This is a genomic window from Dactylosporangium sp. NBC_01737 (assembly GCF_035963215.1).
In the GTDB taxonomy this organism is placed as follows: domain Bacteria; phylum Actinomycetota; class Actinomycetes; order Mycobacteriales; family Micromonosporaceae; genus Dactylosporangium.
The window spans coordinates 2691219-2745927 of the sequence record NZ_CP109153.1; the positions used below are offsets into that span (position 1 = coordinate 2691219).

61 protein-coding genes and 2 pseudogenes (2 of these 63 only partly in view) are annotated in these 54709 nt (G+C 70.1%); 29 read left to right on the plus strand and 34 right to left on the minus strand.

From position 1 onward, the window contains the following. From OHA72_RS11820 to OHA72_RS11830, 3 genes and pseudogenes are all read left to right on the plus strand, one after another. Nucleotides 1–456, plus strand: a pseudogene (locus tag OHA72_RS11820) (glycoside hydrolase family 3 protein) (its annotated part extends 855 nt beyond the left edge of the window); the annotation flags it as partial. An 11-nt stretch (nucleotides 457–467) separates the two neighbouring features. Then, nucleotides 468–1187, plus strand: a complete 720-nt coding sequence (locus tag OHA72_RS11825; RefSeq protein ID WP_327007887.1) for an LppX_LprAFG lipoprotein — start codon at nucleotides 468–470, stop codon at nucleotides 1185–1187. A 4-nt stretch (nucleotides 1188–1191) separates the two neighbouring features. Then, nucleotides 1192–2751, plus strand: a complete 1560-nt coding sequence (locus OHA72_RS11830; RefSeq protein WP_327007888.1) for an MFS transporter — start codon at nucleotides 1192–1194, stop codon at nucleotides 2749–2751. 179 nt (nucleotides 2752–2930) lie between these two features. Here OHA72_RS11830 and OHA72_RS11835 read toward each other — a convergent pair whose 3' ends face one another. Together OHA72_RS11835 and OHA72_RS11840 are read right to left on the minus strand one after the other, a co-directional pair. Beyond that, nucleotides 2931–3278 (minus strand): DUF6401 family natural product biosynthesis protein, encoded by a 348-nt coding sequence (locus tag OHA72_RS11835; protein ID WP_327007889.1) that lies wholly within the window; start codon nucleotides 3276–3278, stop codon nucleotides 2931–2933. Between the two features lie 65 nt (nucleotides 3279–3343). Continuing rightward, complete coding sequence (locus tag OHA72_RS11840; RefSeq protein WP_327007890.1) at nucleotides 3344–3544, minus strand: PspC domain-containing protein; 201 nt, start codon at nucleotides 3542–3544, stop codon at nucleotides 3344–3346. Between the two features lie 219 nt (nucleotides 3545–3763). On the opposite strand from OHA72_RS11840, the gene OHA72_RS11845 reads away from it, so the two are divergent. From OHA72_RS11845 to OHA72_RS11855, 3 genes are read left to right on the plus strand one after another with little or no spacing between them, the layout of a single operon-like run. Then, nucleotides 3764–4402, plus strand: coding sequence for a CAP domain-containing protein (locus OHA72_RS11845; protein WP_327007891.1), 639 nt, complete (start codon nucleotides 3764–3766; stop codon nucleotides 4400–4402). A 19-nt stretch (nucleotides 4403–4421) separates the two neighbouring features. Then, nucleotides 4422–4940: a DUF3558 domain-containing protein gene (locus tag OHA72_RS11850; protein WP_327007892.1), complete on the plus strand. Its 519-nt coding sequence runs from the start codon at nucleotides 4422–4424 to the stop codon at nucleotides 4938–4940. A gap of 33 nt (nucleotides 4941–4973) precedes the next feature. After that, nucleotides 4974–6170, plus strand: a complete 1197-nt coding sequence (locus tag OHA72_RS11855; protein ID WP_327007893.1) for an esterase-like activity of phytase family protein — start codon at nucleotides 4974–4976, stop codon at nucleotides 6168–6170. A gap of 4 nt (nucleotides 6171–6174) precedes the next feature. Here OHA72_RS11855 and OHA72_RS11860 read toward each other — a convergent pair whose 3' ends face one another. Then, nucleotides 6175–6498, minus strand: coding sequence for a DUF6401 family natural product biosynthesis protein (locus OHA72_RS11860; protein ID WP_327007894.1), 324 nt, complete (start codon nucleotides 6496–6498; stop codon nucleotides 6175–6177). A 105-nt stretch (nucleotides 6499–6603) separates the two neighbouring features. Here OHA72_RS11860 and OHA72_RS11865 point away from each other — a divergent pair, with 105 nt between their 5' ends. Then, nucleotides 6604–7053, plus strand: a complete 450-nt coding sequence (locus OHA72_RS11865) for a DUF6328 family protein (RefSeq protein WP_327007895.1) — start codon at nucleotides 6604–6606, stop codon at nucleotides 7051–7053. Between the two features lie 182 nt (nucleotides 7054–7235). Further along, nucleotides 7236–9731, plus strand: coding sequence for a glycoside hydrolase family 9 protein (locus tag OHA72_RS11870; protein ID WP_327011537.1), 2496 nt, complete (start codon nucleotides 7236–7238; stop codon nucleotides 9729–9731). Nucleotides 9732–9801: 70 nt separating this feature from the next. On the opposite strand, the gene OHA72_RS11875 is transcribed toward OHA72_RS11870, so the two are convergent. From OHA72_RS11875 to OHA72_RS11905, 7 genes are read right to left on the minus strand one after another with little or no spacing between them, the layout of a single operon-like run. Beyond that, nucleotides 9802–10581 (minus strand): SRPBCC family protein, encoded by a 780-nt coding sequence (locus tag OHA72_RS11875; protein ID WP_327007896.1) that lies wholly within the window; start codon nucleotides 10579–10581, stop codon nucleotides 9802–9804. Further along, on the minus strand, nucleotides 10565–11728 hold the full coding sequence (locus OHA72_RS11880) for a vWA domain-containing protein (RefSeq protein WP_327007897.1): 1164 nt from the start codon (nucleotides 11726–11728) through the stop codon (nucleotides 10565–10567). The genes OHA72_RS11875 and OHA72_RS11880 overlap by 17 nt, the downstream gene beginning before the upstream one ends. Further along, nucleotides 11715–12578, minus strand: coding sequence for an AAA family ATPase (locus OHA72_RS11885; protein WP_327007898.1), 864 nt, complete (start codon nucleotides 12576–12578; stop codon nucleotides 11715–11717). Before OHA72_RS11885 ends, OHA72_RS11880 begins: the two co-directional genes overlap by 14 nt. After that, entirely contained in the window at nucleotides 12578–13492 is a 915-nt protein-coding gene (locus OHA72_RS11890; RefSeq protein ID WP_327007899.1) for an XdhC family protein, read from the minus strand. The genes OHA72_RS11885 and OHA72_RS11890 overlap by 1 nt, the downstream gene beginning before the upstream one ends. Beyond that, nucleotides 13492–15867, minus strand: a complete 2376-nt coding sequence (locus tag OHA72_RS11895; RefSeq protein ID WP_327007900.1) for an aerobic carbon-monoxide dehydrogenase large subunit — start codon at nucleotides 15865–15867, stop codon at nucleotides 13492–13494. Before OHA72_RS11895 ends, OHA72_RS11890 begins: the two co-directional genes overlap by 1 nt. Next, nucleotides 15864–16361: a (2Fe-2S)-binding protein gene (locus OHA72_RS11900; RefSeq protein WP_327007901.1), complete on the minus strand. Its 498-nt coding sequence runs from the start codon at nucleotides 16359–16361 to the stop codon at nucleotides 15864–15866. Before OHA72_RS11900 ends, OHA72_RS11895 begins: the two co-directional genes overlap by 4 nt. Nucleotides 16362–16364: 3 nt before the next feature. Then, nucleotides 16365–17201: an FAD binding domain-containing protein gene (locus OHA72_RS11905; protein WP_327007902.1), complete on the minus strand. Its 837-nt coding sequence runs from the start codon at nucleotides 17199–17201 to the stop codon at nucleotides 16365–16367. A gap of 162 nt (nucleotides 17202–17363) precedes the next feature. On the opposite strand from OHA72_RS11905, the gene OHA72_RS11910 reads away from it, so the two are divergent. Continuing rightward, nucleotides 17364–18209, plus strand: a complete 846-nt coding sequence (locus OHA72_RS11910) for a spermidine synthase (RefSeq protein WP_327007903.1) — start codon at nucleotides 17364–17366, stop codon at nucleotides 18207–18209. 243 nt (nucleotides 18210–18452) lie between these two features. Next, nucleotides 18453–19526 carry a branched-chain amino acid aminotransferase gene (locus tag OHA72_RS11915; RefSeq protein WP_327007904.1) on the plus strand — a complete coding sequence of 358 codons (1074 nt, stop codon included), beginning with the start codon at nucleotides 18453–18455 and terminating at the stop codon, nucleotides 19524–19526. Here the strand turns inward: OHA72_RS11915 and OHA72_RS11920 are convergent. Next, on the minus strand, nucleotides 19523–20530 hold the full coding sequence (locus OHA72_RS11920) for a coiled-coil domain-containing protein (RefSeq protein ID WP_327007905.1): 1008 nt from the start codon (nucleotides 20528–20530) through the stop codon (nucleotides 19523–19525). The genes OHA72_RS11915 and OHA72_RS11920 overlap by 4 nt on opposite strands. A gap of 78 nt (nucleotides 20531–20608) precedes the next feature. After that, complete coding sequence (locus tag OHA72_RS11925) at nucleotides 20609–21205, minus strand: DedA family protein (protein WP_327007906.1); 597 nt, start codon at nucleotides 21203–21205, stop codon at nucleotides 20609–20611. Nucleotides 21206–21280: 75 nt separating this feature from the next. On the opposite strand from OHA72_RS11925, the gene OHA72_RS11930 reads away from it, so the two are divergent. The 7 genes and pseudogenes from OHA72_RS11930 (at nucleotide 21281) to OHA72_RS11960 (ending at nucleotide 26610) form a co-directional block, all read left to right on the plus strand. Beyond that, entirely contained in the window at nucleotides 21281–22438 is a 1158-nt protein-coding gene (locus OHA72_RS11930; protein ID WP_327007907.1) for an MFS transporter, read from the plus strand. A 59-nt stretch (nucleotides 22439–22497) separates the two neighbouring features. After that, nucleotides 22498–22719 carry a hypothetical protein gene (locus OHA72_RS11935; RefSeq protein ID WP_327007908.1) on the plus strand — a complete coding sequence of 74 codons (222 nt, stop codon included), beginning with the start codon at nucleotides 22498–22500 and terminating at the stop codon, nucleotides 22717–22719. Further along, nucleotides 22716–24029, plus strand: a complete 1314-nt coding sequence (locus OHA72_RS11940) for a hypothetical protein (protein WP_327007909.1) — start codon at nucleotides 22716–22718, stop codon at nucleotides 24027–24029. The genes OHA72_RS11935 and OHA72_RS11940 overlap by 4 nt, the downstream gene beginning before the upstream one ends. A gap of 89 nt (nucleotides 24030–24118) precedes the next feature. Beyond that, nucleotides 24119–24397 (plus strand): annotated as a pseudogene (locus tag OHA72_RS11945) (response regulator); the annotation flags it as partial. Nucleotides 24398–24792: 395 nt separating this feature from the next. Then, nucleotides 24793–25119: a sensor histidine kinase gene (locus tag OHA72_RS11950; protein ID WP_327011538.1), complete on the plus strand. Its 327-nt coding sequence runs from the start codon at nucleotides 24793–24795 to the stop codon at nucleotides 25117–25119. Nucleotides 25120–25181: 62 nt separating this feature from the next. Further along, a complete protein-coding gene (locus OHA72_RS11955) occupies nucleotides 25182–26192 on the plus strand; it encodes a hypothetical protein (RefSeq protein WP_327007910.1) in 1011 nt (336 codons plus the stop codon). A gap of 61 nt (nucleotides 26193–26253) precedes the next feature. Further along, complete coding sequence (locus OHA72_RS11960) at nucleotides 26254–26610, plus strand: response regulator transcription factor (protein ID WP_327007911.1); 357 nt, start codon at nucleotides 26254–26256, stop codon at nucleotides 26608–26610. Here OHA72_RS11960 and OHA72_RS11965 read toward each other — a convergent pair. Further along, nucleotides 26576–27235, minus strand: a complete 660-nt coding sequence (locus OHA72_RS11965; RefSeq protein WP_327007912.1) for a response regulator — start codon at nucleotides 27233–27235, stop codon at nucleotides 26576–26578. The two genes, OHA72_RS11960 and OHA72_RS11965, sit on opposite strands and share 35 nt — an antisense overlap. A 41-nt stretch (nucleotides 27236–27276) precedes the next feature. Between OHA72_RS11965 and OHA72_RS11970 the strand changes: the two genes are divergently transcribed. Beyond that, nucleotides 27277–29211: a CHASE3 domain-containing protein gene (locus OHA72_RS11970; protein WP_327007913.1), complete on the plus strand. Its 1935-nt coding sequence runs from the start codon at nucleotides 27277–27279 to the stop codon at nucleotides 29209–29211. A 137-nt stretch (nucleotides 29212–29348) separates the two neighbouring features. Then, nucleotides 29349–29588 carry a hypothetical protein gene (locus tag OHA72_RS11975; protein WP_327007914.1) on the plus strand — a complete coding sequence of 80 codons (240 nt, stop codon included), beginning with the start codon at nucleotides 29349–29351 and terminating at the stop codon, nucleotides 29586–29588. Nucleotides 29589–29602: 14 nt separating this feature from the next. Here OHA72_RS11975 and OHA72_RS11980 read toward each other — a convergent pair whose 3' ends face one another. The 5 genes from OHA72_RS11980 to OHA72_RS12000 all read right to left on the minus strand — a co-directional run bounded on the left by OHA72_RS11980 (nucleotide 29603) and on the right by OHA72_RS12000 (nucleotide 34610). Continuing rightward, entirely contained in the window at nucleotides 29603–30301 is a 699-nt protein-coding gene (locus tag OHA72_RS11980; protein WP_327007915.1) for a hypothetical protein, read from the minus strand. A gap of 185 nt (nucleotides 30302–30486) precedes the next feature. Further along, the gene (locus tag OHA72_RS11985; protein ID WP_327007916.1) at nucleotides 30487–31920 is read right to left on the minus strand and encodes a DUF1996 domain-containing protein; all 1434 of its coding nucleotides are present in this window, start codon (nucleotides 31918–31920) and stop codon (nucleotides 30487–30489) included. A 140-nt stretch (nucleotides 31921–32060) separates the two neighbouring features. Then, nucleotides 32061–32894 carry a class II fructose-bisphosphate aldolase gene (locus tag OHA72_RS11990; protein WP_327007917.1) on the minus strand — a complete coding sequence of 278 codons (834 nt, stop codon included), beginning with the start codon at nucleotides 32892–32894 and terminating at the stop codon, nucleotides 32061–32063. Next, on the minus strand, nucleotides 32875–33726 hold the full coding sequence (locus OHA72_RS11995) for a 1-phosphofructokinase family hexose kinase (protein ID WP_327007918.1): 852 nt from the start codon (nucleotides 33724–33726) through the stop codon (nucleotides 32875–32877). Before OHA72_RS11995 ends, OHA72_RS11990 begins: the two co-directional genes overlap by 20 nt. Before the next feature lie 8 nt (nucleotides 33727–33734). Next, on the minus strand, nucleotides 33735–34610 hold the full coding sequence (locus tag OHA72_RS12000) for an SIS domain-containing protein (protein WP_327007919.1): 876 nt from the start codon (nucleotides 34608–34610) through the stop codon (nucleotides 33735–33737). Between the two features lie 167 nt (nucleotides 34611–34777). Here OHA72_RS12000 and OHA72_RS12005 point away from each other — a divergent pair, with 167 nt between their 5' ends. Then, nucleotides 34778–35293 (plus strand): hypothetical protein, encoded by a 516-nt coding sequence (locus OHA72_RS12005; protein ID WP_327007920.1) that lies wholly within the window; start codon nucleotides 34778–34780, stop codon nucleotides 35291–35293. 32 nt (nucleotides 35294–35325) lie between these two features. Here the strand turns inward: OHA72_RS12005 and OHA72_RS12010 are convergent, their stop codons facing one another. Genes OHA72_RS12010 through OHA72_RS12025 form a run of 4 tightly spaced genes read right to left on the minus strand, consistent with a single transcriptional unit; the run spans nucleotide 35326 to nucleotide 37867 of the window. Beyond that, entirely contained in the window at nucleotides 35326–35454 is a 129-nt protein-coding gene (locus OHA72_RS12010) for a sigma factor (RefSeq protein ID WP_327011539.1), read from the minus strand. Nucleotides 35455–35508: 54 nt separating this feature from the next. Further along, complete coding sequence (locus OHA72_RS12015; RefSeq protein ID WP_327007921.1) at nucleotides 35509–35664, minus strand: hypothetical protein; 156 nt, start codon at nucleotides 35662–35664, stop codon at nucleotides 35509–35511. Continuing rightward, a complete protein-coding gene (locus OHA72_RS12020) occupies nucleotides 35658–36992 on the minus strand; it encodes a hypothetical protein (RefSeq protein WP_327007922.1) in 1335 nt (444 codons plus the stop codon). Before OHA72_RS12020 ends, OHA72_RS12015 begins: the two co-directional genes overlap by 7 nt. Further along, nucleotides 36989–37867, minus strand: a complete 879-nt coding sequence (locus tag OHA72_RS12025) for an ATP-binding cassette domain-containing protein (protein ID WP_327007923.1) — start codon at nucleotides 37865–37867, stop codon at nucleotides 36989–36991. The genes OHA72_RS12020 and OHA72_RS12025 overlap by 4 nt, the downstream gene beginning before the upstream one ends. Nucleotides 37868–38098: 231 nt before the next feature. Between OHA72_RS12025 and OHA72_RS12030 the strand changes: the two genes are divergently transcribed. Next, on the plus strand, nucleotides 38099–38422 hold the full coding sequence (locus tag OHA72_RS12030) for a hypothetical protein (protein WP_327007924.1): 324 nt from the start codon (nucleotides 38099–38101) through the stop codon (nucleotides 38420–38422). A gap of 4 nt (nucleotides 38423–38426) precedes the next feature. On the opposite strand, the gene OHA72_RS12035 is transcribed toward OHA72_RS12030, so the two are convergent. The 4 genes from OHA72_RS12035 to OHA72_RS12050 all read right to left on the minus strand — a co-directional run bounded on the left by OHA72_RS12035 (nucleotide 38427) and on the right by OHA72_RS12050 (nucleotide 42114). Further along, nucleotides 38427–39542: a sensor histidine kinase gene (locus tag OHA72_RS12035; RefSeq protein ID WP_327007925.1), complete on the minus strand. Its 1116-nt coding sequence runs from the start codon at nucleotides 39540–39542 to the stop codon at nucleotides 38427–38429. Further along, on the minus strand, nucleotides 39539–40177 hold the full coding sequence (locus OHA72_RS12040; protein WP_327007926.1) for a response regulator: 639 nt from the start codon (nucleotides 40175–40177) through the stop codon (nucleotides 39539–39541). Before OHA72_RS12040 ends, OHA72_RS12035 begins: the two co-directional genes overlap by 4 nt. An 11-nt stretch (nucleotides 40178–40188) precedes the next feature. Beyond that, nucleotides 40189–40725: a DM13 domain-containing protein gene (locus OHA72_RS12045; RefSeq protein ID WP_327007927.1), complete on the minus strand. Its 537-nt coding sequence runs from the start codon at nucleotides 40723–40725 to the stop codon at nucleotides 40189–40191. A gap of 84 nt (nucleotides 40726–40809) precedes the next feature. Further along, the gene (locus tag OHA72_RS12050) at nucleotides 40810–42114 is read right to left on the minus strand and encodes a VWA domain-containing protein (protein WP_327007928.1); all 1305 of its coding nucleotides are present in this window, start codon (nucleotides 42112–42114) and stop codon (nucleotides 40810–40812) included. Nucleotides 42115–42254: 140 nt separating this feature from the next. On the opposite strand from OHA72_RS12050, the gene OHA72_RS12055 reads away from it, so the two are divergent. Together OHA72_RS12055 and OHA72_RS12060 are read left to right on the plus strand one after the other, a co-directional pair. Then, nucleotides 42255–42761 (plus strand): hypothetical protein, encoded by a 507-nt coding sequence (locus OHA72_RS12055; protein WP_327007929.1) that lies wholly within the window; start codon nucleotides 42255–42257, stop codon nucleotides 42759–42761. 7 nt (nucleotides 42762–42768) lie between these two features. After that, complete coding sequence (locus tag OHA72_RS12060) at nucleotides 42769–43233, plus strand: hypothetical protein (protein WP_327007930.1); 465 nt, start codon at nucleotides 42769–42771, stop codon at nucleotides 43231–43233. Nucleotides 43234–43287: 54 nt separating this feature from the next. On the opposite strand, the gene OHA72_RS12065 is transcribed toward OHA72_RS12060, so the two are convergent. Then, nucleotides 43288–43884 (minus strand): HdeD family acid-resistance protein, encoded by a 597-nt coding sequence (locus tag OHA72_RS12065; protein WP_327007931.1) that lies wholly within the window; start codon nucleotides 43882–43884, stop codon nucleotides 43288–43290. A 96-nt stretch (nucleotides 43885–43980) separates the two neighbouring features. Between OHA72_RS12065 and OHA72_RS12070 the strand changes: the two genes are divergently transcribed. After that, nucleotides 43981–44511 (plus strand): hypothetical protein, encoded by a 531-nt coding sequence (locus tag OHA72_RS12070; protein WP_327007932.1) that lies wholly within the window; start codon nucleotides 43981–43983, stop codon nucleotides 44509–44511. An 81-nt stretch (nucleotides 44512–44592) separates the two neighbouring features. Here OHA72_RS12070 and OHA72_RS12075 read toward each other — a convergent pair whose 3' ends face one another. Next, nucleotides 44593–44958, minus strand: coding sequence for a DoxX family protein (locus tag OHA72_RS12075; RefSeq protein ID WP_327007933.1), 366 nt, complete (start codon nucleotides 44956–44958; stop codon nucleotides 44593–44595). A gap of 110 nt (nucleotides 44959–45068) precedes the next feature. Between OHA72_RS12075 and OHA72_RS12080 the strand changes: the two genes are divergently transcribed. After that, on the plus strand, nucleotides 45069–45446 hold the full coding sequence (locus OHA72_RS12080) for a winged helix-turn-helix transcriptional regulator (protein ID WP_327007934.1): 378 nt from the start codon (nucleotides 45069–45071) through the stop codon (nucleotides 45444–45446). A gap of 54 nt (nucleotides 45447–45500) precedes the next feature. On the opposite strand, the gene OHA72_RS12085 is transcribed toward OHA72_RS12080, so the two are convergent. Both OHA72_RS12085 and OHA72_RS12090 read right to left on the minus strand, forming a co-directional pair. Beyond that, complete coding sequence (locus OHA72_RS12085; protein ID WP_327007935.1) at nucleotides 45501–46268, minus strand: DUF899 domain-containing protein; 768 nt, start codon at nucleotides 46266–46268, stop codon at nucleotides 45501–45503. 69 nt (nucleotides 46269–46337) lie between these two features. Then, complete coding sequence (locus tag OHA72_RS12090) at nucleotides 46338–46565, minus strand: hypothetical protein (protein WP_327007936.1); 228 nt, start codon at nucleotides 46563–46565, stop codon at nucleotides 46338–46340. A gap of 683 nt (nucleotides 46566–47248) precedes the next feature. Here OHA72_RS12090 and OHA72_RS12095 point away from each other — a divergent pair. Further along, entirely contained in the window at nucleotides 47249–48178 is a 930-nt protein-coding gene (locus tag OHA72_RS12095; RefSeq protein WP_327007937.1) for a hypothetical protein, read from the plus strand. An 850-nt stretch (nucleotides 48179–49028) separates the two neighbouring features. After that, nucleotides 49029–50297 (plus strand): hypothetical protein, encoded by a 1269-nt coding sequence (locus tag OHA72_RS12100; RefSeq protein ID WP_327007938.1) that lies wholly within the window; start codon nucleotides 49029–49031, stop codon nucleotides 50295–50297. A 76-nt stretch (nucleotides 50298–50373) separates the two neighbouring features. Here OHA72_RS12100 and OHA72_RS12105 read toward each other — a convergent pair whose 3' ends face one another. The 4 genes from OHA72_RS12105 to OHA72_RS12120 all read right to left on the minus strand — a co-directional run bounded on the left by OHA72_RS12105 (nucleotide 50374) and on the right by OHA72_RS12120 (nucleotide 54021). Then, complete coding sequence (locus OHA72_RS12105) at nucleotides 50374–50913, minus strand: hypothetical protein (RefSeq protein ID WP_327007939.1); 540 nt, start codon at nucleotides 50911–50913, stop codon at nucleotides 50374–50376. Nucleotides 50914–51076: 163 nt separating this feature from the next. Further along, nucleotides 51077–52141: a GmrSD restriction endonuclease domain-containing protein gene (locus tag OHA72_RS12110; RefSeq protein WP_327007940.1), complete on the minus strand. Its 1065-nt coding sequence runs from the start codon at nucleotides 52139–52141 to the stop codon at nucleotides 51077–51079. Between the two features lie 63 nt (nucleotides 52142–52204). Next, entirely contained in the window at nucleotides 52205–53209 is a 1005-nt protein-coding gene (locus OHA72_RS12115) for an SUMF1/EgtB/PvdO family nonheme iron enzyme (protein WP_327007941.1), read from the minus strand. 32 nt (nucleotides 53210–53241) lie between these two features. After that, nucleotides 53242–54021: an aminotransferase class IV family protein gene (locus OHA72_RS12120; RefSeq protein WP_327007942.1), complete on the minus strand. Its 780-nt coding sequence runs from the start codon at nucleotides 54019–54021 to the stop codon at nucleotides 53242–53244. 381 nt (nucleotides 54022–54402) lie between these two features. Between OHA72_RS12120 and OHA72_RS12125 the strand changes: the two genes are divergently transcribed. Together OHA72_RS12125 and OHA72_RS12130 are read left to right on the plus strand one after the other, a co-directional pair. Beyond that, on the plus strand, nucleotides 54403–54657 hold the full coding sequence (locus OHA72_RS12125) for a hypothetical protein (RefSeq protein ID WP_327007943.1): 255 nt from the start codon (nucleotides 54403–54405) through the stop codon (nucleotides 54655–54657). Beyond that, a protein-coding gene (locus OHA72_RS12130; RefSeq protein ID WP_327007944.1) for a hypothetical protein crosses the window boundary here: on the plus strand, nucleotides 54654–54709 show its 5' portion. The gene runs 334 nt beyond the window's last position; only the first 56 of its 390 coding nucleotides appear in the window; its start codon is at nucleotides 54654–54656; the stop codon falls past the right edge of the window. Before OHA72_RS12125 ends, OHA72_RS12130 begins: the two co-directional genes overlap by 4 nt.

The window sequence follows — 54709 nt, forward strand, 5'->3', positions numbered from 1 at the left end:
ATCTGCGTCGGCGGCGACCACGCCGACGAGGACACCGCCAACCTGCTGCGCGACGCCATCGTCGCGGCCGTGCGCTCCGGCGAGCTGGCCGAGTCGCGGCTCGCCGACGCGGCCGCCCGGGTTGCCCGGCTCGCCGCCTGGTCCGCCGCCGCGCCGCGGGTACCGCTGGATCCGAAGGCGGCCGCACTCGGGCTGACCGCGGCCCGCCGGGCGCTGCGGATCACGGCACCGGACGCCAGTTTCCCGCTCGCCGGTCCGGCGTACGTGATCGAGTTCCAGCCGGAGCTCAACCTCGCGATCGCCCCGGAGACCCCGTGGGGCCTCATCGCGCCGCTCGCGGAGCTGGTGCCGGGCACGTCCGGGGTGCGCCTGTCCTCCGAGGCGGGGCTGCCCGACGCGTTGCAGTCCTCCCTCGGCCGGCCGCTGCTGCTGGTGGTGCGCGACCCGCACCGGTACAGCATGCCGGTATGTCCCGCACCCGCGCTCTGCTGGCCGGCGCCACGGCCGCCGCTCTGCTCCTCGTCACCCTGACCGGCTGCACCAGCAAGTCCGAAGAGGGCGAGGCCGGGAAGGCGGATCCCAACCTGCCGGCCGCTGACGGCCTGCTCAAGGAGTCCGCCACCGCGATGGGCGGGATCAAGTCGGCGAAGTTCCTCATCACCGCCGACGGCACCATCGCCGGCGTCGCCCTCAAGCGCGCCGAGGGCGTGCTGACCAAGGAGGGCAACGCACAGGGCACCGCGCAGGTCGAGCAGATGGGCGCGACGGTCGAGCTGGCGTTCACCATCGTGGGACAGACCATGTGGCTGAAGGGCCCCACCGGCGACTACCAGCAGCTGCCGCTCGCCCTCGCCGCCTCCGTGTATGACCCGTCGGCGATCCTCGACCCCAACCGCGGCATCGCCAAGGTCCTCGGCACCGCCACCGACGGCAAGACCGAGGCCACGGAGTCCGTCGACGGTCAGGAGACCTACCGGGTCGCCGCCAACTCCTCCTCGGAGACCCTGGTCAACGTGGTGCCCGGGGTGACCGGCTCGGTGCCCGGGAAGTTCTGGATCGCCAAGGACGGCAAGAAGCTGCTGAAGGCCGCGTGGACCCTGCCCGCCGTCGGCGAGGCCAAGGGCGGCACGGTCACCGTGACGTTCAAGGAGTTCGACGCCGCGGTCACCATCACCGCGCCGAAGTAGTCCGATGACGTCGACGCAGCCCACGAGCGCCGCCACCGCCGTGCAGGCCACGGCCGGCGGCGGCCCGCGGCGGCGGCTCGCCATCAGCGTCGCCGGCGTGGCGGTGCTGCTCGCCGCGCTCGACGCCTACGTGGTCGTCGGTGTCCTCACCGACATCATGGACTCGCTGCACATCGCCGACACCAGGCTGGAGCGGGTCACCCCGGTCGTGACCGGCTTCCTGCTGGGCTATGTGGCCGGCATGCCGCTGCTCGGCTCGCTGTCGGACCGCTTCGGCCGCCGGGCGCTGCTGGTGGCGAGCCTGCTGGGCTTCGGTGCCGGCTCCGCGCTGACCGCCGCCTCCGGCAGCGAGATCTGGCTGCTCACCGGCGGGCGCACCCTGCAGGGCATCGCCGGCGGTGCGCTGCTGCCCGTCACCGTCGCCCTGGTCAGCGACCTGTGGCCGGACCGCGGCCGGCACCTCGTCCTGGGCAACATCGGCGCGGCCCAGGAGCTCGGCAGCGTCCTCGGCCCGCTGTACGGGGTCGCTGTCGCCGGCCTCCTCGGCACCTGGCGCGGCATTTTCTGGGTCAACCTGCCGCTCGTCGCCGTCGCGATCGTCCTCGTCTGGCGTGCCGTGCCGGGCGGCCCGCCCACCGCCACGGCGCCGCGCAGGACCGACGTCGTCGGCGGGCTGCTGCTCGCGGTGGTCCTCGGCGCCGTCGTCGTCGCGCTCTACAACCCCGAACCCGAGCGGTCCGTCCTGCCCTCGTGGGGCTGGCCCGTCCTCGCCGGCGCCGCCGCCGTGACGGTGCTGTTCGTGCTCTGGGAGCGCCGCGCACGGACCAGGCTGCTGGACCTCACCGGCGCCGCGAAGGGTCCGTTCTTCGCGGCGCTCATCGCGAGCTGGTGCGCCGGCGTGGCACTCATGGTGACGCTGGTCGACGTCGAACTGGTCGCACAGACCCTGCTCGGCAAGGGCGGCGTCGAGGCGACCCTGGTCCTGACCCGCTTCCTGGTGGCGCTGCCGGTCGGCGCCGTCCTCGGCGGGCTGCTCCTGCGCTCCGGCCGGCTCGGCGAGCGGATCGTCACCGTCGGCGGCCTGCTGCTCGCGGCGCTCGCATATGTGCTCATCGCCGGCTGGCCCACCGACGTGCTCGCGGCCCGGTATGCGGGCGTCCTGCCCCGGCTGGACGCCGACCTGGCGCTCGCCGGCCTGGGCCTGGGCCTGGTCATCGCGCCGCTGTCCGCGGCGGCGCTGCGCGCGACCCCGCCACCACAGCACGGCGTGGCCTCGTCGGCCGTCGTGGTGGCGCGGACGATGGGCATGCTGATCGGCGTCGCCGCGCTGACCGCGTGGGGGCTGCACCGGTTCCACTCGCTGACGGCCCGGCTGGACTTCCCGCTGGTGTTCGGCAAGCCGGCCGATGAGCAGAAGCGGCTGATGACGGCGTATGCGGACGCGCTGCAGTCCGCGCTGCGCACCGAGTATCGGGAGATCTTCCTGATCACGGCCGCGGTGTGTCTGGCGGGTGCGGTGGCGGCGATGTTCCTCGGGCCGGCCCGGCGCCTCGGGGATTCCTGAGCCGCTGGGAGTGGTGCCGGTCCTCGGGGCCCATGGTCCAGTGCCGTCGGGCGCATCATGCGGTGCGGCAACACCGTCGCTGGTCCAGACGAAGGATGACGGCCGGTCGGGCCGTTTGCCCGCGCTTCGGACGGCGAGCTTTGTCCCTCGCTCATGATCGACGGACGGCGGTGGTCGTTCTAGAGATGGCCGCCTGCTCTGGCCAGGGAGCAGATGGCGATCAGGCGGATGGTCGGCCACTCGGCCTTCGACCAGTCCAGCTCTGAGGTGGGCGGGAGCTGCCACTGGGCCTCGATCAGCGTGTCGCGGACGCCGGTGGCGTAGCTGGCCAGGGCGATGGCGTTCGGGCCGCGCTCCGGGTCGCCCAGGGCGTCGCGGACCGAGGCGGCGTGCTGGTCGACCACGGACTGGAGGCCGGGGGACCCGGCGGCGGCCGCCAGGCCGGACTCGCCGAGCCAGGTCATCAACCCGTTGAGGGTCGAGCGGGCGGCAGTGTGACGGGTGGCTTCGGCGAGGTCTTTGAACATGCCTCCGAGTTCGACCGGCCGGTCGGCCGGTTGACCGGTGAACCCGGAGCGCACCCGTGCGGACCTCAGTTGTAACTGCGCGAGCTCGACTCGTCGGGCATCAGGACCCACAGCACGATGTAGGCCACGAACTGCGGCCCCGGCAGCAGGCACGAGATGACGAAGATGAGCCGCATGACATTGGGCGACATGCCGAACCGGCGGGCGAGGCCGGAGCAGACGCCGGCGATCCAACGGTTGTCCCTGGGCCTGACCAGTCTGGACATTGCTGCTCCTTCAATCGGTGTGTAGCTCAACGGTATGGATGCCCGGGGGCGCTGCCCTCCAACCTTTGACCGAACTTCCACGGTCGGTCCACTAGGGACCCACCCGCACGGGTAGCCGGCCGGTTGCCGAGTGTTGCGGGGTGGTTGACCTGCTTACGAGGGCTGTGAGCCGCCCGATACCAACTGCGTCAAAGCTCACCGACGGAAGGCTTCCTCATCGTGACCCGGTTCCCTCGCCGTGCCACCATCCTCGCCGCCGTGCTGCTCGCGGCCCCCCTCGGCTTCACGCTCACCGCCACCGCCGCGACGGCCGCCCCCGCCGCCGCACAGGCCGTCACCACCGCCGGTCACGCGGTCGCGGTCGCGGACGTCGCCGCGGCGGTGTCCAAGAAGAAGAAAAAGAAGAAGAAGGCCGCCAAGAAGCCGGCCACCACCAAGCCGGCCACGCCGGTGACCACGAAGCCGGTGGAGAGCGGCTCGCTGGAGTCGGAGGTCGTGGCGCTGACCAACACCTACCGCACGGCGAACGGCTGCGGCGCGCTGCGCATCGACGCCCGGCTGGTCACCGCCGCCCGCGGGCACAGCACCGACATGGTGACGAACAACTTCTTCAGCCACACCGGATCCAACGGCAGCACGTTCGTGCAGCGTGAGGCCGGTGCCGGGTACACCACCGGGGCGTCGGCGGAGAACATCGCGTGGGGCTACCGCTCGCCGAAGGAGGTCGTCGACGGCTGGATCAACAGCGCCGGGCACCGCGCCAACATCCTCAACTGTGCCAGCGTCGCGGTCGGTGTCGGGCTCGCGTACAAGGCCGACGGGACGCCGTACTGGACCCAGGACTTCGGCCGCGTCTGAAACCCTGTACAAACACTGTGTGACCCTACGCAGAGCCGTGCTGTCGGCGGGCGTCCTGTTGGCGCTCGCCGGCTGCGGCGGCGGCAAGCCAGGACAGGCCCAGCCGGCGGAGACGAAACGCAACGGCGCGCTCTACGACGCCGTGGACGTGTGTGGCCTCGCCACCGACGACCAGCTCAAGGCGGCGCTCGGCGAGGCGCCCGGCGCCAAGGAGCGCCGCGACACCGACTCGCTCAAGGCGTGCTCGATCGACGGCACCTCCGGCAACTTCTACCTGTTCGTGGTGCTGGTCCGCCCGTCGATGGGCGCCGCGCAGCAAGTCGACTACGACAAGAAGACGGCGACGGACGCGAAGAGCATCGACGCGACGACCTACTCGTCCACCGGCACCGGCGAGGCGCACGTGGAGACCGCCAGCGGCGAGCTGGTCGTGCGGGTGTCGCTGGTGTATTACCAGGACGGCGGCAGCATCACCGACGCGCCGGCCGTCGTCGCGCGGCTGCAAACCCTTCTCGGGGCCATCACCAAGAAAACGTGACCGGTTCATCCGGGGCTCTTAACGTCGCGGCCCATGAGGAATCTCAGACGAGCCGGTGTCGGCGCGGGTGTCGGTGTACTGACGCTGGCCCTCGCCGCACCCAGCGCCGCCGCGCACAACGGGCACGACACCTTCGGCCGTGCCACCCTGACCGGCTTTGCCGCGCTGCCGGCGGCCACGTTCGTCTCCGCCAGCGACCCGTCCGGCTCGCTGCTGGGCGGCACGCCGTCCAACGGCATCACCCCGCCGTTCGCGGACCAGCCGATCCAGGGCTTCAGCGGCATCGTCCGCAACGGTGACGGCACGTTCGAGGTGCTGTCCGACAACGGGTACGGCAACAAGGCCAACAGCGCCGACTTCGTGCTGCGCATCCAGCGGGTCGCGCCGGACTACGGCAACCACACCGTGGACGTGGTCGGCGGGATCAACCTCACCGACCCCAACAGCTTCGTGCCGTTCGCGCTGACCCGGCCCGACCGGGTGCTGACCGGCTCCGACTTCGACGTCGAGTCGATCCAGCGGGGCAAGGACGGCACCTACTGGATCGGCGACGAGTTCGGCCCGTACCTGCTGCACTTCGACCGGGCCGGCCGGCTGCTGCAGGCGCCGATCCCCCTGGACGGCGTGCGCGCGCCGGAGAACCCGGCGGGCAACCCGAACCTGAACAGCAGCAAGGGCTTCGAAGGGCTGGCGCAGTCGCCGGACGGGCGGAAGCTGTACGCGCTGCTGGAGGGCGTCGTCGCCGGTGACGCGGCCGGCGGGTTGCGGCTCAACGAGTTCGACGTCGCCTCGGGGCAGTACACGGGCAAGCGCTGGATCTACCAGCTGGAGGACCCGGCGAACGCGATCGGCGACGCCATTGCCGTGGACGAGGACCGCTTCCTCATCATCGAGCGCGACAACGGCCAGGGCGCGACCGCGAAGTTCAAGCGGATCTACCTGGCCGACAAGCGGGACCGCAACCGCGACGGCAAGCTCGACAAGACCCTCGTCGCGGACCTGATGAACATCGCCGACCCGCGCCGGCTCGGCGGGACCGCTGAGACGTTCACGTTCCCGTTCCAGACCATCGAGGACGTCGTCATCCTCGACGACCGCACGCTCGGCGTGGTCAACGACAACAACTTCCCGTTCTCCAACGGGCGCACCCCCGGCAAGGCCGACGACAACGAGTTCATCACCATCCGGCTGACGGACCCGCTGCACGCGGACAAGCGCTTCCTGAAGTAACCCTTCAGGAAGGGATCAGCGAACAGACCGCCAACAGGCGGAGCATCGCCCAGGTCGGGCGGGACCAGTCGTCAAGGGTCTCGCCCGCATCCCGGGCGGCGTCGCGGATCGCCGCCGCGTAGCCGGCGAGGGCCACCGGGTCGAGCAGCGTGCCGCCGAGGGACTCCCTGATCGCGGCGGCGTGCTGGTCGACCCGCGCCAGCAGGTCGGGCCGGGCGGACACCGCCACGCGGCCCGGTCGCCCCACGGCGGCCGCGAGCTCGGTCAGTCCGGCCCGGGCGATCCACGCGCGTCGACCGGATGTCAACTCATCGAAGGGTGCGCTCACCCTCGCGACCATAAGCCCAGCATGCAACCGGTCGCAGCCCCGACGCGCCGGGTTTGGACCGATCGCCAAGTTCGACCTGCCGGCCCGTTGGGTACATGAACCCGCATGGCCGATCGCGACGAGACCCCGGATGAGCGTTTCGACCGCAACTGGAATGAATTGCTCCAGGAGCTGCGGGTCGCGCAGACCGGTGTCCAGATCCTGTTCGCGTTCCTGCTGACGATCCCGTTCAACCAGCGCTTCGAGCAGATCACCGACGTGCAGCGGGCCACGTACATCGTGACGCTGCTGCTCACCGCCCTGGCCACGCTGTGCCTGATCGCCCCGGTCAGCCACCACCGGATCCTGTTCCGTCGCGGCCGCAAGAAGGAACTGGTCGACGCGAGCAGCACCCTGGCCGGGGTCGGGCTGGCGTTCCTGTGGCTGTCGGTCATCGGCGCGGTGTTCCTGGTCTTCGAGGTCGTGGTCGCCGCGTCGTGGGCGATCGCCGTCGCCGCCGCGCTCGGTGTTGCTTTCATCGCCGTCTGGTACGTGTTTCCTTCGCTGAAGCGCTGATCAGGTTCCCCCTCACCGCGACGCTGATCAGGCCCTGAGTGGCCAAGGGCGGTTTTGAGTATTGACACTCCATGTGCCTTGGGCCACAGTGGGAGCGCTCCCAATTCCCTTCCGCCACAAGGGGTGTCTGTGTGAAGCGCAAACTTTCGCTCGCCTTAGTAGCGGCGGTGCTGGTCGTGCCGATGACCGCGTCCGCCGCATTCGCCGATCCCGCCGAACAGCTCGTCAACGGCACCTTCGACAGCGGCACCGACCCGTGGTGGTGGACCGGCAACGCGCCGGGCGCCGTCGTGGACGGCAAGCTGTGCGCGACGATTCCCGCCGGGACCACCAACCCGTGGGACGCGATCATCGGGCAGAACGCGGTCAAGCTGCAGGCCGGTGAGTCCTACAAGCTGGCGTTCACCGCCAGCGCCACCACGCCCGTGACCATCCGCGCAAACGTCCAGCTCGCGGCGCCGCCGTACACCCAGGAGCTCTCCGCGGCGCCGGCACTCACCACCACGCCGCAGGCCTATAGCTACACCTTCACCGCGGCCGCCGACACCGACGCGGGGCAGGTAGCGTTCCAGGTCGGCGGCAGCCCCGTCGCCTGGACGCTGTGTCTCGACGACATCTCGCTGCAGGGAGGTGCGCCGCCGCCCGTGTACGTCCCGGACACCGGCCCGCGGGTGCGGGTCAACCAGGTGGGTTACCTCACCAACGGCCCGAAGGCCGCCACCGTCGTCACCGAGGCGACCGCGGCCCTGCCGTGGCAGCTGCGCAACGCCGGCGGCGCGGTCGTCGCCACCGGCACGACCACCCCCGCCGGCGTCGACGCGACGTCCGGCCAGAACGTCCAGACGGCCGACTTCGGCTCGTACCGGGTCGCGGGCACCGGCTACACGCTCACCGCGGACGGCGAGACCAGCGTGCCGTTCGACATCGGCGTCAACGCCGCCTACGAGAAGCTGCGCGCCGACTCGCTGTCGTGGTACTACACGCAGCGCAGCGGCATCGAGATCCTCGACAGCATCGCCCCCGGATACGCCCGCGCCGCCGGTCACCTGGGCGTCGCGCCGAACCAGGGCGACACCGACGTACCGTGCCAGCCCGGCGTGTGCGACTACCGCCTCGACGTGCGCGGCGGCTGGTACGACGCCGGCGACCACGGCAAGTACGTCGTCAACGGCGGCATCTCCGTGTACCAGTTGCTGAGCACCTTCGAGCGGACCAAGGTCGCCGCCGGCGCCCGCGCGGACAAGCTCGGCGACGGGTCGCTGCGCATCCCCGAGCACGGCAACAAGGTGCCCGACGTGCTGGACGAGGCCCGCTGGGAACTCGAGTTCATGCTGCGCATGCAGGTGCCGACCGGCAAGCCCCTGGCCGGCATGGTCCACCACAAGGTGCACGACGCGGCCTGGACCGGCCTGCCGCTCGACCCGGCCGCCGACCCGCAGCCGCGGGAGCTGCACGCCCCGTCGACGGCCGCGACGCTCAACCTCGCCGCCACCGCCGCTCAGGGCGCCCGGCTCTTCCAGCCCTACGACAAGGCGTTCGCGGCGCGGCTGCTCGCGGCGGCGAAGACCGCCTACGCGGCGGCGCTGGCCAACCCGGCCCGCTACGCCCTGGTCACGGACGGGACCGGCGGCGGCGCGTACGACGACGACAACGTCACCGACGAGTTCTACTGGGCCGCGGCGGAGCTGTTCATCAGCACCGGCGAGAAGGCCTACAAGGACGCGGTCGTGGCGTCGCCGTGGCACACCGCCGACGTGTTCCGCCCGGAGGGCTTCGACTGGAAGTTCACCGCGACGGCCGGCCGGCTCGACCTGGCGACCGTGCCCAACGCGCTGCCCGACCGGGCGCGGGTGCGGCAGTCCGTTGTGGACGGTGCCCGCGGCTACCTGAACACGCTGCGTGGCAACGCCTACAACATCGCCTACAACCCGTCCAACGGGAAGTTCGACTGGGGCTCCAACGGCCTCATCGTGAACAACCTGGTCGTGGTCGCCACCGCGTACGACATCAGCGGCGACACCGCGTTCCGCGACGGGGTCGCGACGGGCATCGACTACATCCTCGGCCGCAACGCGCTCAACCAGTCCTACGTGACCGGCTACGGCGAGCGGAACTCGCACAACCAGCACTCGCGGATGTACGCACACCAGCTCAACCCGGCGCTGCCCAACCCGCCGGCCGGTTCGCTGTCGGGCGGCCCGAACTCCTCGATCCAGGACCCGGTCGCGTCGAAGATCCTGCCGGGCTGCAAGCCGCAGTTCTGCTACCTGGACGAGATCGAGTCGTGGTCGACGAACGAGATCACCATCAACTGGAACTCGGCCCTGTCGTGGGTGTCGTCGTTCCTGGCGGACCAGGGTGAGGGCGGCGCGGTCGCGAAGTCGCCGTGCACCGTGAGCTACACCAAGGTCCTGGACCTCGGCGGCGTGTACATCGCCTCCGTGACGGTCCGCAACACGTCCCGCACGACGCTGTCGAACTGGACGCTGGGCTTCGCCTACACCGGCACGCAGAAGGTCGACCTCGCGGTGAACGGCACCGCGACGCAGACCGGCGCGTCGGTGCAGGTCAAGCCGTGGCAGAGCCGGCTGAAGCCGGGTGAGTCGACGACGATCCTGCTCGTCGGCACGGTGCAGTGGGGGCCGAACGCGGCCCCGGCGATCTTCACCTGCGGCTGACTTCGGGGCCGCACGGATGGGGTGAGGGAACGATGGGCACCGGCCGCGACCCGGCCGGTGCCCATCACCGTCAGACCAGCCAGATGACCAGGGCGACGATCACCGCGATGAGGACGACGACCGGGATCGCGATCTTGATGATGTTGGTGGTACCGGCGGTCTCCAGGAGGTTGACGGGCTCGGCCTCCGGCCCTTCGATGACGCGGACGGCCTGCTGGGCGGGCGCAGTCGTGGCGCCGTTCGCGTCGGGGACGGCGGCGGTCGGCAGGATCGCCGCGACCTCCTCGACCTGCTCGGCGGCGGCGGGCTGAGCGGCGGGTTCCACAGCGGCGGCGGGTTCCGCGGCGGTGGCGGGCTCCACGGCGGCGGGCGCCGCAGCGGTGGCAGGCTCCGCGGCGGCGGGCTCCGTGGCGGCGAGCTGCGCCTCCAGGTTGGTGACGAACTGGCCCAGCAGGCGGGTGCTGATGTCGCCGATCGTGCTGCGGCCCATCTGCGCCAGGGGACCCGCGATCGTCAGATCCGTCTCCACGGTGACCTTCGTGGCGTCGCCCTCGGCTGCCAGCACCGCCGTGACGAGCGCGGACGCGCGCCCCTTGCCGGACGCGTCCCGGCCGCGGGCGTCGATGACCGCGCGGTGGGCGGCGGCGTCGCGCTCCTTGAACGTGGCCACGCCCGAGAACTGCGCGGTCATCGGTCCGACCTTCACCTTGACCTTGCCGTGGTACTCGTCGCCCTGCACGGAGGTGAGCTGGGCGCCGGGCATGCACGGCGCGATCCGCTCCAGGTCGGTGAGCACCGCCCAGGTCTCGTCGAGGGGACGGCGGACGACGAACTCATTGGTGAGCAACATGACGGGCACCTTCTTTGAGGGCGGTGATGAGGGGTTCCAGAGCGGTGAGGGAGTGTGCGCTGACCACCGCGTCGCAGTAGGGCCACGCGGCGGCCATGCCACCGACCAGAGGCCGGTAACGGGGGCTCTGAGTACGCGGGTTGACCCACACGATGCGGTGGGCGAGGCGGGACAGCCGGGCCATCTCGACGCCGACCTGCGCCGGGTCGCCGGTCTCCCAGCCATCGGAGACGATGAGGACGACCGCGCCGCGGGCCATCCCGCGGCGGCCGTAGCCGTCGTTGAATGCTTTCAACGCGGCGCCGATGCGGGTGCCGCCGGACCAGTCGGGGGCGGCCTGCCCGGCGCGGGCGAGGGCGACGGCCGGGCGGGTGCGGGCGAGGACCTTCGTCAGGCGGGTCAGCCTGGTCGCGAAGGTGAACACCTCGGCGCGGGAGGTGCCGGCCGCGCAGTACAGCAGCTGCAGCATGGCCCTGGCGTAGGGCTCCATCGATCCGGAGATGTCGCAGAGCGCGACGAGGCGCCGCGGGCGCAGGCGCGGTTCGCGGCGCACCAGCCGCAGCGGGTGCCCGCCGGTGCGCCTGGCCCGGCGCAGCGTGGCGCGCAGGTCGACGGCGCTGCCGTGCGCCTTCGCGGCCATGCGGCGGGTCCGGCGCAGCGGGGTGGCCACCGCGAGCCGATGCATCAGGTCCGTCAGTTCGGTGAGCTCTTCAGGGGTCAGGGTGGCGAAGTCCCGCGACGCGAGGCGTTCCGCGGCGCTGCCCACGGTCGCGATCGGGATCTCGATCTCACGCGACGAGGACCCGGGCGACGAGGACGTGGACGGCGGGCCGGCGGACGGGGTGCCGCCGGACCTGGTCGTGGTGGTGGAGGTGCCGGTGGCGTTGGGGTCGCCGCGGAAGTCGGCCGGGTCGTCGGCGTAGCCGCGGAAGACGGCGTCGAAGATCCGGTCGAGGATCTCGAACTGCTCCGGGTGGCAGGTCAGGGTGGCCCGGGCGCAACGGTGCAGCTCGGCGGTCGTGGTCGGGCGCAGCAGGGTGACGGCGCGGGCGAAGCGTTCGCTGCGGTCCGGGCCGACGGGCAGACCCGCGTCGTGCAGGGCCGCGCCGAACGCGGCGATCAGCCCGGCTAAGTCACCTCTCGACAAGGTCCGCCAGTCCCGTGCCACGGGCCAGCTCCTCGTCTTCGCGGTATTTCAGCACCGCGCCGAGGGTCGCGTCGGCGGACTTCCCGTCCAGCGGCAGGCCCAGCAGGCGCAGCGCGTTGGCCCAGCTGATCGCCTCGGCGACACCGGGGGGTTTGGTGAGGTCCAGGCCGCGCAGCCGCGACACCGCACCGGCGACCTGGGCCGCCAGGAGCTCATCGGCGCCCGGCACCCGCTGCCGGATGATGGCCGCGACCCGGTGCGCGTCGGGGTAGCCGATCCAGTGGTACAAGCAGCGCCGCAGCAGCGCGTCGTGCAGGTCGCGGGTCCGGTTGCTGGTGAGCACGACGACCGGCGGCACGACGGCGGTGCGCGTCCCCAGTTCGGGGATGGTCACCGACCCCTCCGCCAGGAGCTCGAACAGGAACGCCTCGAACTCGTCGTCGGCCCGGTCGACCTCGTCGATGAGCAGCACCGCCGGGCGCGGACCGGGGTGTTCGATCGCGGCGAGCAGCGGCCGGCGCAGCAGGTACTCGGGGGCGAACAGGTCCGCCTCCTGGGGCACCTGGCCGCGGGCCTCGGCGAGGCGGATCCCGAGCAGCTGGCGGGGGTAGTTCCACTCGTAGAGGGCCTCGGCGGCGCTGAGCCCCTCGTAGCACTGCAGCCGGATCAGCGGCGTGTCCAGCGCGGCGGCGAGGGCGCCCGCGGCGGCGGTCTTGCCGACCCCGGGCTCCCCCTCCAGCAGGATCGGCTGCCCGAGACGCACCGACAGGTACAGGGCCGTGGCGAGGCTCTGGTCGGCGAGGTACCCCTGCCCCGAGAGGCCGTCGACCAGCTCCTCGACCGACTCCATCACAGGTACCGGGCCGGGTTGTCGATGAACGCCCGCCGGCAGCCGGAGCCGCAGAAGTAGTACATGGTGCCCTCGTGCTCGTACTGCAGCGCGTCCGGCGAGATCGCCACGTCCATGGCGCACACGACGTCCTTGGCCACCGCCACCTGCGACACGGGCGCGGGCGTGGGTGTCTGGAGCAGCGGAAGGTCGATGCGGCCGGGGGGCGGGGCGGTCTGGCGGGTTCGCTTGGAGATGACCTCCGCGAGGATGGACAGCGCGATCTCCGGCGCGGTCCGGGCGCCGATGTCCATGCCGGCCGGCGCGTGGATGCGCGCCTTCTGCAGCGCCGTCAGCTGCAGCTCGTCGAGGACGGCGGCGGCCCGCTTCCGGCTGGCGACCAGCGCGATGTAGGGCACGTCCGCCTTCACGGCCGCGGTGAGCACCTCGACCTCGTCGCGCCCGTGCGAGGCGACGACGACCGCCGAGGCGTCCAGCGGCAGCGTGGAAGCGGGTCCGCGGACCCCTTCCCAGCCGACCGCCCGCGCCACGTCGACCATCGCGCGGGCGACGGGAGCCTCGCCGTGGACGTACACCAGCGGCGCCGGAATCATCGTCTCCAGGAAGATCTCCAGGGTCCCGCCCGACAGGCACGGATTCGTGACCGTCAGCAGACCCTCCCGCTCGTCGTCGTCGCCGCTGGGCGTGATCCGCAGCAGCGTCGACTCGCCCGTCTCCAGCAGCCGCAGCCCCTGGAGACGGACGGTGGACTCGGCGCAGGTGCCGCCGACGAACCCCTCCATCGTGCCGTCCGGCAGCACGAGGGCGCGGTCGCCGGTCTTGGCGCTGGTGGGTCGCTCGGCGCGGACCACGGTGGCCAGGACGAACGGGGTGCGGTCCGCGCGCAACCGGTCGGCGCGATGGAGGAGGTCCATTACTGAATCGCCATATCTGTGCGGATCGGGCGGCCCTGAGCGGCGCGCCACACGTTGGACGGGGTGAGCGGCATGTCGGCGTGCCGCACCCCGAAGGGCTTCAGCGCGTCGAGGACCGCGTTGACCACGGCGGCCGGCGAACCGACGGTCGCGGACTCACCGACGCCCTTGGCGCCGATCGGGTGGTGCGGCGACGGCGTGACCGTCTCGCCGAGCTCCCACGACGGGCACTCGAGCGAGGTGGGCAGCAGGTAGTCCATGAGCGAGGCGCCGAGGTGGTTGCCGTCCTCATCGAACGCCATGAGCTGCATGAGCGCCATGCCGATGCCGTCGGCCAGACCGCCGTGCACCTGGCCCTCGACGATCATCGGGTTGATCCGCACGCCGCAGTCGTCGACCGCGATGAACCGGCGGACCTTGACCTGGCCGGTGGCCGGGTCGACGTCGACGACGCAGATGTACGCGCCGAACGGGTAGGTCAGGTTCGGCGGGTTGTAGACCGTCGTCGCGTCCAGGTGGCCCTCGACGCCCTCGGGCAGCTCCAGGCTGGAGTGCGAGGCCATGGCGATCTCCTGGATCGTCTTGGCCTGGTCGGGGTCGCCCTTGACGAAGAACTTCCCCTTCTCCCACTCCAGGTCGTCCGGGGACACCTCGAGCATCGCCGACGCCACGATCCTCGCCCGGTCACGGACCTTGCGGGCCACGATCGCGGTCGCCGCGCCCGACACCGGGGTGGAGCGGGAGCCGTAGGTGCCGAGGCCGAACGGCGTGTTGTCGGTGTCGCCGTGCACGACGTCGATGTCGTCGGGGGAGATGCCGAGCTCCTCCGCGACGATCTGCGCGAAGGTCGTCTCGTGCCCCTGCCCCTGGGTCTGCACCGACAGGCGCAGCACCGCCTTGCCGGTCGGGTGGACCCGCAGCTCGGCGCCGTCGGCCATGCCCAGGCCGAGGATGTCCATGTGCTTGCGCGGGCCGGCGCCGACACCCTCGGTGAAGAAGCTGATGCCGATGCCCATGTACTCGCCGCGCTGGAGCTTCTCGGCCTGCTCGACCCGCAGCTTCTCGTACTCGACCATGTCCATGGCCAGGCGCAGCGCCTTCGGGTAGTCGCCCGAGTCGTACTCCCAGCCGGTCGGCGTGGTGTACGGGAACTGCGCCGGCTGGAGCAGGTTCTTCATCCGCAGCTCGGCCGGGTCCATCTTCAGCTCGAAGGCGAGCACGTCGATCATGCGCTCGACCAGGTACGCGGCCTCGGTGATCCGGAACGAGCAGGCGTACGCGACGCCGCCGGGTGCCTTGTTGGTGTAGACGCCCTTGACGTTGCAGGACGCCGCCTCCAGGTCGTAGGACCCGGTGAAGATGTGGAAGAAGCCGGCCGGGAACTTGGTCGGCTGGGCCGTGCCGTTGAACGCGCCGTGGTCGGCGAGCACGTCGACGCGCAGCGCCTTGATCTTGCCGTCGCGGGTCGCCGCGATCTCGCCGCGCATGTGGTAGTCGCGGGCGAACGCGGTGGCGGTCAGGTGCTCGTTGCGGTCCTCCATCCACTTCACCGGCTTGCCGGTGACGATGGAGCCGACGATCGCCAGGACGTAGCCGGGGTAGATGCCGACCTTGCCGCCGAAGCCGCCGCCGATGTCGGGGGAGATGACCCGGATCTTGTGCTCCGGCAGGCCCGCGACGAGGGCGTAGACCGTCCGGTGCGCGTGCGGCGCCTGGGTGGTCGAGTAGATCGTCAGCTTGCCGGTGACCTTGTCGAAGTCGGCGACCGCGCCGCACGTCTCCAGCGGGGACGGGTGCACCCGGGGGTACAGGATGTCCTCCGCGACGACGACCTCGGCCTCGGCGAAGACCGCGTCGGTCTTCTCCTTGTCACCGGCGGACCAGTCGAAGATGTGGTTGTCGGTCTTGCCTTCCTTGTCGTCCCGGATGACCGGGGCGCCAGGGGCGAGCGCCTGCTTCGCGTCGGCGACGACCGGTAGCGGCTCGTATTCGACCTCGATGAGCTCCAGGGCGTCGCGCGCGATGTAGTGGTTGTCCGCGACGACGAACGCGACCTCCTGGTTCTGGAAGCGGACCTTGTCGGTCGCGAGCACCGCCTGGGTGTCGTAGGACAGGGTCGGCATCCAGGCGAGGCTGAGCGTCTCCAGGACCGCGCCGGTGATGACGGCCTTGACGCCGGGCAGCGCCTCCGCCGCGCTGGTGTCGATCGAGACGATCTTCGCGTGGGCGTACGGGCTGCGCAGGAACGACCCGTGCAGCATGCCCGGCAGGTTGACGTCGTCGACGTAGTTGCCCTTGCCCCGCACGAACCGCGCGTCTTCCTTGCGGTGCATGCGGCCGAAGCCCATGGGGGTGGGGTTCTCGGTCACCGTCATGACGTCACCTCCGCTTTCTCCGAAGCCTTCTGCGCGGCCTCGTGCTCCGCGGCCCAGCGGACCGAGCGGACGATGTTCTCGTAGCCCGTGCACCGGCAGATCTGCCCGGAGATCGCCTCACGGATCTCGTGCTCCGACGGGTCGGGGTTCTTGTCGAGCAGGCAGCGGGCGGTGAGCATCATGCCGGGGGTGCAGAAGCCGCACTGCAGGCCGTGGCACTGGACGAAGCCCTGCTGGACCGGGTCCAGCCCGTCGGCGCGCTCCATGCCCTCGACGGTGCCGACCTGCTTGCCGTCGGCCATCACGGCCAGGACGGTGCAGGACTTGACCGGCACGCCGTCGAGGGTCACCGTACACACGCCGCAGTTGGATGTGTCGCAGCCCCAGTGCGTCCCGGTGAGGCCCAGCTCGTTGCGCAGGAAGTGCACCAGCAGCAGCCGGGGCTCCACGTCGCGGGTGTGGCTCTCGCCGTTCACCGTCACGGTGATCTGCATGGTTCAGGCCTCCTGACCCCGTGCGCGGGCGGCCGCGGCGCGCAACGCGCGCACAGTCAGCTCGCCGGCGAGGTGCCGCTTGTAGTCGACCGGTCCGCGCTGGTCGGCGACCGGGTTGCTGGCTGCCGCGGCGATGCGTCCCGCCTCGGCGAAGCTCTCCTCGGTGGCGGGCTTGCCGACCAGGTACGCCTCGGCCTCGGCGGCCCGGAAGTGCTCGGCGCCCACGGCGGCCAGGCCGATGCCGACCTTGCTGATGCTGCCGTCGCCGTCCGACCAGAGCGCGGCGCCGGCCGCGGCGACCGCCCAGTCACCGACGCGACGCTCGACCTTGACGTACGCGGACCCGCCACCCGGGCGGATCGGCACGCGCACCTCGGTGAGCAGCTCGCCGGCCTCGACGACCGTCTCGTACGGGCCGACGTGGAACTCGGTCAGCGGCACGGTACGCGACCCCCGCGCACCCTGGATCACCACCGAGGCGTCGACGGCGGCGAACGCCGCGGAGAGGTCCTCGGCCGGGTCCGCCTGGCACAGCGAGCCGCCGATGGTGCCGCGGTTGCGCACGATCGGGTCGGCGATCACCCGCTCCGCGTCGCGGAAGATGCGGTAGTGCTCCTCGACCAGCGCCGAGTCGAGCAGTTCGGCGTGCCGGGTCAGCGCACCGATCCGCAGCTCACCGCCCTCGACCCTGATGTAGGACAGCTCGCCGACGTCGTTGATGTCGATCAGCGCCGTGGGTCGGGCCAGGCGCAGCTTCATCATCGGGATCAGGCTGTGACCGCCGGCGATGACGCGGGCGTCCTCGCCCCACTGAGCCAGCAGGTCCAACGTCTGACTCACCGTCGTTGCCTTTGCATATTCAAATGCGGCGGGTACTTGCATCGCGCCTCCGCGTGAGGAGTTCGTTCGGGCTCCAACGGGAGAATGTTCGTCCTAAAGGCGACATTGGACAACACCCGTTGACAAAAATTCTTCACACACCGTGTCACTACGGTTGGAGTCATGGGTCGACAGAAGCGCGCGGGCGGCATCGTCGAGGAGATCGACGGCGGCGTCGCCGAGCTGCACCCCGACGACGGACGGCCGGGCCGGTGGACGCTGCTCGTCGACGGGTACCCGCAGTCCGCCGTCGACCTGGAGGATCCCCGGCGGCTCGACTTCGAGTACATGCGCCGCCTGGCCTCGATCGTCGACGGTGTCGCACCGGCCGGCGCCCCGCTGTCGGTGCTGCACCTCGGCGGCGGCGCCCTGACGATGGCCCGCTACGTCGCCGCGACCCGGCCCGGCTCCTCGCAGCGGGTGGTCGAGCTCGACGCGGCGCTCATCGCGCTGGTGCGGCGGGTACTGCCGCTGCCGCGCAACGCCGACATCCGGGTCCGCGCCATGGACGCCCGCGCCGCGGTGGAGTCGATGTCCGGTGGGCGCTTCGATCTCATTGTCGCCGATGTGTACCGCGGTGCCCGGGTGCCCGCGCACCTGACGTCGCTGGAGTTCCTGACCGCCGCGTCGAAGCTGCTGCGTCCCGGCGGGGTGTACACCGCGAACCTGGCCGACGGCACCGGCCTGGCGTTCGCCCGGGGGCAGGTCGCGACGCTGCGGCGGCTGTACGCCGACGTGTGCCTGCTCGCCGAGCCGTCCGTCCTGCGCGGCCGGCGGTTCGGCAACGTCATCCTGGCCGCGTCGTCGGCGCCGCTGCCGGTCGCCGGCCTCGCCCGGGCCGGCGCCGCGGACCCGTTCCCGGCCCGCCTCGTCCACGGCGAGGACCTCGACCGCCTGGTCGCCGGCGCCCGGGTGGTTACCGATGCGATCGCCACCCAGTCACCGGCACCCCCCGGCGGGATCTTTTAGCTGTTCCTGGCTCCGTCGGCTTCGCCGGCGGTTCCGTGGAGGGCTGCGCCTCCCCACACCCCCCATGCTCGCTGCGCTCCCACTCAAGGCTGTTCCTGGCTCCGTCGGCTTCGCCGGCGGTTCCGTGGAGGGCTGTGCCTCCCCACACCCCCCATGCTCGCTGCGCTCCCATCCGAGCCTTACTACCGCCCAGTTCTCGGGAAGGTCCTTAGGGATCGTTCAGTGAGCAATTACAGTCGCGGAATGCTTGATTTCGCAACCGTTCCCGCGTCGCGCCGCCCCGCGGCCGAGCGCGCGGCCCTGTTGAGCGACCCCGGGTTCGGTCGCGTCTTCACCGACCACATGGTCACGGTGAAATACGCCGACGGCAAAGGCTGGTATGACGCCCGGCTGGGGCCGTTCGGGCCGCTGAACCTTTCACCCGCGACCGCCGCCCTGCACTACGGCCAGGAGATCTTCGAAGGGCTCAAGGTGTACGCCCAGCCCGGCGGCGGGGTCGCGCTGTTCCGCCCGGAGGCCAACGCCCGCCGGCTCAACGTCACCGCCGAGCGCCTCGCCATGCCGCAGCTGCCCGAGGAGCTCTTCCTGAAGTCCCTCGAGGTCCTGGTCGAGGCCGACCGCGACTGGGTGCCCGCGCGTGAGGGGCAGAGCCTCTACCTGCGCCCGTTCATGATCGCGACCGATCCGTTCCTCGGGGTCCGGCCGTCCTCGGAGTACCTGTTCGCCGTCATCGCCTCGCCGGCCGGCTCCTACTTCGCCGGCGGCGCCAAGCCCGTCACCATGTGGGTCTCGCAGGAGTACTCGCGGGCCGCGCCCGGCGGCACCGGCGCGGTGAAGACCGCCGCCAACTACGCCGCCAGCCTCCGCGCCCAGGCGCAGGCCCAGGAGGCGGGCTGCGACCAGGTCGTCTTCCTCGACGCGGTGCAGCGGCGCTACATCGAGGAGTCCGGCAGCAACAACCTCTTCTTCGTCTACGACGGCGAGCTGGTGACCCCGCCGCTCAACGGCTCGATCCTGCCAGGTGTCACCCGTGACTCGGTGCTGCGCCTTGCCGCCCACCTTGGGCTCACGGTCACCGAGCGGCCCTACACCCTCGACGAGTGGCGCGACGACGCCCGCTCGGGCCGGCTCAAGGAGACCTTCGCCAGCGGGACCGGCGTCGTCATCAGCTCGATCGGCACCGCCCGCACCGCCGGCGACGAGTTCACCATCTCCGGCGCCGTCGAGGGCCCGCTCACCGGGCAGATCCGTGACCTGCTCGTCGGCATCCAGCGCGGCACGGTCGAGGACCCCTTCGGCTGGCGGCGCCCGCTCTAATACATGGAGAGATGGACGTGGTTGGTGTGGTCGCTGGACGGGTCGCCGTTGCCGCCGCTGTATGAGTGCCAGCCGGCCGCCGGGGTCCACACCTGCCGGAACCAGATGACATAGAGCACGCCGAGCGCGCTGGCGTTGCGGACGAAGAACGCGGCCAGGTTGCCGCCGTAGGTCTTGTCCCCGCCGGTCGCCACGCCGCCGAAGCCGCCGGCCGCGGCGGCGAAGTCGCACGCCCGGCCCTTCGGGTGCTCATACGGACCGGAGGGCCGGAAGCACGAGTAGTAGCGGGTGAAGCCGGCCTTCTGCGCCTCCTTCGCCGCGTGGATGGTGCGCGGCGTGACGCAGCCGGTCGTGGTCGGGTCGTCGATGATGCAGTTCTCCTTCGGCCACGACCCGTTGGCGTTGCGCGGCGCCGGGGTGGCCAGCGGCGAGTTGGCGTTGACGTAGCCGTTGGCCTTGCCGCCCATCTTCACCAGGGCGGTCTCGGCGTCCTTCTTCTTCTTGGCCATGACGTCGCTCTGCGCCTGCTGCTGCGCGACCTCGGCGTCGACGGCCTTCTTCGCCTCGGAGAGCTCCGTCTGCAGCTTCGTCAGCCGCCCGAGCTGGCGGTCGTTGTAGCGGGCGATCGTGTTGACCATCATCGTGCGCTCGATGAACGTCTCGGTGCTCTGGCTCTGCAGCAGCGCCGCGGCGGTGCGCACCCCGCCGGTGCGGTAGGCGGCGCCGGCGATGACGTTGACCTCGGCGAGGATCACGTCGAGCTCGCGCTGCATCGACTCGATCTGCGTGTTGAGCTCGGCCTGGCGCTTCTTGGAGACCTCCAGGATGCCCTGGGCGTCCAGGAAGTCGCCGTTGGCCTTGTCCAGCAGCTCACCGAGGGTCATGTTGGCCGTGCCCTCGTCGGGGGCGGCGGTCGGGTCGCCGGGAGCGGCACCGGCAGGGGCTGCCCAGGCGCCGATCATGACAAGCGCCACGAGGAGCGACGCGATGATGCGCTTGCGCAACGGGATCCCTTCCGCGGGCTGGTCAGCCGTCAGATTACCGACTGCCCTCCGGAAGCACAGGACCGAGAACGCGTCCGGTCAGCTACTGACAGTAGCCATGCGGCGGGTCGTGAACAGCGCCACCCAGCCGAACGTGAGGCCCAGGCCGACCGTCACGACCGTGGTCAGGTCACCCGTCGGGAGCAGGCCCGACAGCCGGGAGGCGCCGACGCCGAGGCCCACGTACAGCCCGCCCCACAGCGCCGAGCCGATGGCGGCGGAGCGCAGGAACCGCACGTAGGGCATCCGCAGGCCGCCGGCGGCGAGCGGGACCAGGGTGTTCAGGAACGGCAGGAACGGCGCCGTGACCAGGATCCGGGCGCCGCCGGTGCGCACCACGTGATCGGCCTTCGCCCAGCGCTCCTCGCCGATCCAGCGGCCGAAGCGCCCCCCGCGCAGCCGCTGCCCGAACGTCCAGCCGACGAAGAAACTCAGTGACCAACCGGCGAGGCACCCTGCGATGATCCAGCCGAGGCTGCTGAACGGGTCGGCCGCGCCGGCCGTGGTGAGGATGGCGACGTCCGCCGGGATCAGGATGCCGAGCAGCGGGATGGAGTCGAGCAGCATGACGAGCCCCAGCGCCAGCCCCAGCAGGGCGGCGGGCAGGCTGTACAGCGGTTCGAGCCACTCGGTCATGTGGATGACGGTATGGCTGAGCGTGTAAGAGACGCATCAGGGAGCGACCCCGAGACAACCCCGAGGGCGTTCCGGATGCTGCTCGGGGCGCGGGGCATCTCGTACGCGGGCGACGCCCTGAGCATGGTCGCGCTGATGCTGCACGTCGCCACGTCGACCGGTCAGGCCCTCGCGGTCGCGGCCCTGCTGCTCGCCGGTGACTTCGTGCCGTCGCTCGTGGCGCCGTTCGCGGGAGCCCTGGCGGACCGGTTCGACCGGCGGCGGCTGATGATCGCGTGCGAGCTGGTGCAGGCGCTGACCATCGGCGTCATCGCGCTGCTGCTGCCCTCGGTGTGGCTGCTGCTGGCCCTGGTCGCCGTGCGGGCCGTCGCCGGGCAGGTGTTCCAGCCGGCGTCGCGGGCCGCGGTGCCCTCGCTGGTGCCGGCGGAGGGTCTCGTCGCGGGCAACGCCCGGCTGGGCCTGGTGACCAACGTCGCCGAGCTGGCCGGGCCGCTGCTGGCCGCGGCGCTGCTGCCATGGCTCGGCACGCGGGGCGTCCTCGCCGTCGACGCGGCGTCGTTCCTGGTGTCCGCCGCGCTGCTGACCCGGTTGCCGCGCCTCGCGCCGGTCGCGCTGGAGGTCGAGTCGCTGTGGCGGGGCGCCCGCACCGGGCTGGGATACCTGGCGCGGCACCGCACGGTGCGGGTCGTCGCGCTCGGCTTCTGCGCGGTCGTGCTGTGCACCGGCGTCGACGACGTGGCGCTGGTCGTGCTGGCCAAGGAGGAACTGCGCACCGGCGACTCGGTGGCGGCGCTGCTGCTCGGCGCCGTCGGCCTCGGGCTCACCGCCGGTTACGCGCTGCTGTCGAAGGTCGGTGACCGGCTGCACATGACGGCGCTGCTCGTCGCCGGGTTCGCGGTCAGCTCGGCCGGTAACCTGCTCACCGGCGCGTTCGCGCACGTCATGTGGGCGGCCGCAGTGGTGTTCGCGATGCAGGCGGGCCGCGGGCTCGGCATCGCCGCGATCGACGTGGCCAGCAACACACTGCTGCAGCGGCTGGTCCCGGACGCGCTGTTGGGCAGGGTGTTCGCCAACCTGTACGGCGCGGTCGGCGCGTCCGCCGCGCTGTCCTACGTGGGCGGCGGCCTGCTGCTGGACGCCACCGACGCGCCCACCACCCTGATCGTGGCCGGCGCCGGTGGCGTGCTGGCCGCCGCCGTCACGGGAATCGCGCTGGCCCGGCGCGTCGATTGAGGACATCGACGTGTCCTTTGCTAGCGTCCCCGCTAGCAAACGGCTAGCAGGAGTGTGGGTTGGAAGCGACAGAGAAGGCGGTGGCGATGCCGCCGCAACGGCCACGGTTCGAGCGGGTGCAGCTCAACACGCGGGTCCGGGTGGACATCGAGCAGACGCTCCAGCGCTTCGTCGAAGACCACAACACCACGGTGCAGAGCTCCGTGGATCTCGCGCTGGCCGAGTTCCTCGCGGCTCGGGGCTACCCGCTGCCCGCAACGGATGACAGGAGAAGCCGGTGACTTCGCCGGGCAAAGCTCGACCTGGAATTGTCGAACTCGACGCGGACCTGCAACGGACGGTCCGGCGCACCTCATACATGCGCCAGCTGTTCTACTTCGTGGTGCTGCTGGTCGCCCTCGCCGGGCAGGTGTCCGGCGCCGTCGAAGCGCTCGGCATCCCGCTGCTGTGGGCCATCCCCGCCGTCGGTGCGCTCGAGCTCGGCGGCATCGTCGTCCTCGCCAACGCCGACGTGCGCCGCCGGCTCGGCGAGCGGGCCACCGCCTCACGGGTGCTGTCCGCGGCCATCGCCGGGTTCGCCGTCGCCTTCAACTGGATGGCACACGAGAACAAGCTCCTCGCCGGGTTCTTCGCCGGCATGTCCGCGCTGGGTTACCTGGTGTGGCTGATGCACACGGAGAACCAGCGCCGTGACCGGCTGCGGGCCACCGGCGACCTGCCGCCGACCACCCCGGCGTACGAGGTGGTCGGGCACTGGATCCGGCATCCGTGGATCACGCTGCGGGCCAAGAACCTCGCGAAGGCCGACGAGCGGCTGGGGCTCTACACGTCCCTGGCCGCGGCCCGCTCGGAGAAGCGCAAGGAGGTGCGCACGAAGGCGATCGCCAAGGTGCTGCACCGCAAGATCCGCGCCGCGGTCGACCCGACGACGGCCGACATCGCGGTCGCCGTCTACGACCTGGACGAGATCGCCGTGCGGCTCGCCGACGGCGCCGACTACGACGGCCTCACCGCGCTCATCGCCGCGGACCTGTCCCCGGCCCGGCTGGCGTCCGACGCGCGGGTCATCTCGGTCGTCGACGAGCCGCACCGGCCCGCGATCACCGAGGCGGCGCAGGAGCCGGTCGAGGAGCAGCTGCAGCTGCCCGAGGTGGCAGAGGTGCCCGAGGCTCCCGAGGTGCCCGTGGCACCGCAGCCCGCGGTCTCGCCGCTCGGCGAGTGGCGCGGGGAGATCGCGGAGATCCTGCCGCCGCCGGCGCCGCGCCGGGCCCGGGGGCAGTCGAAGGTCGTCACCGCCGAGCAGATCGCGCCGGACCTGGGCGACGAGCCGACGCTCACGCCGAGCCGGGCGATCCGGGAGGGCTCGCTGCGCAGCCAGGTGCACGCGGCGCTGCACGAGCACGTGCCGGACAACGACCCGCGCGACACGATGGCGCTGACCTCGTTCGTCGGGGACCTGCTGGAGCTCAACGACGTCGAGCGGCTCACCGCCTCCAACTACGTGCGCACCTGGAAGCGTGAGGTCGACGCGGGTCGCCGCGCCTCGGTCAACGGCCGCCACCTCCAGGACGTCATCCCCACCAAGCGCTGAGGCTGTTTCCAGCTCGCCGCTCCGCGACGCACGCAAGCTCAGCACCGCCCCTGCCTGTCGATCATGAGACTGACAGGCAGGGGGCCGGCATGGCACGGATTCTGGTCGTGGACGACGAGCAGGACGTCCTTGAGCTGATCGTCAAGCGCCTGCGGGCCGACGGGCACGAGCGCCTCGCCGCCGGCGGCGGCGCCGAGGCGCTCGACCTGGTCGCCCTGCACGGACTGCCCGACGCGGCGGTCCTCGACGTCGACCTGCCCGGCATGGACGGCATCGACCTGCTGGACCGGCTGCGCGAGCTGCGCGCCGACCTGCCGGCCATGTTCCTGACCGTGCTGTGGGACGGCACGGTGGTGGCACGGGTGCGAGCCACCGGCGCCCTGTACCTGCGGAAACCCTTCACGGCCGAGAGCCTCCGGACCGCGCTCGACGTGGTGCTGTTCACGCTGCACGGTGACGGGCCCTTCGCCACGATCGAGTCGTTCCAGGCGCGGGCGCTGGTCGCGCAGGCGTTCGTCGGCATGGTGGCGATCGGCGACGACGGGGTCGTGGTCGTCTTCCACGACGTCACGGCCGAGCGGCGGCAGCGCGACGAGCCGGCGTCCTTCGCCGGGGTGGTCACGCACGACCTGTTGAACCCACTGACCACGATCGACGGCTGGGCCGAGAACCTCGACGACACGCTGCGCGGCATGCCCGACACACCGCCGAGCAGCGCGACGCCACCGACAGCCTCAGCCGGATCGTGCGCGCCTCCGGCCGCATGCGCACCCAGGGTCGTGCCGCGCATCGAGATCGGCTCGGCGCGGGTCGGCGGGGACCTCGTCCGGTCGAGATCACCGACAACGGCATCGGCATCCCCGCCGGCCAGCACGAGGCGATCTTCAACAACTTCCACCGGGCGCACCGCTCCGGCGGCTATGCCGGCACGGGCCTGGGCCTGGCGATCTGCAAGCGGATCGTGGAGCGGCACGGCGGCTCGATCGTGGCGACGGACAACCCGGGCGGCGGTTCGCGGTTCGCGTTCACCCTGCCGGCCGCCACGCGTCGTGTCGTACACCACCCCGTAAAAGCGAACGTTCGTTCTTGACGCGTCCGGGATGCGGGCGCATGCTCAACTAGAGAACGAACGTTCGCTTTTAGGAGACCCCGATGGCACCCACCGCAACCCGGTCGCCCTGGCCCCGCATCGGCGCGATCGTGCTCCTGTTGACCGCCCTGCTCAGCGTCATCATGATCGCGTTCGCCTGGCCGGCGACGCGGTCCAGCGTCCACGACATCCCGATCGCCGTCGCCGGTCCACCCGCCGCCACCGCGCAGGTCACCCAGCAGCTGTCGGCGAAGCGCCCCGGCGCCTTCGACATCACCGTCGTGGACGGCACCGCCGCCGCCGAGCGGCTCATCCTCGACCGCGAGGTCTACGGCGCGATCGACCTCTCCAGCGGCCACCCGCAGCTGATCATCGCCTCGGCCGCCAGCCCCGCCATCGCGACGGCCCTGCAGCAGGTGGCCCAGGCGCTGGGCGGCACCGAGGCCGCCGTCCCGGTCCGCGACCTGGTCCCGCTGCCCACCGACGACCCGCGCGGCGCCGGCCTGGCCGCCGGGGCCCTGCCGCTCGTCCTCGGCGGGATCGTCGCCGCCGGGCTGCTCACCAGCCTCGTCGCCGGCGCCGCGCGCCGCCTCGCCGGGGCGGCCGCCTTCGCGGTCACCGGCGCCCTGGCCCTCACCGCGATCCTGCAGTTCTGGCTCGGCTCGGTCGAGGGCTCCTACTGGCTCAACGCCGGCGCCGTCGCGCTCGGCATCGCTGCGACCGCACTGACCATCCTCGGCCTGGAGTCCCTGCTCGGCGCCGCCGGCCTGGGGCTGGGGGCAGCGACCATGATGCTGGTGGGAAACCCGCTGTCGGGACTGGCCAGCGCGCCGGAAATGCTGCCGTCGGGCTGGGGCACCGTGGGCCAGTACCTGCCGCCGGGCGCGGCCGGGTCGCTGCTGCGCAGCACGGCGTTCTTCGACGGTCACGCGGCCGCACCGCACGTCTGGGTGCTGCTCGGCTGGGTGGCCCTCGGCCTGGCCCTCGCCGGCCTGGCGGCGGTGCGCACCACGCGCCGCCCAGCCGAGGGTGAGCGGGCCGACGACAAGATCCCCGTGGCCGCGGCCGCGTGAGGTCTGCACTTTCCGGCTAGCCGCAAGGTCGGCGGCCGCTGCGCCTGGCACCGTTCACGGTATGACGATCCGCTGCGTCATCGTCGACGACTCGGAGCGCTTCCGGGCCGGTGCCAGGCGCCTGTTGACCGCACAGGGCATCTCCGTCGTCGCGGACGCGGCGAACAGCAGGCAGGCACTGCGCGCCGTGCGGGAACAGTCGCCGGACGTGGTGCTGGTGGACGTCGGCCTCGGCGAGGAGAGCGGCTTCGACCTGGCCGCCCGCATCGACACCACCCCGGTGATCATGGTGTCGGCGTTCGCCGCCGAGGAGATCGCGGACCTGCTCGCCGACAGCAAGGCCATCGGCTTCCTGCCGAAGGAGCACCTGTCCGCGGCCGCGATCAGCTGCCTGCTGACGCGGCTTCGAGGAACGTGAGCACCGCCAGGACCCGGCGGTGCGTCTCGTCGGTCTCGGGCAGGTCGAGCTTCGTCAGGATCGACCGCACGTGCTTCTCGACGGTCCCCTCGGTCACCCACAGCTGCCTGGCCACGCCCGCGTTGGAGCGCCCCTCCGCCATCAGCGCCAGGACCTCCCGCTCCCTGGGGCTCAGCACGTCCAGAGGATCCCGCCGCCGATGCGCGGCGACCAGCTCCTGCACCACGGCCGGATCCACGACCGTCCCTCCGTCCTGGACCCGGTGCAGCGTCTCCAGGAACTCCTCGACGTCGGTGATCCGGGTCTTGAGCAGGTAGCCGATACGCTCGCCGCTGGCCAGCAGCTCGATCGCATGTTCCACCTCCACGAACGCCGACAGCACGAGAATCGCCACCGACGGGAACCGGGTCCTGATCTCCCGCGCCGCGGCGAGGCCCTCGTTGGTATGGGTCGGGGGCATGCGGATGTCGACGACTGCCAGATCCGGCATGACCTCCTCGACCAGGTGCAGCAGGTGGGTCCCGTCGTCGGCAACCCCGACCACGGAATACCCGTGACGGTCGAGCAGGCTGGCCAAGCCTTCCCGGAGCAGTACGTCATCGTCAGCGACCACCACAGATGTCATCAAAGCCAACATATCCCCGCATAACCGGGTAGGACACCCCCATGCACGGGGGGTTGACGCTCCGCCTAGGGGTGACCTGCGCGCTGTTCACGCTGCTGATCAGTACGGCGTTCGCCGCCATGCTGCTGTCGGTCTACCAGCTGCGGGAGGCGGTGATAGCGGTGACCACGGCCGAACGTGCCGTCTCCGCCGCCACCACCCTCGAACGGCTCCTGCTGGACGTGGAGGCGGGCCGGCGCGGGTTCGCCCTCACCCGCGACCCGGCGCTGCTGGTGCCGTGGAAGGCTGCTCAGGATCAGATCCCCGCCCGCCAGGAGGAACTGGTGGCGGCGGTCGCCGACGACCCCGTGCAGGCCGACCGGATCGACGCGATCAACGTGGAGATCACCGAGTACCTGGACGACTATGCGGACCCTGCCATCGCCATGCAGGAAGGCGCCGTCCCGAGGAACATCAACGCCGAGTCGATCCTCGCCGGCCAGCGGCAGATCTCCCAGCTGCGCCAGCAGTTCGACGACTTCGCCGACGCGCAGCGCACCACCGTCGAACGCGCCCGGCAGGACGCGATGATCGCCGGGCAGCGGGCCTTCATCGCCGGGATCGCCGGCTTCGTCACCTCGCTGCTCGGCGTTGCCATCCTGACCCGGTCCCTCGCCGTGATGGTGGCCCGCCCGCTGCACCGGCTGGTGTCCGCCGCCGACAAGGTCGCTCGGGGTGACCTGAGTGTCCGCGTCGCCACGGACGGGCCGGTGGAGATCGGCAGCATGCAGCGCACGTTCAACTCGATGGTCGGGGTGCTGGAGCAGAGCCGTGCCACGCTCAGCTCGATCGCCGCCGAGCAGGCGGCGCTGCGCCGGGTGGCGACGGTCGCGGCCAAGGGCAGGCCGGCGGAGGCGGTGTTCGGCGCGGTCACCGAGGAGGCCGGCAAGCTGTTCGGCGCCGACGCCACGGCACTGCTGCGCTTCGAACCCGACGGCGGCGCCACCGTCGTGGCCAGCTGGAGCTGGGACGCCTCGCACCGCATCTCGCTGGGCAAGGTCAACCTGGAGCACGAAGGCGTCACCGGGCGGGTCCTGCGCTCCGGCAAGCCGATCCGCCTCGAAGGACCCCGCAGCGCCGACTTCCTCGCCCGCGAGTTCGGCGACGTGTCGATCCGCTCCGCGATCGGCGCGCCGGTCCTCGTCGCGGGCCGCACCTGGGGCGTGCTGAAGGCCCTGTCGACCTGCGCCCGGCCGCTGCTGCAGCACGACGCCGCCCGGGCCGCCGAATTCACCGACCTGGTCGCCAGCGCGATCGCCAACTCGCAGGCCCGCGCCGATCTGACCGCTTCCCGGGCCAGAGTCGTCGCCGCGACCGACGAGAGCCGCCGCCGGATCGAACGCGACCTGCACGACGGCACCCAGCAGCGGCTGATCGCCCTGCTGCTGCAGCTGCGGGCGACCGAGACCCAGGTCGAGGACGGGGTGCAGAACCGGCTGCGCGCGATCGGCACCGACCTCGCCGAGGCCATCGACGAGCTGCGCGAACTGGCCCGCGGCATCCACCCCTCGATCCTGTCCGAGGGCGGCCTGGTCCCCGCGATCAAGTCACTCGGCCGCAGGTCGCCGGTGCCGGTGGAGGTCCGCCTCGCGCTGCCCTCCCGCCTCGACACGAAGGTCGAGATCGGGGTCTACTACGTTGTCGCCGAGGCGCTCACCAACGCGATCCGGCACGCCCACGCGACGCTCATCTGCATCCGCGCGTCGATCGTGGACCCCACCGCCGGCGACACCGACGGCCGCCTGCTCGACCTGTCCGTCGAGGACGACGGCGTCGGCGGCGCCGATCCGCAGACCGGCACGGGCCTGGTCGGCCTCGGTGACCGGGTCGCGGCGCTCGGCGGCACGATGCACATCGCCAGCAGTCCCGGACGGGGCACCAGACTGGAGATCGGGATCCCCCTCGCCGACGCACCCGAACAGGGTGATGCCGGTTGAGAAGCGGGTGGAGGCCAGCAGGTACGTCCGGGTCGGGAAACCCGCAGGGCTGGACGCATGCTGGCGCAGATGCCCCGCACCCTCACCCGAGCGACGGTGGACAGGACACCCACGACCTCTGTGAGAGGTGAGCCACAATGACGACCTGCCTGGTCGACCCGGTCCTGTGCATGGCCCTGTTCGTCTCCGATACCCCCAACCACGCCGACCTGGATGACGCGACCGTCCGTGACACCGTCGACCGGACCCTCGACCAGCTCGGCGTGGACGAGTGCTACGCCCGCGCCGCCGAGGTCTTCGGCGACCGCCCCGAGGTCGCGCTGGACCGCATCCAGTGGGCCCGGTCCTTGTGCACCAGGGCCCTCGCCGCGATCTGAACACGTCCCGGACGTCAGTTCGCGGGCGGCTGACCACCGTCCTGCGGGCCGCCGTTCGCCTGGTCGAGGGTGGAGTCGGTGATCGTGGTGGCCGTTGCGGTACCGCCGCTGAGCGGGCCGACCACGGTCACGGTGTCGCCGACCTTGACGTCGCCGATCGCGGCGTCGCCGACCGTGGTCGCCGACGTCACGGCGAACGTGGTCTCGTGCCCGTCGGCGCTCTTCGCGGTGATCGACGTGGCGCTCACCGCGGTGACCGTGCCGGTCTGCATCCGCCGCGTGACGTAGCCGCCGTTGCCGTCGGACGCGACGAAGTCCCCGTACATCACGCCGGCCAGCCCGCCGGCCCCGCGGCCCATGCCTCCGCCGGTACCGCCGCCGCCCATGCCACCCGGAGCATCCTGGCCGCCGCCCTGAGCCCCCTGAACCCCCTGAGCCCCCTGCGCGCCGGTCTGCTGGCTGGTGCTCGCGGCACCGCCGCCGGACGCCCTGATCACCGCGAACCCGCCGCCGCCGATGACCAGCGCCGCGACCGCGCCGACGATCACCGTCCTGAGCCGCGACGACCTGACCGGCGCGGCATGCGCGGCCGGTGACGACAGTGCCGCCGGGCCGGGTCCGGCCGTCGTGGGTTCCGTCATGTGTGGCACCGGCGTGCCGTTGACGGCGACCGGTTCGGCCCAGACGGGGGTGGTCTGCTCGGTGCTGCTCATGCTGTCGCTCCCGCTGTCGGTCGGCCCGCTCCGGGAGGGCCGCTGGGAGCAACTGTCACGACCGTGCCTGTCAGCCGGGTCCGGCGATGTTGGCAGCAGCCTGTGAAATGGCGATGTCGGCAGCAGCCTGTGCAATGCGGAACGGCCACCCGTGGCGGCGGGTGGCCGTTCCGAGCTCTACCTGGTCAGAAGTTGCCCGCCGAGTTGCACTTGTAGCCCTGGTCGAGGCAGTCCCGGACCCGCCGGGCGAGCTCCTCGGGCTCCCACGCGTTGAAGAAGTCCGCGTGCATCGAGTACCCGTTGCCGGAGGAGAGCGTGATCCCGGTCGTGTTCGTGTTGAGCGGGTACGCGATCACGAACGACACCGAGGGGATCGGCACCGGGTGCGACTTCGGGCAGGCGCCGGTGTAGTCACCGTTGGCCATGTGGTCCTTGTGGTTGGGGCTGTCCAGGTGCACGCCGTCCCAGCAGTCGGGGAACGTGATCTGGCGGACCAGCTCGGCCGTCGGCGCGCAGACCGGGTACTCGCCGTCCGGGGTGCGGCCGGTCGCGCCGCCTATGCCCGCGCACCAGAAGTGGTTGCCCTGCTTGTCGGGCGTGTCCGTCTGGGTCTTCGCGTCACCGGTGATCATGCGCAGCCCGAGCGGGAACGGCTGGGTCTTGCTCGGGTCCTTGAGCCGCGACCCGTAGTAGACGGTCACCGCGCCCTTCGGGTCGACGACCTTGCCGTTCTGGTAGAGCGTCGGGATCCAGTACGCCGAGTGGTCGCCGGACGGGTTGCAGGTCGTGGCGCCGGCGAACAGGCTCTCGGTGGTCGAGGCGGCGTTGGTGGTCTTGTTGCCGAAGAAGGTGTGGTTGTGCGCGGCGCCGGCCAGGCCGGGGAAGACGATCGGGTCGTCGTTGTTGTGGTGGCTCACCGTGCACTGCGCGTTGAACTCGGGGACCTTCACCGGGTTGTTGGTGATCGGCTTGGGCTTGCGGGCGAAGAACGCGGCGGTGTCGGCGGCCTGCTTCGCCGGGTCGACGGTCGGCCAGCCGGTCTGCGGGGGCGGCGGCGCGCTGGTCGGCGCGCCCGTGGGCGGCTTGGTGGTGGTGCCGCCGGTTGGGGAACCGGGGACCGTCGCGGTCGGGGTCCGCTTGAACTGCAGCCAGTTGATGTTGATGAAGTCGCCGGCCTGGTCGCTCTTGAGCACGACGAAGACGGTCTGCGGGCCGGTCAGCGCGGTCGGGCTGACGGCGGTCTTGGTCGTCCACGTCTGCCAGCCGCCGGTGTAGTTCACCGGGTAGCTGGCGAGCAGTTCGCCGGTCTGGGAGCCGGCGTGCAGCTCGACGGTGCCGCCGGCGCGGCTGGCCGCGGCGACCCGGACGCTGGCGGTCAGGGGGCCGGTGCTGCCGAGGTCGATGGCGTCGTAGCGCATCCAGTCACCGTTGGCGAGCCAGCCGACGTTCTTGCCGCCGCCGGTGTCGCCGGTGTTCTCGGTCTTCGCGCCGGACTGCCCGCTCCACGCCTCGGCCTGGATGAGGCCGGTCGTGTCGGACTGTTCGGCGCCCGCGCTGGTGGTGACGATGACGGTGGTGACGACCGCGCCGACGACCGGCACGGCAAGCAGTGCGAGCAAGGTACGTCGTCTGGTCTGCCGCTGGGTCGGCATGAGCCCTCCGGGAACGGGTCTGGTTGGGGCGAGCACCGCGACCGTAGACAGCTGGAGAGCGCTCTCTCAAGCGTTCCGGGGAGATCTAAGTCGAACGTAAACCTGGCCTAAAGCTGGGTCACCACGCGCAGTGAGCGAGTCACCGTCTCGGCCATCGCGGCCCTGGCGGCCTTCAGGTACCGGCGCGGGTCGACCACCGACGGATCGTCGAGGGCCACGCGGACCGCGCCGGTGAACGCGACGTTCAACGCCGTGCCGATGTTGATCTTCAGCAGTCCGCCGCGGACCGCCGCGCGGAGCTCGTCGTCCGGCACGCCCGACGAGCCGTGCAGCACCAGCGGCACCGGCACCGCGGCGTGCAGCTGCGCGATGAGCGCGTGGTCCAGCGCCGCGGTCCGGGTCGTCATCGCGTGGCTCGAGCCGACCGCGACGGCCAGGGCGTCCACGCCGGTGGCCGCCACGTACGCCGCCGCCTCCGCCGGGTCGGTCCGTGCGCCCGGCGCGTGCGCCCCGTCCTTGCCGCCGACCTCGCCGAGCTCGCTCTCCACCCAGAGCCCGGCCGCGTGCCCCCGCAGGACCGCGTGCTTCGTCGCCGCCACGTTCGTGTCGTAGGGCAGTTTCGACGCGTCGTACATCGCCGATCCGAACCCGTTCGGCGCGGCCAGGTCGAACAGCTCGTCGCTCTCCACGTGATCCAGGTGCAGCCCCACCCGCACGCTGGACAGCTCCGCCACCCGCCGTGCCGCCGCCGCGATCGGCTCGAGCCGCCCGCCGTGGAACTTCACCGCGTTCTCGCTGATCTGCAGCACCACCGGGCAGCCGGCCGCCTCCGCCCCGGCGACGATCGCCTCGGCGTGCTCGACGGTGATGACGTTGAACGCGCCGACACCGACCCCCGCCGCCCGCGCGGCCTCGACGATCTCACCTGTGGGGCTGAACATGGACCCGTTCCCTCGTCGCTCGGTAGTGGTTGATGTCGATCTCGCCGGCGACCGGTGCCTTGACGGCCGCCGCGCCCAGCGCGACCGCGTCGGCGAGCAGCTCCGGCCACGGCGTGCCGTCCCGCAGCCCGCGGGCGATGGCCGCCGCGCAGGCGTCGCCGGCGCCGGTCGGGTTGCCGGTCACCACCTCCGGCGGCGTCGCCCGCCACGACCCCTGCGGCGTCCGCGCGATCAGCCCCTCCGGCCCGTGCGACTCGACGACGGCGTGCCGTGCCGGGCCTCCGAGCGCGGCCAGTTCGTCGGCGTTGGGCTTGACGACGTCCGGGCCGGCGGCCGCGCCGAGCCGCAGTGCCTCACCGCTGGTGTCGAGCACGCTGCGGCAGTGGTACCGGTGTGCCAGCCGGACCAGCTCCGCGTACGCGCCCACCGGGAGCCCCTGGGGCAGCGACCCGGACAGCACGACGACGGCGGCGTCCTTGACGAGCGTCGCGTAGTGCGCCAGGAACGCGGCCCACTCCTCGGCGGTGACGACCGGCCCCGGCTCCCACAGCCCCGTCGCGTCGGCCCGGTCGACGATCGTCACGGTCCGCCGGGTCTCCCCGCCGATGGCGGTGAAGCTGTGCGGCACCCCGGTCTTCGCGCCGACGATCGCGCCCGTCGCCCCGCCGAGCAGCCCGGTGGCCAGGACCGGCTCGCCGAGCGCGTGCAGCACCCCGGCGACGTTGAGCCCCTTGCCCCCGGCCCGCTCCGCCACGTGCCCGACGCGGTGCGTGGCGTGCGGCACCAGCGCGTCGACGGTGTACGTCAGGTCCAGCGCCGGGTTCAGCGTCACCGTGACGATCATGACGGGGTCAGGATCACGGAACGGGTCAGCAGCCTGGGCCGGTCGGGGTCGAGCCCCTTGTGCCCGGCGAGGGCGACGGCGAACCGCTGCGCCAGCACCAGCTGCGCGAGCGGGTCCAGGCCGTTGCGCACCGGCGTGGCCCCGGCGCCGCGGATCGTCTCGTCCAGCGACGCCGGCACCGCGCCGAACGCCCAGACCAGGCTGTGCGCCCCGGCCACGGCGACCGGCCCGTGCCGGTAGTCCATCGCCGGATACGACTCCGACCAGGCCTGCGCCGCCTCGCGGACCTTCAGCGCCGCCTCGTGCGCCAGCCCCACCGTCCAGCCGGTGCCGAGGAAGACCAGGTGTCCCGTGATGGCCGGGTCGCCCGGCAGGTCCGCGGCCAGGGCCGCCTCGCCGTCGGCGGCCAGGTGCGACAGGTCCTCCCCGTACGCGTGGCGCGCCACCGCCAGCAGCGTCGTCGGGAACCTGGTCTGCACGACGCTGCGCTCATCCGCGAAGTCCAGCAGGATCCGCTCGTCGACGAGCCCGTCGACCGGCTCGCCGTCCACGGCCGTGACCGCCACCCGGTGGGTCCCCGCCGGCACCTGCCGCAGCGCCGCCAGCACCTCGCTCGACGTGCCGGACCTGGTGATCGCGATGACCCGGTCGTAGTGGCGGCGCGGCACGAACTCCGAGGCGCACACCGCGTCGGTCTCGCCGAGGCCGGCCGACTCGCGCAGCTCGGCCAGGCTCTGCGCCATGAACCACGACGTGCCGCAGCCGAGCACCAGCACCCGCTCGCCGGGCGCGGCGAGGGCGGCGCCGTCCACGGTGCGCGCCCGTGTCCATGTCCCGGGCTGGCTGGCGATCTCGTCTGCGGTGTCCGTCATGCCCACCAGCGTTGCGTGTTCGTGCGTGTCTCACAAGCTTTTCTGCACAAGTGGACATTCTCGACTGCGCGTTTTGTGCATGCTTTGCGCCGCGCGGCGGTCGGGTGACGAGGCGGTCCGGCCAGGTGGCGGGGTCGAGGGGGTGATCGGCGACCCGGATGCCCTTCATGAGCAGGATCAGCGTCGGCGTCGCATACGTGCCGGTGCCGGCGACACGGATCTGCACGCCGTTGATGCCGGGGAACTCGACGTTCGGGCGGAACCGGTCGTCGGTGAACACCTGGGCGGCACGGCCGCCGATCATCAACGTGCCGGACGGCGGCGCGACGTACCGGCGCGTCACCAGGATCTCGGCCTGGTCGACGGTGTTCTCACCGACCCACAGCGTCGAGTACAGCAGGCGCCCGGGCAGGTCGGCGCCGGCGACGGTGATCTCACAGCCGAGGAGCCGCGCGCCGGCCGGCAGGCCGCTGAGCTGGATCGGGGCGGTGCAGCGCACCGCCCGCTGGCGCACCGGCAGGGCCAGGACCATGCGCCACAGCTCGTCACGGGCGGCGACCTCGGCACCGATGTCGCCGGCGGCGTCACCGGTGCCGAGGGTCGGTTCGGCGACGGTGATCTCGCCGCTGGGGCGGCGCCGCCACCACGAGGTGTTGGCGTTGACCAGCATCCGGCGCACGTAGACGTCGGGGCGCTGCGCCGCCGAGACCCGGCGCTACTGCACGAACGCCTTCGCCAGGACCTCCTGGACCAGGTCGTCGGCGCGGTGCTCGTCGCCGGTGAGCAGCCGGGCGAAGCGCACCAGGGCCGCGCCCCGGCTGTGCACGAACTCCTCGAATGTCACGTCCAACAGACGCTCCCATCACCGGCAGGTGTTCTGCCGGCGGCTGGACTTTCCTCAGCGCCGTGCGTGGCGGAGCCGGACCACGCCGAACGCGAGCCCGAACAGCGCCGCCGCCACGGCCGCGACCAGCGGGGCCGGTGGGCCCGCCGGGTGGCCGTGCTCGTGCAGCGCCCCCATGAAGTCCAGCGCCGCGACGTCGTTGATCACCATGTACCAGAGGATCGTGTACACCGCCTGGAAGGTGCGGGGTGCGCCGGTGAGCGTGCCGAGCGCCAGCGCGAGGGCCGGGATGAACAGTGCGCCGGCCGCCCAGGCGGCGAGGCCGGGCAGGTCGGCGCCGGCCAGCATCCTGACGGCAGCGCGCCGGTGGCGGCGGCGAGCAGCACCCCGGCGGCCCACTCGGCGAGCAGGCGCCGGCGCGGTGCGGGGTACGCGGCCAGGATCGCGCCGGCCTCGCGGCGGGTGCCCAGGCGGGACCACAGCAGCACCGGCCAGATCCACACGATCGCCAGCGTCGGGCCGGGCCGCGCCGCCAGACCCGCGAGGGCCAGCAGCGCCGCACCGGTCCACCACCACCATGGCGCGCTCCGCAGCAGGATCCGGACCTCGGCGGCCAGTAGCCGGCCGGTCGCGGACCCGGCGGTCGCCGCCGTGCGGGGCAGTCCCTTGTAGACGGTGTGCGGCTCCGGCAGCGCCCGGGCGGCCGTCGAGCGGGCGGTGACGTCGAAGCGGTGGAACCACAGCGCCGGCAGCAGCGCGACGGCCACCGCGAGCAGCGTGACCGCGGCCCGTCCGGCGACGAAGCCGGCGTCCAGCGGCAGCCCCGGCCACTCGAACGTCCGCAGTGGACGGTCGACGTACATGAGGCCCAGCCCGAACGTGTCGGCCGTCGCCGGCATCGTCCCGGCCAGCTGGGCCACGCCGATCCCGCCCAGCGGCGCCGACGCCGACTGGCCGCCGATCGCGATCGCCATCCACACGAAGCACCACAGGATGTTGCCGAACCCCGACCGCAGCACCGGGGTCGTCTCGAACAGCAGCGCCGCGGCGGCGGTCACCGCCAGCATCGGCAACGCCAGGAACACGAACGGCGCCAGCAGCCCCACCGGGTCGACGGCCCGGGACTCGCCGCGCAGCAGCTGCAGCGCGAGCGCGGTCACCGCGAGCACCCCCGCCATCGAACCGAGCACCAGCAGGTTGCTGGCGAACTTGCCGGCCAGGTACACCGGCGTGCGCAGCGGGCTCGCCGCCAGCAACTGGCCGACGCCGGAGCGGACATCGCGGGCCACGGCATCGCGTACCAGATAGAAACCGACGAACGTCAGCCACAGGGCGCTGGTCAGCGCCGTCACCAGGCCCACGTAGGCGCTGGTGTAGAGCCCGCGGTAGCCGCCGGCGTCCAGCACCACCCACCGTGCGCCGGTCGGCGGCACCGCCAGCCAGCCCAGGCCGACCGCCGAGATCAGCATCACCAGGTACGCGGGCCGGCGTACCCGCTCCAGGAAATCCGCGACCGCCAGCCCCACGAACGCACTCACGCCGTCACCGCCCGGGATCTGTGGACGACGGCCAGGTAGGCGTCCTCCAGATCCGGCGCGACCGGGGTTGCGTCCGGCGCCGGCCGGTGCGTGGCGAGGACCCGCACGTGGGCGTGCTCGGCGGTGCGCACCAGGCGGGTCACGGGCAGGCGCTGCTGGACGCCGGTCAGCTCGGCCGGCGGCACCGCCAGCTCCCACACGTGCCCGGCGACGCCGCGCTGGAGGTCGGCGGGCTCGCCGTCGAAGCGGATCCGGCCGCCGGTGACGACGACGATCCGGGTCGCGACCGACTCGACGTCCGACACGATGTGCGTGGACAGCAGCACCGACCGGTCCGCGGACAGGTCGCTCAGCAGGTTGCGGAACCGCACCCGCTCCTCAGGGTCGAGCCCGGCCGTCGGCTCGTCCACGACGATGATCCTGGGGTCGGCGAGCAGCGCCTGCGCGATCCCGATCCGCCGCAGCATGCCGCCGGAGTACCCGCCGAGGGGGCGCTTCGCGGCGTGCGCGAGGTTGACCAGTTCGAGCAGCTCGCCGACGCGGGCCCGCGCGGAGTGCCCCGCCAGCCCGCGGACCGCGGCCAGGTAGGTGAGGAACTCGTGCCCGGTGAGGTGCGGGTACACCCCGAAGTCCTGCGGGAGGTAGCCCAGCGCGCGGCGCAGCGGGCCCGGCCGGGCGACCGCGTCGCCGCCGTCGAAGCGCACCTGGCCGCCCGTCGGGCGGGTGACCGTGGCCGCGATGCGCAGCAGCGACGACTTCCCGGCCCCGTTCGGGCCCAGCAGCCCCACCAGACCCGGCCCGAGCCGCAGCGTCAACCCGTCGACGGCGCGCTTGCGCCCCCGGTAGATCTTCGTGATGTCGATCAGTTCCAGCATCCACCGAGCGTCGCGTCCGCCGGTGCCGCGCACATCTGCCGAACGGCAGATCCGCCGCCCCCCACGGCCGTCGCGGATGTCGTAGCCTGTTGCCCTTCACGGGAGGAACCACCAATGTCCATGTCGGCTCAGCAGCAACAGCAGGCTGCCCAGCTCACCCCTTGCCGCTTCTGCAGCAACGTCCCCACTGCACAGACCAAGTTCCGCGGTCACCGGGGCATGATCATCATGATGCAGTTCCGTCACGTCGACGGCCCGTTCTGCCGGGACTGCGGCATGGCCACGTTCCGCGAGATGACCTCGAAGACCCTCATCCAGGGTTGGTACGGCTACGCGTCGTTCGTGATCACGCCGTTCATCGTGCTGTGGAACATCATCAACCGGGGCAAGGTCGCCAGCCTTGCGCCGCCGCAGCCCTCGCCCTACGGCGGCGCCCGCCAGCCGATGGACCCGGGCAAACGCCTGCTCGCCCGCCCCATCAGCATCATCGGGCTGTGCGTGCCGTTCATCCTGATCCTTGCGTTGATCGTCATCATCGTCGCCTCCGGCCCCTGACCGGTCAGCCGGCTGGCAGGTGGCAGATCACCTCCCAGCCGGCCCCGCGCGGGCCGGCCCGCAGGTCGCCGCCGAGTGCCGTGACCCGCTCGTCGAGGCCGGCGAGGCCGGTCCCGCCGCCGGTTCTCGGTCCGGCCTGCTCCGAGGGCCCGTCGTCCATGACGATCAGCTCGACCCGTCCGGCCCGCACCGTCACGGTCACCGCCACGGTGGTCGCGGCCGGGGCATGGCGGCGGACGTTGGTCAGGGCCTCGACCACCACGTGGTAGGCGGCCTTCGACGCGTCCTGGGACAGCTCCGGCACGACCGGCATCGACAGCGTCGCCACCGCCGGCCCGGTCGCGCCGAAACGGCGCACCACGTCCGGCAGGTCCGCGACGCCGTGGACGCGCTGCGAGACCGGCCCGCGCAGCGTGCCGACCATTCGGTCCATGGCGTCCAGCGCGCGCAGCCCGGCCGCCTCGATGTCGGGCAGCGCCGCCGCCTGCGCCGCGATCACGATCCCGGTGACCTCGTGGGCGACCAGGTCGTGCAGGTCGCGGGCCAGGTCGAGGCGGTGCGCCCGGCGGGCCCGCTCCTCGGCGAGCCGCCGCCGGTGATCGCCGAGCCGCAGGTACAGCCCGGCACCGGCCACGCACACGGTCGTCACGAACGCGGCGGCCACCAGCAGCACCGACGCCTCGACCCGGTCACCGGGCACGTGCAGGGACATCCGCAGCGGCAACGCGGTGGCGGCGAGCGCGACGAGGACGCCGGCGGGCGCGGGCGACCGCCGGGCGAGCGACACCAGCAGGACTGCCAGGGCGACGTATTCGACCGGCGCCCACAGCGCCGGAGGCTGCGGGGGGCCTTGATACAGCCCGTCGGCCAGCAGCGACAGTCCGGCGACGGCGATCGCTGGTTTCGTGCTTCCGGAGCCCGGTGCTGTGCTGCCGGGATCCGGTCCTGTGCTCGCGGGGTCCGGTGGGCCCGGGCGGGCCAGCGCCGCGACCGCCACGGCGGCGACCGCGGCGACGGCGGGAACGATCCCGGCCGCACCGGTCAGCGGCAGCGCGCACAACGCCAGCAGGCCGACCGGCAGCACCAGCAGGAGCAGCGTCAGTACCTTCGTCCGCGTCACGGCGCCACGGTGCCGGTGTCCCACGCCCACACGGCGATCCCCACCCGGTTGCGGACGCCGAGCTTGCGCTGGATCGCGGCCACGTGCGTCTTCACCGTGCCGGCCGAGATGAACAACTCGGCGCCGATCTCCGCGTTGGTGCGCCCCGCACCCACGTGCGCCGCCACCTCCAGCTCCCGCTCCGTGAGCGCCTCGACCGGAGCGGGCCGAGCCGGCCGCGGCCCCGTGACGTGCTTCAGCAGCCGCACCGTGATCGACGGGCTGATCAGGCTGTCACCGGCGTACGCGGCCCGCACCGCCTCGACCAGCAGCGCCGGCCCCGACCGCTTCAGCAGGAACCCGGAGGCGCCGTCACGCAGCGCCGGGTACACGTACTCGTCCAGGTCGAACGTGGTGACCACGACGACCCTGGTCGGCCCGCCGGCCAGCTGCCGGGTCACGGTGAGCCCGTCCATGCGCGGCATCCGGATGTCGAGCAGGGCGACGTCGGGAATGAGCTCCCGGACCAGCCGCAGCGCCTCGACCCCGTCGGCGGCCTCGGCGACCACGTCGACGTCGGGCTCGGCGGTGAGGATCCGGCGCAGCCCGTCCCGGACCATCGGCTGGTCGTCGGCGATGAGCACGCGGATCGTCACACCGCAGAAGCCTAGGCGAGCTGCGCGGCACCGAACGACACGGAGAAGCGCTTGCACCAGATCGTCACCGAGCGCAGGGTGGTCAGGTCGGCGGAGGCGGGGATCGCGTACACCTGATCACCCTTGTTGCCTTTGAGCTTGCCGAGTTCGACGTACCGGCCGTCGTCGAAGACCTGCCAACCGGCCTTGCCGGCGACGACCGCCTGATCGGTGAGCCACACCCGCAGATCGGGCCCGTCGGACGTGTCCAGCCCTTCGATCTCCAGCCGATGCGTGCCGTCGGCCAGCCGAACCACCCGCACGCTGCCGGACGTGTCGTGCTCATGCGTCACGAACGTCCCCCGCGCCACCACCACGGCGGCCGCGGGGGCTGCGGGGGCCGCCGACGAGGCGCCCGGCTCGACGGCTGTCGTGGCCTCCGGCACGGTGAGCGCCTCACGCACTGTGGTATCGGTGAACAGCCGCCACGGCGCGAACCAGTACAGCCCGAACCCCACCCCTGCGGCGAGGACGGCGACCACGAACCACGTCAACGGCTTCCGCGTCATGCCTCCGAGTGAACCGCCCGCCACGCCCCGGAACCAGATGCTGCCCGCTTACCGCCTCCTTACGGCATGTGGCTTCCGGCGGCGTCAGGTGGTGAGGATGCCGGCCGCTGCGGCGGCGGTGTGCCAGCGGCTGACGAAGGCGCCGAAGATCTGGCCGTACAGGTCGTCGTCGGACAGCAGGTCGATGTCGTCGATCGGGAGGAAGCCGGCGTTGTCGACCACGCCGCCGCGCACGTTGTCCAGGCGGGCCAGCACGCCGTAGTCGGCGACGCCGAGGCCGAGGAACATCCAGTACACGGGGCGGTTGCTCGCGCGGATCAGCAGCTCGGTGATCTGCTTCTCGGCGTGGACGCCGCCGTCGGACCAGAACAGCACCAGGGTCGGGTGCGGTGACGGCTCGGCCGCGGTCCAGTCCAGGATCTCCTTCATGACGCGGGGCTCGAAGTTGCCGCCCTCGGCGCGTTTCTTGTCGGCGGCCTGGCGCTCCAGGTAGTCGGGTGCGGTGGTGGTGCGCACCGGCGCGGAGCGGACCGGGAAGTCGCCGAAGAACCACACCTCCATCTCGCCGTTGTCGTCGAGCAGGTCGGCGATCGCGACCATCCGCTCCAGCGAGCGCTGCATGACGCCGGTGCGGAACAGCTTCTTCGTCGAGCCGCTGCAGTCGATGGCGAGCACCACCCGGAACGTGCGCGCGTCCAGGCCGCTCTTGACCAGCGACACCGCGACGGCGTACTTGCGCAGGTCGACGCTGGAGGCGTTCGCGGCGGGTTTCGCGAGGCTGATCTGCTGCGCCTTGGTCAGCGTGACGACGGGTTGCGCCACCGGTACCGCGAAGGCCACCGGTGCCGCAGGCGTCGCGGCTGCCGGTGCGGGCTCGTCGACCGTGAGGCCGACGTCGGTGATCAGTCCGCGCAGGCCGTCGGTGAAGCCGTCGCCGACGCAGCGGACCTTGATCGCGTCGCGGTGCCGGTAGACGTCGCCGACGATGAGCGCGTCCTGCACGTCGGGGGTGCCGAGGTCGAGGGTGTACAGCTCGCCGGCCGGACCGTGCACCGCCGCGCGCAGCCCCGCCACGGTGGCGAACGTGCCGCCCGTAACGGTCAGACCGATCCGGACCCGGGCGGTCGTGCCGGCCCAGCCGGCCGGCGTGACCTCCAGGCGGTGGCGGGTGACGCCGCCGCCGGTCTCGGGCGGCAGCCATCGCGCGCCGGCGCCGTCGGGCTGGTTGTAGAACACCATCGCGTCGTCGCCGGGTGCCCGGCCGGCCTCGTCGAGCAGGAAGGCCACGAGGTCCACCTCGGGTCCTGTCGCGTGGCTGACCACGACGGTGTACGTCGCCGCCACCGGCAGTGCGGTGTTCTGCCCACGGGCCAGGATCGCAACGGTCACAGCGAAGATTGCACCACAGCGGGTCCAGCCGGTCATGCGGGTCGGGTGGGTGCGCGCCGTTCCGCGCCCGGGATTGTGGATGCGTAAGCGCACGCGCCGCGACGCGGTTCGTGACGGATCTGATGATCAAGGGAGTACCCGTGACCAGTTCCACCGCTGAACGTGCCCGTACCGAAACCAGCGAGCGGGAAGGGGATGAGGGGGCGCTGCATCCGCTGCTGCTGGCGGCGCTGATGTCCCGCCGTGAGGAGCGTGGCGAGGCACTGTTCGAGCACCCGTTGCTGCTGGCCGCTCTGGCCCGTCGCCGCCGCGACGACGACAGCGAGGGCGGCATCATGGACAACCCGCTGCTGCTCGCCGCGCTGGCCCGCCGCCGCCGCGACGACGACAGCGAGGGCAGCATGATCGAGCACCCGCTGCTGCTCGCCGCGCTGGCCCGTCGCCGTCGCGAGGACGACAGTGAGGGCAGCATGATCGAGCACCCGCTGCTGCTGGCCGCTCTGGCCCGTCGCCGTCGCGACGACGACAGCGAGGGCGGCATCATGGACAACCCGCTGCTGCTCATGGCCCTGGCCGGACGCAAGCGCCGGGGCAAGAACATCGTCGAGCACCCGTTGCTGCTGGCCGCGCTGATGGCGCGCAGCTGACGGCATCGTGCATCCCGTCCTCCGGCTGTTCACGGCCGGGGGACGGGCCGTTTGCCCATCCGAGGGAGGCACCATCGTGGCGGCTGATTCGTCAGTACCCAATGATCCGGACCAACCACATCAGCATGTCGAAGCCCTGATCGACGAGCTGATCCTGGAGATCCTCGAGACCGCCGACCAGGGGCAGCCGTCGAAGGCCATGGGCCGGGGGCGCTCGCCACTTCCCGGCGGCCTGCTCGAGGGTGTGCGGTCCACCATGGCGCGGGGCGGCTTGGGCGGCTCGACGCTGGAGCGGGTGCTCATCGCCGAGGCGCTCGCCGGGCTGCTCGCCGACGCGCTGGCACCGGCCCTGGCGGAGGCGATCGCGCCCAGGATCATGAAGGTTCTGGAGGGCGAGGAGCATCAGCCGGACGCGCCGCCGGCGAAGGCCCCGGCGGGCCGGTCCCACGCCCGCAAGACCGAGTCGAAATGACCAGGCGGCGGCGCGTGATCCGCGCCGCCGCCCGTCCACTCAGGCCGTGCCGCGTCAGGCCGTGGCCGCGGCCGCGGCCTCGCGGCGCATGAGGAACGCGAACGCGATCTCCACGCACCCGATCACCAGAGCGCTGATCCCGGTCAGCAGCACCATCGCGGTGAGCGACACGCCCGGCCACACCACGAACACGATGCCGACGACCAGCGACGCGACGCCCATGGTCGTCAGCCACACCCGGGCCCGGCCGTGCGTCATGAGCCCGATGCCGATCTCCGACACGCCGGTCAGCAACCAGGCCAGCCCGACGATCAACGCGAGGACCACCACGCCGTTGGCGACGTTGCGCAGGCACGCCACGCCGCCGATGACCATCGCGGCGCCCACCGCCCCGGTCAGCAGCCGCCGCCCCAGCCCGTGATGCTCGACCAGGGCCGTCGCCACCCGCATCACCCCGGCGACGATCAGCCAGACGCCGACCAGCGCACCCAGGACCCGCAGCGTCTCGCCCGGCCAGGCCAGCACCACGATCCCGAACAGCGTGGTGACCACGCCCAGCGTCAAGGTCTCCCAGAACGGCACGGCGGCCGTGCCCCGGTGCGCCACGCCATGCCGTGAGGCGTCACCGTGTCTCGCTGAAAACGTCGCCATGTTCCCTCCCTCGCTCGTACCACCCACGTTTCACCCGCCGCCACGACCCGCCATCGCCCGCCACGGGGGAGGGCCGTCGCCGGTCTGATCAGGACGGTGGACACGCAGATGTGGTCAGGACCGCGCCGGCGGCACCCGCTCGCGCACCGGCTCCGGGTGACCGGTCTCACCGAGGAGGCCACGGCGGCCGGCGTCTACGGCGTCATCATCGGCGCGGCCGTGATGGCCTCGTCCCACGCGGCGTCGGCCGGGGCGGTGATCGCGGCGGTCCTGGTCACCCTCGTCATCTACTGGGGCGCCGAGCGGTACGCCCGCCTCGTGGCCCAACGCGTCCATGAGGGCCGGCGGCTGACCGCGCACCAGGTCCGCGCGCAGCTGACCACCGGCTGGGAGATCGTGACGACCTCGGCCCTGCCGGTCGTCGTCCTGATCCTGCTGAACCTCGCGGGCGTCGCCCTGCGTACCACGGTGATCTCGGCCCTCGTCTGCAGCGCGCTGCTGCTGTGCCTGGCCGGCTGGGAGATGGGCCGCCACGGCCGGCTCACCCACGCCGAACGCCTGGTGTCGGCGGCGGTCGCCGGAGCGTTCGGCGTGGTCATGATCCTGCTGAAGGTCACGCTGCACTGAGTGCTTCCGGCGACCGCCGCCGACACCAGCGCTTCCGGCGCGGTCAGAGCCGGCACGCTGCACTGAGCGCTTCCGGCACGGTCAGAGCCAGGTGGTGCCGAGCCAGACGGCCGCGGCGGCGGTCACGAGCAGGCCGATGTTGAGCCCGATCAGCCTGCCTTCGCCCCGGGACAGGTGCACGGCGATGCCACCGACCTGGATCAGGACCAGTCCCGCCGCGGCGGCGACCGCGAGCCACGGCGCGATCCCGGTCGCCGGCGGCAGGATCAGCCCCGCCGCGCCGAGCACCTCCAGCACCCCGATCGTCCTGACCAGCGGCATCGGCACCCGGTCGACCCAGCCCATCATCGGCAGGAGCTGCTGCTGGCTCTGCACGACCTTCTTTCCCCCGGCGTACACGTAGAACACCGCGAGCAGCCCGCCGACAATCCAGTACGCGATCTCCATGTGTGCGCCCCTCACCAGGATGGTTACCAGCCGTAAGTAGCCACATGATGCGTCACTATCGTGAGGCGTACAAAAGGCACACGTGTGTGCGTGAGGCACAAGGGGTTGTCATGTCGCAGTACGAGCACACCTGCATGATCCGCGGAGACGGCGGCCAGACGATCCGGGCGATCCTCGACCAGATCTGCAACAAATGGACGCTGCTGATCGTGGCCACCCTCGACCAGGGCACGCTGCGCTTCACCGACCTGCACCAGCAGATCCCGGGCATCTCCCAGCGCATGCTGACCCTGACCCTGCGCAACCTGGAGCGCGACGGCCTGGTCGCCCGCAAGGTCCACGCCGAGGTGCCGCCCCGGGTGGAGTACACGCTGACCACGACCGGCAAGAGCCTGATCCCACCCGCCCTGGCCCTGGCCGGCTGGGCGATCGAGCACGTCCCCCACATCGAAGCCAGCCGCGCCGCGTACCAGACCCGCACGTCCTGACCCCGGCGAGGGGGTGCCGCCTCCGGCTGCCGGCACCCCCTCGCCCGGTTCCGTTCAGTGCCGGGCGTACTCGTCCTTGCGCCGCCACCACATGCCGGTCTCGTTGCGGCCGAGCGGTGCCCGGTCCAGCCACGGGTACATGCCCCAGATCGCGTCCACGCCGCGCTCGTACGTCGAGTACGTGTGGTGCACGACGCCGTCCACGAGGATGAACGCGCTGAGCCCCGGACCCTGCTGCCGGTACGTGGACCAGTCGGTGCCGACCCCCGCCGCGAGCGCGAGCAGGTCCGGGTGCTCCTGGCCGGAAGCCGGTGGCCGCACGTCCATCTGGCGGAAGTTGTACTCCACGCTGCCGGACCGCCACTCCTCGGCGGAGTGGGTCACGCGGAAGTCGTAGTTGAAGTCGCTGCCGGCCGACGACGCCCACGGGAACGTCCAGCCCATCCGCTGCCGGTACGCCTGCAGCTTGGGCAACGGCGCCTGCGACACGGCATGCAGCGTGACACCGTGGTTGGCGAGGTGGACGACGGAGCCGTTGAAGCCGTCCGCAATCGCCGAGCACGACGGGCAGCCGGCGGTGTAGTCGGGCCCGAACATGAAGTGGTACACGAGCAGCTGCGAGTTGCCACGGAACAGGTCGGCAAGCGTCGCCGGCCCGTCCTCGGTGTCGAAGCGGTACTCCTTGTCGACCCGGACCCACGGCAGCGCCTGCCGTTGCCGGGCCACCTCATCGCTGCGCCGCGTGAGCTCCTTCTCGGCCTTGAGCAACTCCAGCCGCGCCGCGAGCCACTCCTCGCGGGTACCGGTCTTGTGATCCATCATGACCCCTTCTCCCTTCATCGCAACTCAACGGTTGCACATCAAGCGGTGAATGGCAACCAAAAGGTTGCGTCAGCGCTTGCGCCGCCGGCGGCCTTCGGGATCATGGATGGTGCCGGAAGAGGGCGGCGTGGGTGTTTGCTCGGCGCTGCGGTCGCCGCCGTGATCGTTCACGGCGTCGCCCGCGAGGCGGCTCGACGCAAGGCCACCCACCGTCGTGGCAGGCATGCTGGACGCCCGTGACGTGGTGATCGCCGAGCCGTTCCACATCGGACAGCGCACCGGCACGTGCTCTTTCACCCTGCCGGCCGAGCACGGCACGGTCGTGCCCGCCCGGGACTGGAGTGCGGCTCGTTAGGGGACGTCGTCCAGCGGCTGCAGCGGCTTGGCGCACCCGCAGTGTCGATCGTCGAGGACGAGGTCTGCTTCCTGTGTCACCCGGTGCCGGACCGTGCGGAGCTCGAACATCTGCTCACGAGCCTGTCGACTCTGACTGGGGATCTCGCGACGCTTGCGTGACGGCCGGAGAGGCTTGACTCCCGGCACCGCATCAGGCGCGCGGGCGCCCGGTTCAATTGATTGCTGATCGCGCCCCTGCCTTGTGGTGCCCCCGGCAGGATTCGAACCTGCGACACACGGTTTAGGAATTGGATCAGGGCGTGCTCTCCTGGCGCCCTGACCTGCTCTGACCTGGGCGTCCGTCTTTGGCGTGGGGTCGATTGTTGCCCCCCGATTGGCCGTGGTTGACCGCTGTTACTGGCACGCGAATGGCACGACCATGCGCCCGCCTGGACGCCAGATGCGTGGCAACGCTGTCGTGCGTTTGTCTACAAGGCGCATCCGATCGGTCAGAGTCACGGAGGCATACACGACCTCGACTTGACAGGGTGTAGCGTGTTTTTCGAGCGGGCAGATTCGCCCACTTGAAGTCGGATGCCAAGGGCTCCGCAACATGTCCCGAGTCGGACAGATTGGAAGTAATAGTGACGCTCGCACTTGCACCGGTCAAACCGGACATCACGATGGAGCTTGAGCTCATCGATCCGGACAAGGCCGAATCGTATCTTGGTAAGAACCATTCCAACCGGAATCTCCGGAAGGCGCACTATCTCTCGCAGGCAAGCGACATGAAGGCCGGCCGTTGGCAGTCGAGCCATATGTCGATTGCGTTCGACACCAAAGGCAAGCTGATCGACGGGCAGCATCGTCTGCATGCCATCGTCGAATCCGGTGTTTCGATGTGGCTGTTTGTTGCTCGCAACGTGCCGGCGTCGGTCCAGGAAGTTATTGACACGAGCGCAGCTCGGACGGGCGCTGACGCGCTCAAGCTGTCGGGCCGGGTGGACTCGAACCATCCTGCCGTTGCATCCGCAGCTCGTACCGCGATTTTGTGGTCTGAGGGACACCACCGACCGGTTCGGCGAGGTGTCAATGGTGCCCGCAAGGTCACCAACAGCGAGATCACCAGCTGGGTGGACGAGCAGAATAAGCTCCCCGAGGGTGCGCTCTCCATTACGGGTGCAGTCGCTCTGGCTCGCAAGTGGAATCAGGTGAACGATCTGATGTCGCTGGGCCTGACCAGCTTCGCTACGTTGCTGCTCGGAAGTATCGACATGGACGACACCATCAAATTCTTCTCCAAGCTGGATAACCTCGAGTTCGACGGTGACGAAGATCCGGTAAAGCAGTTCTACCTCCGCGAAAATGAGGCAAAGAAGAGCCGTGATCAGTTGCGGATCTCGGAACATCTCTATTTCTTGATTACCGCCTGGAATGCGTTCCGTAGCGATGAGTCGCTGTCGAAGCCGTTCGTGAAGCTCTTGTCCTCAGGCAAGGTCAGCGTCACCAAACTTGAAGGCAAACCCAACAAGGCCGGAATCATGATCTACCCGCAGGTTCCTGATCCTGTCTAATACCGCTATGGCGGTTCGCAACTTCTAGCGAGTGTTAGCAAGTAGTCCACTGCGGTCACTAAGGCGCAAGCGGAGTTGTGGAATGGCGGGCTGCCGTCGCTGCTGCTCTATCTGGCACTACATGGCCTTGAGCTGGTACGCCTGAGCCGTCGTGGTCATGTGTCCGCGACGGCTCAGCTGCGCACCCTCACCCGGCCGGCGTCGCCCGTCTTCCGCAACGGGTACGCCGGCCGACCGGGTTCCGGCGCCTCCCTCAGCTTTGAAGCTCCTCCGTACACCCGTCGTGCACCCTTGGGAAGCGGGCCGTCGGCGGGGGTGCCTCGTCCGCGCGGAGGGTGAGGGTCGCGCGGACGCTTGGCGCCCCCGCCGACGGTCTGCTTGGCATCGCCTGTGTGGCGGGTGTGCGGAGGAGCGGCTCCCTCCGGGACCTTGAGGCCCGCCGGGAGGCAAGAGCGCAACTACCGGCGGATGGTGAGGCCGCGGGAGCGACGGCATGTAGCCAGGCGGGCGTCGCGGTAGCTCAGATCGTTCTTAAGCCGTCTCGGCCGTTGGAGGCTTCCCGAGTTGTTTGCCGTGTCTGGCTGTCCTTCTTCAGCGCATCCTGTACGGCTCGGACGTGGTGTCCCGGCCGCGCGGGCTTCCGGCGCCGGCGCTTGCGCCGGGCGCCGCTTGCACGCCGAGCCGGGTGTCCACGTCCGAGCCCGCGCCGAAGGCGCCTTGATCTAGTACAGCTAGATTCGGCAATTGCCATGACAATCGGTGACCACGCCAGATACAGTCACTCTCTCGTCCGAAGTGTCGGAGTAGAGCCGATCTATCGTGCCTGGGATACGCAAGGTAGTGTGCTACCATGCGCAGCCCAAAGCTCGGTGGTTCGCCTCACCGTCAGTATTACAAGTACTACGCTGGCTACACCCAGGGCTTTGTAGAGGACATGCTTCGATCTCTCCAGGTACCAGCTGACGGCATCGTGCTGGACCCCTGGAACGGAGTGGGCACAACAACGGTCGCGGCCACCGCAACTGGACTCAACGCTTTTGGGTACGATATCAATCCAGCGGCAGTTATTATTGGCCGTGCCCGGCTAATTGGGTCAGATGTAGCGGACAGCTTACTGCCGATTGCGGTAGAGATATGCGACCGAGCATGTTCGCATCAATTCAGATTGAGAAATGACGACCTTCTTAGCACCTGGTTCGGACCTTCAACCGCTACAGAGATACGGGCGCTGGAACGTGCGGTATTCCGAATTTTGGTCGACCCAGACTGTGACGGCTCGCAGCCAGTGTTCCAATTAGGGATGCCTCACACGTCTCTAGCGTCCGTGTATTATGTAGCGCTATTTCGGGCGGTACGCGAACTGGTCCGAGCATACGTCCCGTCAAATCAATCGTGGATTAAGAATCCAGCTGGACGGCGTCTGGGGGTACGTCGTTCGGAGCTTCATAGAGCTTTTCTAGATGCGGTCAAGGTCAGTAATCCCTATCTAGGCCAGCTCGAAATCCCCCTGCTCACCAAGGAGGGAGTTGCCACCATTGGCGTTGCCTCTTCGACCGGAATTCCGATGGACGATAAAAGTGTAGACGCCATCGTTTCTTCGCCGCCTTATTGCACCCGACTAGACTATGTTAAAGCAACGCTTCCCGAGCTGGCTGTTGTCGGACTTACGTCGAGTGATATCCGCAGGCTTCGCGATCAAATGATTGGAACGCCTACGATATCTGGTTCAGCCGAGGATGCTACCCCCAGTGTATGGGGTCAAGAAACCGCGACGCTCATAGACCTCATAACGTCGCATAGCTCTAAGGCATCGAGCACATATTACAAGAAATACTATCTACAGTACTTCTCAGGCATGTGGAGTTCCTTGAATGAGCTGCACCGGGTAGTAAAGCCCGGTGGTCTAATGGCGCTTGTGGTTCAAGATTCGTTTTACAAAGATGTGCACGTCGACCTGCCTGCACTAATCTTGGATATGGGCACGCAAGCTGGCTGGACTACTCGCAGGCGGGTAAACTTTACGGTTCCCAGAACGATGGCTTCGATTCATCCTGGTTCAAGACAGTATCGGCAAGACTTCCGCGCGGTAGAAAGCGCAATCGTCCTAGAGCGAGTTTGACGTGGGTATCGCCGATCAGCAAGTTGTGCTGCGCCACGACGCTAGGATTTCGTCGTCTTTGACCTAACGGATTCTGCTACCGGCTGAGGTAAAGACTGTTCGTTAGGTAGTCAACAATGGTGGCTATAAAATGGCTGGAGAAAGCTTCTATGTCGTCGACATAACGTTCTATGTCGGCGACAGTAACGCCCGGCTGTTGAAAAATTTCATGGAACGGTATGTTGCCGTGCGCAATGTCATTCCTCAAGCCCGCCATCTTTAGGATTGACGGACTCCACGAAGCCACGGGGAATGCTTCGCGGTGTAATCCATACACCGACCAGATTCTGTTGTATAGGCTTGGTGTAGGTGTTCGACCATCCATAGGCGGGAGCGGGCCTTTTGTCGGCAATGGAAGCACGACCTCTACTGCCTGGCGATCCAGGCTTGTGGTATACGCACGTTTCTCCCAGACTTTGGCGGCGTCTTGTAGATTTCTTAGGCTTTCAAATTCGTTGTGTGCAACTAACTGCCGTAGGCATGCCGCAATCGTGTTTACAGGTATGCTCGCGCGATTGATGTATTCGTGAATCTCCTTTAGGGCAACACGGGTCAGGCTTTCTAGCTCAGCCACCATCCCTATGACTGCCGCGGCCCTTGCCTCTTGTAGCAGAAAGTGATTCGGCGCCGTAGGATCTGCGGTGGCGAGAGTTTGTACAGAAATGATTAGCCGCTTGAGACGTTGAGCCCTTTGTGAGAGTCGATCATGCTGATCGACTAGGTTCTGCGTCAGTGTGGCGCTAGACGGTGCCACTGAGAAGAGCCTTTGCTCTAGTGATGCGACGGGTCAGCATAGTGCGTGCATTCGAGCCTGCACCGCTAGCCTCTCTGAACTCCTCATCTGACAACCAGTCGTCGGCCGGCTGTATGATCTTAACTCCGTCTGCCTGTAGATCAGCTATCGCCACGAGCGCTGTTTCGAACTGCACGAGAGGTGTTAGTGAGTGACCGGTCCTTAAGAACTGGCGATCACCCAGGATCTCAGCGAGCTTTTTCACAGCGTCCTGGAACGCAGCAGATTCCTTCGAATAATTAAAAGGATTCTTCTTAACCGATTCCATATACTTATTAAGCCAGTGCTCGATTTTGCCGTCAAACGAGTCTCGGTAATTTTTGTAAGCGAAGAATTTTACAACTTGTTCAGCAGTCGTTCCGTCACTCTGATTGACCTTTTTGAGCTTTAGCATCTTCGTGAACGGTTCAAACGCTGCCAGTTCTGACACTAGATCGTTAAATTTGCCTTGATATACGCATGCGCGCACCTCTTGAGCGCTTAGGCGCATGGAGCCTCTATTTAGTCGAGCGAAGACGTCAAAACGAACCTGCAAATCACTTTTGTCGGTAAGTGAGACGACTTGAAGAGGCTGACGGCCAAAGTACACCTGCAGGTTGCGCGGTAGCTGTTCATGGGTCAGGCCGTTGAGCTGATTGAGCTTTTCGAGGCCGGTAAGAGGTAAGGGGGCAGAGCGGGCGATGACTGCGAGCTCCGCCTTGTTCACTGACAGGAAGTGAACCAGCGTTGAGAGCCTTTGGAGACCATCCACTACCTCCCACTGAAAGCCAACATTAGTGGCAACAAATATAGGAGGAATTGGCAGCCCCAAGAAGACGGATTCAACAAACGTCGACTCGGCCTCAGGCGTCCAGCGGAACATTCGCTGGTAATCGGGCGCGACATTGAGCTCTTTTTCGGCGATCATCCGCACGAGCTCACGGACCGAGAAGTTGTGCGTCGCGACGTCGACCTTACGTCGTTCGACGTTCAACTGGTCTTCGAGAAGCTCGAGATCTTGTGCAAGACTCATTCGGTAACCGCCTACGTTGTCATACTTGCAATGGCTACGACTACTGAACCATACTGGAAACTTCTAGACAATAACTCGAACGTTCGCCGACCTGGACTGGTAGTCAGCTCGTACGTCAACTTTATGGGTGATGCAGCGGAAGCCGGTGTCGTCATCCAACATGTTGGCTGAGGCGTCGTTGAACAGTGATGGGGTGCAGCGGAGGAATGGGCTTGTGAAGGCGCTGCCTTTTAGCTCGTGCCGCCCAAGTTCGGTCCCCGTCGAGCACCACTCCCACGTGTTGCCGCACATGTCGTAGACGCCGTAAGGGCTGACGCCACTGGCGTAGCGGTCGACTGGGGTGGTGCTGCGGATACCGTTCTCGCGGCAGTTGCACTTGGCTGGGGTGCGCTGGCTGCCCCACGGGTAGATGTCACCGCGGGTGCCTCGGGCGGCCTTCTCCCACTGCTGGCTCGTCGGCAGCGACTTGCCCGCCCACTGCGCGTACGCGTTGGCGTCGTGCCACGTCACGAACACGACTGGGTGGTCCAGCTGCTCCGCTGGCGGCTTGCCGTCTTCCCAGTGCTGGGGCGGTGTCGCGTCGGTGGCGGCGATGTAGCGGGCGTAGTCGGCGTTCGTGGTTGGGTAGACGTCGATGTAGAACGCCGGGAGGTAGACCGGCTCGTTGTCCGGGCCGGCGAAGTAGATCCCGGCGTCGACGAGGGTCATGAGCTTGCCGTCGACGGGGTGGCGGATGTGGTGCTCGTCGCCGACCGGGATGTCGTCGTCCTGGGGCTGGCCGGGGGTGGGCTGCGACATGGCGTTCTCCTGTGCCTGAGGGGTCGGCGCAGGTCCAACGGTGTCGGTGAATCTGGCCTGCACGTCCATGCTGGAGGCGGCAAGTGACGTGTCAAGAGCGGATTGGTTAACGGGTCTGGGGATGATCGACTCTCCGCCGGCTTCCCACTTGGAGATCATCCGTTCGCTGACGCCGAGGTGGCCGGCGAACTCGCGGATGCTCATGCGCTTCGCCTCGCGCAGGGCTCGAATCTCGCGGCCAGTCCAGCGTTGGACGGTGATCGTCGCCATGACCAGAAAGCTCCGTTGGGCGTCGCGGTGCTCTACAGGGACTCAGCCGGGATCTCCTCGTACTCCTTGCGGAGCGTGTCGAGGATTGGGTGATCTCCTGGAAACTCTACGTGGTCGATGGCTGTGATGGCACGTACGCCGATGGTGGTGTTGGTGGCGAACGCTGCCTGCATCTGCGGAAGGTCCTGCAACCGAACCGGGGCAAGGGTTGTGTGTTCGTGGACCTGTTGCAGGAGGCGCATGGTGACGCCGGGCAGGACTTCGGCGTTCGGCCAGATGACCTGTTCGCCGTCGTAGAACGCGACGTTCCACGTCGGGCCTTCGGAGATGTACCCGTCGGCGTCTGCGAACAGGGCGTCGTCGAACTCGGCGAGCTGGGCGTTGCGGCGGTGCCACAGCGCGCCGAACAGGCCGATGTGTTTCACCTCGGGCAGATCGCGCGTGTACGTCGCTGATCGCACTCGCCATGGCTCGACCGGGCCGGACGGCACCTCGCGGGTGGTCACCAACACCTGCGGCGTGGCTGGAGCGCTGGGACGGCCGATCGGTAGGTGCGGGTCGAAGACGGTGACCCGAGTGACGAAGACGCCGTCGCGTCCGGCGATGGCCTGGCGTACCCAGGTGCGGATCTGGTCGCGGTCGAGCTCGGCGCCGAACAGTAGCCGGCTGTCCCGGACGAGGCGCTCAAGGTGGTGTGAGAACCCTCGGATGTGTTGGTCATCGACGCGCATGGACGTGAAGTGTCCGTAGTTCACCATCGCCAACGCCCGTAGTTCGTCGGGGGCTACAGGTTCGCCATTCAGCTCCGCCATGCGACCAGTCTTGCAGCGGAAGTGCAGTGAGTGGGACATCGGGTGCAGTGAAAGTTCAGTGCTGAGGCAGCGTGAGGGCGTGGGGTCCGAACCCTACAGACGGAACCCTTGAGGCATGAGCAGCGAGCGTCGTATCTCGATGGTGGTCCAGGGCGGCACCACCGATGCCGGCCGTGGCCGTGGCTCCTGCTGGGGCTGTGAGGGGCGCGGCTTCCGGGTCGCCTCTCGTCTGCGGAACGTGAGCGTTGATGACGGGGGCGTTCGGTACCGCGTGCGGATCTGCCCGGAGTGCCTCGGTCGACCGCTCCTCGCGGCCTGACAGGTCCCTCAACGTCGAACGGAGGCCCGCGCGTGCGATCTTCTACCTTCCGGGTGGCCGACATGCCTGTCGCACCACAGCCCGATCTCGATGTCGACGTTCGTGCGCTCCGGTCGTGGCAGGCCACGGATGAGGACGGCGACCCGGTCCTCGTCATCAAAGACGACGACGTCACCATCGTCATCGACATGGGTCGTGGCGACTCCTGGGACGCTGCGATCCGGTCGGCGGAACGTCTCGGCGCAGAGGCGTTGACGTACGCGTCGCGGCTTCGGGAGGCAAGGGCGCAGCAGCGAGCGGCGGGGGACGACGCATGACGGTGATGGCCGACCGAGTCCAGGTCACCGATGCCGATGGCGCAGAGCTGCT

Coding starts and splice junctions, on each gene's coding strand:
- OHA72_RS12075 (WP_327007933.1), bottom strand. CDS start 44,958: ATGGAGATCGCGTACTGGATTGTCGGCGGGCTGCTCGCGGTGTTCTAC.
- OHA72_RS11910 (WP_327007903.1), top strand. CDS start 17,364: ATGGGTCGACAGAAGCGCGCGGGCGGCATCGTCGAGGAGATCGACGGC.
- OHA72_RS11895 (WP_327007900.1), bottom strand. CDS start 15,867: ATGACGGTGACCGAGAACCCCACCCCCATGGGCTTCGGCCGCATGCAC.
- OHA72_RS12115 (WP_327007941.1), bottom strand. CDS start 53,209: ATGGCGACGATCACCGTCCAACGCTGGACTGGCCGCGAGATTCGAGCC.
- OHA72_RS11840 (WP_327007890.1), bottom strand. CDS start 3,544: ATGTCCAGACTGGTCAGGCCCAGGGACAACCGTTGGATCGCCGGCGTC.
- OHA72_RS12025 (WP_327007923.1), bottom strand. CDS start 37,867: ATGCTGGAACTGATCGACATCACGAAGATCTACCGGGGGCGCAAGCGC.
- OHA72_RS11915 (WP_327007904.1), top strand. CDS start 18,453: ATGCTTGATTTCGCAACCGTTCCCGCGTCGCGCCGCCCCGCGGCCGAG.
- OHA72_RS11980 (WP_327007915.1), bottom strand. CDS start 30,301: ATGAGCAGCACCGAGCAGACCACCCCCGTCTGGGCCGAACCGGTCGCC.
- OHA72_RS11970 (WP_327007913.1), top strand. CDS start 27,277: ATGCACGGGGGGTTGACGCTCCGCCTAGGGGTGACCTGCGCGCTGTTC.
- OHA72_RS11825 (WP_327007887.1), top strand. CDS start 468: ATGTCCCGCACCCGCGCTCTGCTGGCCGGCGCCACGGCCGCCGCTCTG.
- OHA72_RS11930 (WP_327007907.1), top strand. CDS start 21,281: ATGCTGCTCGGGGCGCGGGGCATCTCGTACGCGGGCGACGCCCTGAGC.
- OHA72_RS12080 (WP_327007934.1), top strand. CDS start 45,069: ATGTCGCAGTACGAGCACACCTGCATGATCCGCGGAGACGGCGGCCAG.
- OHA72_RS11900 (WP_327007901.1), bottom strand. CDS start 16,361: ATGCAGATCACCGTGACGGTGAACGGCGAGAGCCACACCCGCGACGTG.
- OHA72_RS11865 (WP_327007895.1), top strand. CDS start 6,604: ATGGCCGATCGCGACGAGACCCCGGATGAGCGTTTCGACCGCAACTGG.
- OHA72_RS11835 (WP_327007889.1), bottom strand. CDS start 3,278: ATGTTCAAAGACCTCGCCGAAGCCACCCGTCACACTGCCGCCCGCTCG.
- OHA72_RS12120 (WP_327007942.1), bottom strand. CDS start 54,021: ATGGCGGAGCTGAATGGCGAACCTGTAGCCCCCGACGAACTACGGGCG.
- OHA72_RS12125 (WP_327007943.1), top strand. CDS start 54,403: ATGCCTGTCGCACCACAGCCCGATCTCGATGTCGACGTTCGTGCGCTC.
- OHA72_RS11965 (WP_327007912.1), bottom strand. CDS start 27,235: ATGACATCTGTGGTGGTCGCTGACGATGACGTACTGCTCCGGGAAGGC.
- OHA72_RS11830 (WP_327007888.1), top strand. CDS start 1,192: ATGACGTCGACGCAGCCCACGAGCGCCGCCACCGCCGTGCAGGCCACG.
- OHA72_RS12065 (WP_327007931.1), bottom strand. CDS start 43,884: ATGGCGACGTTTTCAGCGAGACACGGTGACGCCTCACGGCATGGCGTG.
- OHA72_RS11955 (WP_327007910.1), top strand. CDS start 25,182: ATGGCACCCACCGCAACCCGGTCGCCCTGGCCCCGCATCGGCGCGATC.
- OHA72_RS12030 (WP_327007924.1), top strand. CDS start 38,099: ATGCAGTTCCGTCACGTCGACGGCCCGTTCTGCCGGGACTGCGGCATG.
- OHA72_RS11950 (WP_327011538.1), top strand. CDS start 24,793: ATGCGCACCCAGGGTCGTGCCGCGCATCGAGATCGGCTCGGCGCGGGT.
- OHA72_RS11925 (WP_327007906.1), bottom strand. CDS start 21,205: ATGACCGAGTGGCTCGAACCGCTGTACAGCCTGCCCGCCGCCCTGCTG.
- OHA72_RS12105 (WP_327007939.1), bottom strand. CDS start 50,913: ATGGTGGCTGAGCTAGAAAGCCTGACCCGTGTTGCCCTAAAGGAGATT.
- OHA72_RS12100 (WP_327007938.1), top strand. CDS start 49,029: ATGCGCAGCCCAAAGCTCGGTGGTTCGCCTCACCGTCAGTATTACAAG.
- OHA72_RS12015 (WP_327007921.1), bottom strand. CDS start 35,664: ATGGTGATCAACGACGTCGCGGCGCTGGACTTCATGGGGGCGCTGCAC.
- OHA72_RS11885 (WP_327007898.1), bottom strand. CDS start 12,578: ATGGAGTCGGTCGAGGAGCTGGTCGACGGCCTCTCGGGGCAGGGGTAC.
- OHA72_RS11890 (WP_327007899.1), bottom strand. CDS start 13,492: ATGGACCTCCTCCATCGCGCCGACCGGTTGCGCGCGGACCGCACCCCG.
- OHA72_RS12110 (WP_327007940.1), bottom strand. CDS start 52,141: ATGAGTCTTGCACAAGATCTCGAGCTTCTCGAAGACCAGTTGAACGTC.
- OHA72_RS12085 (WP_327007935.1), bottom strand. CDS start 46,268: ATGATGGATCACAAGACCGGTACCCGCGAGGAGTGGCTCGCGGCGCGG.
- OHA72_RS11960 (WP_327007911.1), top strand. CDS start 26,254: ATGACGATCCGCTGCGTCATCGTCGACGACTCGGAGCGCTTCCGGGCC.
- OHA72_RS11870 (WP_327011537.1), top strand. CDS start 7,236: ATGACCGCGTCCGCCGCATTCGCCGATCCCGCCGAACAGCTCGTCAAC.
- OHA72_RS11855 (WP_327007893.1), top strand. CDS start 4,974: ATGAGGAATCTCAGACGAGCCGGTGTCGGCGCGGGTGTCGGTGTACTG.
- OHA72_RS11875 (WP_327007896.1), bottom strand. CDS start 10,581: ATGTTGCTCACCAATGAGTTCGTCGTCCGCCGTCCCCTCGACGAGACC.
- OHA72_RS12000 (WP_327007919.1), bottom strand. CDS start 34,610: ATGACGGACACCGCAGACGAGATCGCCAGCCAGCCCGGGACATGGACA.
- OHA72_RS12005 (WP_327007920.1), top strand. CDS start 34,778: ATGAGCAGGATCAGCGTCGGCGTCGCATACGTGCCGGTGCCGGCGACA.
- OHA72_RS11990 (WP_327007917.1), bottom strand. CDS start 32,894: ATGTTCAGCCCCACAGGTGAGATCGTCGAGGCCGCGCGGGCGGCGGGG.
- OHA72_RS11975 (WP_327007914.1), top strand. CDS start 29,349: ATGACGACCTGCCTGGTCGACCCGGTCCTGTGCATGGCCCTGTTCGTC.
- OHA72_RS12045 (WP_327007927.1), bottom strand. CDS start 40,725: ATGACGCGGAAGCCGTTGACGTGGTTCGTGGTCGCCGTCCTCGCCGCA.